Source organism: Gemmobacter aquatilis (assembly GCF_900110025.1).
Lineage (GTDB): Bacteria > Pseudomonadota > Alphaproteobacteria > Rhodobacterales > Rhodobacteraceae > Gemmobacter > Gemmobacter aquatilis.
Map to the genome: position 1 here is coordinate 1 of NZ_FOCE01000008.1, position 56058 is coordinate 56058.

Here is a 56058-nt window from a genome sequence, read left to right on the forward strand (position 1 = left end):
TGTAAAAACGCGCTGGAACTCAAAACCCCAGCGCGGGTCTTTCCTCGGTTTGGTGGTCATAGCGCAAGCAAAACACCCGATCCCTTCCCGAACTCGGCCGTTAAGTGCTGCCGCGCCAATGGTACTGCGTCTCAAGACGTGGGAGAGTAGGTCACCGCCAAACCTAGAAAAGACCCAAACACTCTCTCTTTACGATACACCCAAACCCGATCAGCTTATCCCATCGGGACAGACGCGGGGTGGAGCAGCCCGGTAGCTCGTCAGGCTCATAACCTGAAGGTCACAGGTTCAAATCCTGTCCCCGCAACCAAAATTTATAACAATATATCAATGACTTAAAGTGATCCAGGGCGCCCCACGGGGCGTTTTTTGCATTTACCACACAGCACAACACGTTTCTTCGCGATTCCAAAGGTTTACAGCCAGTCCGATTTCTTCCGTGCATCACCCATGTGACACGGGAATGGACGGATGTCATGGGACGTTCCGTGTCCAATTGAGCTTGACCAGCGGGTAAACCAGAGCCGTCATGTCCTCGAAACCAACTCGGGGACAGACATGCCCAAAACCAATGACGCCGCGCTAGACGCCTTCATCACCGCCAAGAACGAGATCGACGCAATGCTTGCGCGGCTGGTGGCGCACAGCGCCGACCACTTCGGATACAGCCCCGTGGATGTGAATTGGGGGCCATGTTGAACCGTTAGACCACTACTACGCCCGCCTACGCGACATCACTGACATGGCATTCCGCGAGTGCAAGCACCGGGAATGAGCAAATTGCTGCTGCCCTGTTTTCCAACAAACAATTGCTCCATGTCAGAGCAACGACAATCCTTCACGCCGTTTCTTGACTGCGTCACTGAAAGGGCCATCCACGACTATGGCCAGATGAGTTTAAAGGTGCCTTGGGATGGATAGGCCAACCCGACGGGGATGCGCACGCTCGCCGCGATCTGCTTCTGGAACAGCGCCAAGAAACCGTAGGCGCCGGTGATGGTCCGCACCCCGCGCGCCTCAAGCTCGCGTGCGGCCTCGATGAAGGGCTCGGCCAGGCTCGGATCGCGCTGGTTCAAAAGCCGGTCGATCGAGGCGCCGCGCACCTCCTGATAGCGGACAGGGAAAGGGAAACTGGTGGCATTGCCGACATTGCCGGGCACGCAGGGGTAAGCGGCATCCAGGATCAGGATGCCGATATCCTCGCCAAACCAGGATTGCCGCTTGTCGCGGATCATGCCCGACCTGACGCTCTGTCTGCCCGCCGCGATGCGCTGAAACGGGACTGCAGACGACAGAGGCCCGCCCGGAAATCCAGGCCGGTTCTGTTATTGAAGGGGAACCCAGTCAGCCTGAACCGCCACTTCTCGTGAGGTCGCCGAATTTTGTAGGTCTCGCCAGCTTTTCGGTCGCCACCGACGCCGATCCCGAGGTGGTCTATCGTGAAGGGTTGGGGTGAAGGTGCTGCATCGCATGCAGCGGCGGCTCAAGCGCCATTAAGTCAAATGGCTATGCTGCCAAGCGGCGCCAGCAAACTTGGCGCATCTATCTTCTCTTTCTGAAACCATTTAGTTTCAGATGCTTGCTATAATTCCCGCATATCCGCCGGGCATCAGTGTTCAAAAGTGACGCCTCGTCGGACTGGAGAGTAGGTTCGGTGCGGTGCAGATATACAGCGCGCGCAGCCGATACGGACCTGCACTTCCGGGGGTGCAGGCTTGGCTGATGATACGCCAAGTTCGCCTGTTGGCTTTCGTGGCACCACCAGACCGGGGGGCATCGGAATGCCCCCCGGATTTGCGCCTGCGCGGTTACTGACGTGCCATCATCATGGCAATGGCATCTTCTGGCCTGATCAGGTGGTCGAGGTCTTCCGCATCCTCGGCAATCGCCAGTTGCACACCTCTGATCTCGCCGTTGAACGCATTGTTCCTCGGGCCGTAGTCTTCCGAAACGGGCGCACCCGTATCCTTGCCCACGTCACAGCCGTCGTCGGCCGAGTAGATAATGGCCAGAGTGGCATCGACCCGGCCCTCGCCTACCTTCTCGCCGTTCTGGTACAGGGTTGCCATGCCACCTTTGCCAAGGCCGCCGCCGTCATAAGCGAACTCCATACGGACCTGATGCCGACCCGCCGGGATCGGTTTCGAGGCCTCGATATAGAACCGCTTGAGGCCGCCCCAGTTGTAGCAATACTTCAGTTTCCCGTCCTTGGCATACAAGCTCCAGCCGCCGATGTCGGCCCCCTGCGAGATGATCACACCTTCCGCACCATTCTCCGGCACATCAATCTCGGCAGTGACCGAGTGGGACTTGTTCTTGATGTTCAGGACGGTGTTTTCCGACAGACGACCCATCCCTTTGAAGAGAACCTGCGACTTGCCCTTGATCAGAACCGGGCGCCCCGCCGTATCCGGGTTCATCTTTTCGGCCATGCGGTCGTCAATCGGCAGCACCTTGTAGCGTGTGGCCTCGATCATCCAGAGCCGCTGCAGTTCATGCAGTTTTTCCGGCATTTCCTTGGCAAGGTTGCGCGACTGGCTCCAGTCCTTGGTTGTGTCGTAAAGTTCCCAAACGTCATCATCCAGCGGGACCGGCTTGGCCTGCATCGCGGTCCATGGCGTCAGGTGCTTGGTCACCGCCGTCCAGCCCTTGTGGTAGATGCCGCGGTTGCCGAACATCTCGAAATACTGGGTCTCATGGCGTTCCGGCGCTGCGCTGTCGTCAAAGGCATACATCATGCTGGTGCCTTCGATCGGGTCTTGCGGCACACCATAGACTTCGACCGGCTCGGGCAGACCCGCGGCTTCCAGAATGGTCGGGGCCACGTCGATCACATGGCTGAACTGCGACCGGATTTCGCCCTTCGCCTTGATGCCCTTGGGCCAATGTACGATCGTGCCGTTGCGCGTGCCGCCAAAGTGCGATGCCACCTGCTTGGTCCACTGGAATGGCGTGTTCATCGCATGAGCCCAGCCAACCGCATAGTGGTTGTAGGATTCCGGCCCACCCAGATGTTCCAGCCGTTCGTTCAGGTATTCCGGCGTTTCATACGCCTGAAGACCGTTGAAATAGCTCATCTCGTTGAAGCAGCCGTTGATGCCGCCTTCGGCCGAGGCCCCGTTGTCACCGATGATGTAATAGATCAGCGTGTCTTCAAGGATGCCCAGCCGCTCCAGGTTTTCGACCAGTCGGCCAACATGGTAATCCGTGTATTCCATGAAGCCGGCATAGACTTCCATCTCGCGGCGCAGGGTCGGCTTGAATTCTTCCGGCGTCTCGTCCCAGCCCGGGATCTCCGCGTGCCGGGCGGTCAGTTCGGTATCGGCCGGAATGACCCCCAGTTTCTTCTGCCGCGCAATGGTTTCTTCGCGCAGCTTGTCCCAGCCGCCGTCGAACTTGCCCTTGTACTTGTCGGCCCATTCCTTGGGGACATGGTGAGGAGCGTGGGTGGCACCGGGCGCGAAATAGATGAAGAACGGCTTGTCGTTCGCCAGCGATTTCTGCTGGTTGACCCAGTTGATCGCCTTGTCGGTCATGTCCTCCATCAGGTGATAGCCCTCTTCGGGCGTCTTTTCAGGATCGACCGGGTTGGTGCCCTCGAACAGCGCCGGATACCACTGGTTCGCCTCCCCGCCGATGAAACCGTAGAAATATTCAAAGCCGCCGCCGCCGGTCGGCCAGGCGTCGAACGGGCCAACGGCACTCGTTTCCCAGACCGGCACTTCGTGGCACTTGCCAAACTGCGCGGTCGAATAGCCGTTCAGCTTCAGCGTGCGCGCCAACGGCGACATCGAGTTGGGCAGGATCGAGCAATAGCCGGGTGCACCCGTTGCAATTTCGGTGATGCCACCCATGCCTGCGGAATGGTGGTTGCGCCCGGTCAGCAGCGCCTGCCGCGTGGGCGAACACAGCGCCGTGGTGTGAAAGCGGTTCATCTTGAGGCCACTGGCCGCCAGTTTCTCGGCAGTCGGCGTCTGGCAGGGCCCGCCAAACGCGCTGGACGATCCGAACCCTGCGTCATCAATCAGAATTACCAGAACGTTCGGCGCCCCCTTCGGCGGACGCAGCAATTCTATCGGGGGAAAGCTGGTGTCAGGATCCCGCGCATCATAGGTGATGTGGCGTTGACGCGCGACATTGCGCATCGGCAAGTGCGTGCGAATCTTCTTGTCCTGATCATTCATCGAAATGCTCCATGGGCTTTGATAGCCCTTAGCAGTTACGTTCTTTTGGGGGCGGTCTGGCAAGCAGACTTGCGCAAGCTACGCCAAAATGATGGGCGCCTGATTTGATTTGGATCAAGGCTGCCGCTGTTTATCGTGTAGTTTCTGTGGTTTACGGTCACGTTCCCTTTGTCTGGGCCCTGTTGCCCGATAGATCCGTGCGGATTCATGCCGAGAGTCCACTGCGATAGCCGGGGGCCTGAGTCGCCTGACATCCGGCCTGCAAGACCAGAAACGGGCCGCCCCAGAAGGAAGGGCCAGCGCAGAGTCACAGCACAGAAGGGGCTGGTGCGTGGGGTGACGGCTGTCAGCGTTTCATCATGGCGAGGCGGATCAGCGCGCGTTCCATCAGGGCCATGGCGGGGGCTTTGGAGGTGGAGCGCAGCGTGAGGTCGGTTTCAACCAGCAGGCTCAGCGCCTCTTCCAGCCGTTTGAGGCCCCAGCCTTCGGCCTGCCGCAGGATGCGGTCGCGGCGGGGGCCGAAGACCGGGGGGCGCATCCGTTGCACCCCGGCTGAAGGGCCGCCGGGATCGGAGGAGGCGGCGTGCAGGGTGCGGAAATGGCGCATGGCGCCAATGCAGAGCGTGACGGGCAGCACGCCCTGACCTTCGAGTCGCCGCATCAGCGGGCCGATGGCGGCGCCGCGCCCTTCGGCCACGGCGTTGAGCACGTCATCCACCTCGGCTTCAACCGTTGCGGGGGCGCAGGCGGCGACATCTTCGGGCGTCAGCGGCGCCGGATCGCGGTATTTGTAGAGCGCGATCTTCTCGACCGTCTGGCGGAAATCGCCGGGGTCAAGCTCGCGCGCCAGCGCCAGCAGGTCGGTCATCGCGGGGGGCGCGATCTGGGTCAGACCGGCGCGGGTGAGGGTCGCCTCGATTTCGTCGCGCGAGGGCGGATCGTCGTAAAGACCGGCAGAGCGGGCAGAGGGATGCGCGTCGAACAGTTTGACCAGCGCGGATTTGGAGGTGAGGCCTGCGGCGGTGACCACAAGCTGCGCATCGCCGGGGCGCCAGTCTTTCAGCGCGGCGGTGACGGCGGGGGCGAGGCCGTCGGTCGCCTCTTCCAGAAACACCACGCGGGGGCCGGGGAAGAAGCCCTGCGCCTTCAGCGCATCGAGCAGCAGCGCCGGGTCTTTGCGCAGATCGGCGCCCGACATGCGGGTCAGGCGCATTTCCGCCTCGCCCTCCGGGCCGATCAGGGCGGCGATCACCTCTTGCCGCCGCAGCGCCACGCGCATCGCATCCTGCCCGTAGATCAGCAGGCCGGTGGCCTTGGGATCGGGCTTGGCGAAATAGGCCGGGGCGGCGCTGCCGGTGAGCTTCACAGGAAGGTACCGGACGCCGCCAGAAGCCGGGTGACGATCTGGTCCGCAAGGATGCGCATCAGGCGGTAAGAGGCGTCTTCCTCGGCTGCCAGACCCGCCACGGTAGAGCCGGTGGCCGACCAGGAGGTGAAACTTTGCGCGGTGCCGGTGAGGATGGCGGCGCCGGTCTGGTCTTTCAGCGCCCACTCCACCTGACCGGTGATGTTGTAGCGGGTGATGGCGTTTTCCGGCGTGACGCCCACGCCGATGCTTTTGGTGGTGATGGTATAGCTGAGGTCAAAGCGGGCGTCTTGCGGGCGGCCAAGGCGCTCTTCCAGCCGTTCGACCAGATCGAAGCCGTTCTTGGTATCCGGGCTGTCCACCCGGATGGCGCCTTGCAGCGTGGCGGCGGGGCCGCCCGGCGCATAGGCGGGGGTGAAGGTACAGGCCGCCAGGGGGCTGGCGGCCAGCAGGGCCAGAAAGGTGCGGCGGTCAGGCAACGACATTGATGATACGCCCCGGGACGACGATGATCTTCTTCACCGGCTGACCGGCAAGGAACCTGATGACATCCTCGTTCGCCAGCGCGATCTTTTCAACCTCGGGGGCGGGCATATCCTTGGGCACGCAGATTTCCGCCCGCCGCTTGCCGTTGATCTGGATCGGCAGGGTGACGGTATCGTCGATCAGCAGTGCCGGATCGGCCTTTGGCCAGGGAGCTTGCGCGCAAAGGCCCGCGCCGCCCTGATACGTCCAGATCGATTCCGCGATATGCGGGGTCATCGGCGACATGAGCTGCGCCAGCGTGCGGATCGCCTGTTGCAGCGCGGGTTTGGAGGCATCGGCCTTGGCCAGCGTGTTGGCAAAGCTGTAGAGCGCGGCGATGGCCTTGTTGAAGGCGAAGCCGTCGATGCTTTGCGTCACCTCGTGAATGGCCTTTGCGGTGGCGCGGGCCAGATCCGCATCGCCGGGGCCGGTGTGGTCGGCGGGCAGTTCACCGATGCGGGAGCACAGGCCCCAGACGCGGCTGAGGTGCTTGAACGCGGCCTCGGCGCCCGAGGCGGTCCATTCCACGTCCCGCTCGGGCGGGCTGTCGGACATGACGAACCAGCGGGCGGTATCGGCGCCGAAAGCCGCGATGATGTTCATCGGATCGACGACATTCTTCTTGGATTTCGACATCTTGGCGGAGGGGATGATCTCTACCGCCGTACCGTCGGCCAGTTTTCCCTCGGTCACATCTTCGGGCAGGTGATAGACGGGGCGGCCATTGGCGTCGCGCGTCATGTAGATTTCATGCGTCACCATGCCTTGGGTGAACAGGGCATTGAACGGCTCGATCGCTTTCGCGGGCAGGTGGCCGGTTTTGGCCATGGCGCGGGCGAAGAAGCGGGAATAGAGCAGGTGCAGGATCGCGTGTTCGATGCCGCCGATATATTGATCGACGTTCATCCAGTAATCGGCATCTTCGGCCACGGTCGGCGTGGTGGCGTGCGGTGCGGTGAAGCGGGCGTAATACCAGCTTGAATCCACGAAGGTATCCATCGTGTCCGTCTCGCGCCGGGCCGCAGCGCCACATTTCGGGCAGGTGCAGGTGCGCCAGGTCGGGTGACGGTCCAGCGGGTTGCCGGGGATGTCGAAGGTGACATCATCGGGAAGCTGGACGGGCAGGTTTTCCTTGGCCTCGGGCACCACGCCGCAGGTGGGGCAGTGGATCACCGGGATCGGGCAGCCCCAGTAGCGCTGACGCGAGATGCCCCAGTCGCGCAGGCGGTAATTGGTGACGCCGCGCCCGATGCCGCGCGCCTCGCACAGGGCGATGGCTTCGGCCACGGCGGCCTCGCCGGTGGTGGCGGTGCTGCCGGGCAGGGCGCGGACATAGGTCACGCGCTCTGATTTCATCGGCACGAAGGCTTCGGTCAGTTGCACATCGGCTGCATCGGGGGCGGTGAAGACAGCGTTGATGGAAAGGCCGTATTTGGTGGCAAATTCGAAGTCGCGGGCATCATGCGCCGGGCAGCCGAAGATCGCGCCGGTGCCGTAATCCATCAGGATGAAGTTGGCGATGTAGACCGGCAGTTCCCAGGCCGGATCGAAGGGATGTTTCACCCGGATGCCGGTATCGAAGCCGCGCTTTTCGGCCTTTTCCAGCGCCTCTTCCGAGGTGCCGATGCGGCGGCATTCGGCGACGAAGGCGGCCAGTTCGGGGTTGCTGGCTTCCAGCGCCTTGGCCAGCGGATGGTCGGGGCTGATCCCGGCGAAGCTGGCGCCCATCAGCGTGTCGGGGCGGGTGGTGTAAACCTCCAGCGCGTCGAAGCCGGCGGGGGCGCCGACGGTCTCGAAGCTGAATTGCAGCCCGCGCGACTGGCCGATCCAGTTGGCCTGCATCAGGCGCACCTTTTCGGGCCAGTCTTTCAGCCCGTCCAGCGCCGACAGCAATTCGCCCGCATAGTCGGAAATCTTGAAGAACCACTGGGTCAGTTCGCGCCGTTCGACCACGGCGCCAGAGCGCCAGCCCTTGCCGTCGATCACCTGTTCATTGGCCAGCACGGTCATATCGACCGGATCCCAGTTCACCACGGCATTCTTGCGGTAGACGAGCCCGGCCTCCATCATGTCGATGAACATGGCCTGCTGCTGGCCGTAATATTCCGGGTCGCAGGTGGCGAATTCGCGGCTCCAGTCGATGCTGAGGCCCAGGGGCTTCATCTGGCCGCGCATGTCGGCGATGTTGCCATAGGTCCAGGTTTTCGGGTGGCCGCCGCGTTCCATCGCGGCGTTTTCGGCGGGCATCCCGAAGGCATCCCAGCCCATCGGATGCAGCACGGAAAAGCCGCAGGACGCCTTGTAGCGCGCCACCACATCGCCCATCGTGTAGTTGCGCACATGGCCCATATGGATGCGCCCCGACGGGTAGGGAAACATCTCCAGCACATAGTATTTCGGCTTGGCCGCGTCGCGCTTGGCGGTGAAGACCCCGGCCTTGTCCCAGGCCTCTTGCCATTTCGCCTCGATGACGGCGGGTTCATAGCGCGACATGCTTGCCTCATTCACAACGGATCATCCGCGCGGATTACACTGCGGCGGGGTGAAAGGCCAGTGGGTCGGCGGGGGGCGTAGGGAAAGCCATGGGCTTTCACCCTGGCCCAAATACTCATCTGCGCTGCGGGTCAGCCGGGGCGCCGCCAGGGTGGGGCGCCCGGTGCCGGGTCAGAGCTTGCTGTCGCGGATGCGGATTTCGCGGGCGCGGGTCAGGATGGCGTCTTCGACGGCGCGCTGGGTTTCCGGCGAGACGGCGCCGCCGCCCTTGCCTTGCAGCGACACCTTGAGCGAGCGGGCGTCGAGCGCCGGGTCGCTGACATAGATCGTCGCGCGATAGGCGCGGCCGCCGCCGGGCGGGGTGCCATAGCCGGTGACGATGACGCCGGTGAAGGGATCGACCGATTCGATGGGCAGGAAGTTCAGGATCTCCAGCGAGGCCTGCCAGAGATACTTGTTTACCGCGACGGTGGAATTGGGATCGGCGCTATTCTCGAACAGATCCCAGATGGTGGAGCGTGGCTTCTCGGTGCCATAGGCATTGGCCTGAGCGGCGCGTTGGGCATCGGCGGCCTGGCGGCTTGCCATTTCCTGTTCGGTTGTCACACCATCGGAGCCCAGCCCCGAGAAATTGCCACAGGCCGCAAGCAACAGAGCGAGGCTGCCTGTGGAAAGGACGCGTGCGAGGCTTTTCAGGATCATTCGTCTTCCCCGTCAGGTATAGCGGTTGTCTATCCGAGCGACCGGAAGCGAACAAGGCTTTTCCCGTGCGGCACTCTGTGAGGCGCGGGCAAAGCGGGCCATCGGCATGCCCGGGAAGGGTGGTCTGGCGGCACTGTGGCTTTGCTGCACCAGCTACGCCATGATTGCCCCGGCGCCCCTCGTCCTCGTTGCAATCCGGCGTCCTTCCGTCGAAATAAGGTCCATACCCAATTCGGATTCCCCTGAGTTGGGCCGCACCTTTGAGACAACGAGGGAAGACGATGAAAAAAATTCTGCTTGCGACCACGATCCTGGTCGGCACCGCTGGCTTCGCTGCCGCTGAAGTGACCCTGTCGGGTTCGTCCGTGTTCGGTCTGGGCTACTGGGAAGCGATCGAAGAAGGCAATGACACCTTCTCCGTGATGGAAACCTACCTCACCGCCACCGCGACCGTTCAGTCGGACGCTGGCCTCGAGTTCGGCTTCGAGCAAACCTTCGGCACCTACTCGACCGAAGACGCTCGCGCCGGCGACGGCATCTCGAACGACGGCACCTCGGTCTACGTTTCGGGCGCCTTCGGCAAACTGAGCTTCGGTTCGGTTGAAGAAGCCAACGACTTCGCCGACCTGCCGGACATCGGTGGCCTGAACGGCCTCGGCGTTGACGATGTTGCTGAACTCTACAGCGACACCGGCGACAATGGCGACCTGTTCCCGGGCCTCGGCTACAACCGTTCGTCGGACATCAACTACACCGGCACCTTCGGCGCCTTCACGATCGGTCTGTCGACCAACCTGAATGGCCCGGGCGATGACACCGATGACAGCTCGTCGATCGGCCTGAACTACAACTTCGGCGACGGCTATGTCGGCCTCGGCTATGTCAACACCGAAAACTTCGGTGAAGCCATGTCCCTGTACGCTGGCGGCACCTTCTCGGGCGTCACCGTGAACGCGATGTACACCGAGTTCGATCCGGAGCTCGACATCGACAAGCAAAGCGCCTACGGCATCTACGCTGCCTACACCACCGGCGCTCTGACCCTGTCGGCCGAAGTGGCTGATGCTGACGCCTTCGAGGACACCTCGTACGGCTTCGGCGCTTCCTACGACCTCGGCGGCGGTGCTGCTGTTGTCGGCGGCATCGGTTCGGTTGCCGGCACGACCCGCGCCGAAGCTGGCGTGTCGTTCGAATTCTGATCCTACCCGGATCGGTTTCAGGGAAGAGCGGGCGCAAGCCCGCTCTTTTCCTTTTGGGCCCTGGCGCAAGCCGGGGGTCTTTTCATTTGCGGCGCGCTGTGGCCATCTCGCGCGAAAGACGGAGGCGAAGATGGGACTGGCAGGGATCCGGGCGCGGGTGGCGGCGGCAGAGCGGGCGGCGGGGCGCGACGCGGGGTCGGTGGTGCTGATCGCGGTGTCGAAGGTGCAGCCGCTGGACCGGGTGGTGGCGGCGCTGGATGACGGGCAGCGGGTGTTCGGCGAGAATTATGTGCAGGAAGCGGCGGGGAAATGGCCGGATCTGCGGGCGCGGTTTGCCGGGGTTTCGGTGCATATGATCGGGCCGTTGCAGACCAACAAGGCGAAGCTGGCGCTGGACCTGTTCGATGCGATCCACACGGTGGACCGGGCGTCGCTGGCCGAGAAGCTGGCGAAGCTGGCGCAGGCGCGGGGGGCGTGCCCCGATCTGTTCGTGCAGGTGAATACCGGGGCGGAGCCGCAGAAGGCGGGGGTGTTGCCGGGCGAGGCGGACGGGTTCATTGCCGCCTGCCGGGCGATGGATCTGCCGCTGCGCGGGCTGATGTGCATCCCGCCCGAGGGCGGGGACAGCACGCCGCATTTCGCCGCGTTGGCGGGGATCGCCGCGCGCAACGGGCTGGCTGGGCTGTCGATGGGGATGAGCGGAGATTTCGAAGCGGCGATTGCGGCGGGGGCGACCCATGTGCGGGTGGGCAGCGCGATCTTCGGCGCGCGCGATTACGGCTGACCGGGTGATTTTTCTGCGAAAAATCGGGTGCCCGACGGGGGAGGCAATTCTTCGCAGAAGAATTGTGCGGATCAGCGGATGAGCAGCTTCGTGCCGGGTGGAGCGTGGCCTGCGATCCAGCCGAGGTCTGCCGGGGCGAAGGCGATGCAGCCTGCGGTGGGATAGCCGGGGCGGCGCCAGCGGTGCAGGAAGATGGCCGATCCGGCGCCGGGCGTGGCGCTGGGGCTGTTCCAGTCGGTCAGCAGCACCAGATCATAGAGCGGATCGGCGCGGCGCAATTTTTCGTGCGAAAAATTGTGTGGGGCGCGGACGGGGTGGTTGTAGGCGGGGTCGGCGGGATCGTCGGACCACAGATCGCGCGGGCCGATGGGCTGCGCCCAGGCGGGGGCATGGGCGATGCGGTCGGGGCGGTAGAGCAGGCCGGTGATGCGGTGCAGCCCGGCGGGGGTGGCGCCGTCACCTTCGCGCTTGGCAGCGGCAGGCACGATGCCGCCGCGCCCGAGGGTGCAGGGAAAGCGGCGGCCAAGGAACAAGACGCCGGTCGGGGTGACGACAAGGGTATCGCGGCTCATAGCAGGTGGCCGGATTTGGCGGCCTTGGTGGCGAGGTAGCCCGCGTTCTGCGCGGTCTGGCCCACCTGCAGCGGCACGCGTTCGGCCACATGGATGCCGTGGCTTTCCATCATGGCGATCTTGCGCGGGTTGTTGGTCAGCAGCCGCACGGCGGAAAAGCCGAGCGCGCGCAGCACCCCGGCGCCGAGCCGGAAATCGCGTTCGTCATCCTCGAACCCCAGCCGGTGGTTGGCCTCGACGGTATCGAAGCCCTGATCTTGCAGCGAATAGGCGCGCATCTTGTTGGCAAGGCCGATGCCGCGGCCTTCCTGATTGAGGTAGAGCAGCACGCCTGCGCCTTCGGCCCCCATCTGGGCGAGGGCGGCGCGCAGTTGCGGGCCGCAATCGCATTTCAGGCTGCCCAGCACATCGCCGGTGAAACAGGCGGAATGCAGGCGCGCCAGCACCGGTTGGCTGCGATCAGGCTGGCCGATCTCGATGGCATAGTGTTCTTCGCCGCCGTCCTCGGGGCGGAAGATATGGACGCGCCCGGCCTCGGAGGCGGCCATGGGCAGGCGGGCCGACACCACCTCGGCCAGCGGCGAGGCGCGGGTGAGTTCGGGGGCGGCTTCGGCGATGTCGATCAGGGTCAGCGACAGGCGGGCGGCGGTGGCGGGGCCGTCGGCCACCGGCACCAGCAGGGCGGCGGGCAGCAGATGGGCGGATTTGGCCAGCGTCAGCGCGGCGCGGTGCAGATCGGCAGTGCCGCCACGCAGGCAGAGGAACGGGCCTTTCATCGGCACGCGCAGATCATCCGCCGGGTCGGCCATGGCGGACAGCCAGTCCACCCCCAGATCGGCGGGCAGGGCGAGGCGGGCCAGATCGCCGTCATAGGCGCGGGCCTTCAGCGTTTCGGCGCGCCGCGCGGTCAGCGCCAGTTCCGGCGCCCCGAGCGCGCGCAGATCGGCGAGGCGGGCGGGGGTCAATGCCTCTACCGCGACGGCGAGGGCGGCATGGGCGCCTGCGGTCAGCACCACGGGCACACCCATGCGCAGGTCGCCGCGGGCGCGGGCAAGGCGTTCGATGATGCTGGGGGCGAGGGTCATGGCGCGTCCTTTCCGCCCCTTCTGTAACGCCCCGCGCAGGAAAGTGAAACATTTGCCGTGCTGGCGACACGACCGCGTGAGTCTTTCGTCACAAATCTTGCCGGGTTCGTGTGGCGGGCGCATCTGTGAGGGGAACCAACCACGGAGCAGACCCATGGCAACGCTGCGGAAGATCCTTCTCGTCGATGATGACGACGACCTGCGCGAGGCGCTGAGCGAACAACTGGTGATGACCGAGGATTTCGATGTCTTCGAGGGATCGACCGGGGCCGAGGGGATGGAGAAGGCGAAGGCCGGGTCTTATGACCTTGTGATCCTTGATGTGGGGTTGCCGGATACTGACGGGCGCGAGCTGTGTCGCCGGATGCGCAAGGCGGGGGTGAAATGTCCGATCCTGATGCTGACCGGGCATGATTCGGATGCCGATACCATTCTGGGGCTGGATGCGGGCGCGAATGACTATGTGACCAAGCCGTTCAAGTTTCCGGTGCTGTTGGCGCGCATCCGGGCGCAGTTGCGTCAGCATGAACAATCGGAGGACGCGATCTTTCAGCTTGGCCCTTACACCTTCAAGCCCGCGCAGAAGATGCTGGTGGACGAGAAAGAGCGGAAGATCCGGCTGACCGAGAAAGAGACCAACATCCTGAAGTATCTGTACCGCGCCCAACAAGGGGTGGTGGCGCGGGATGTGCTGCTGCATGAGGTCTGGGGCTACAATGCCGGGGTGACGACCCACACGCTGGAGACGCACATCTACAGGTTGCGCCAGAAGATCGAGCCCGATCCCTCGAATGCGCGGCTGCTGGTGACCGAGAGCGGCGGCTATCGCTTGGTGGCGTGACAACGGAAAATTAACGGTGCCGGTCTTATTGTTGTCGGGATTGGTGCCTATATCTGAGGTTGAGCGGGATTGACACCGCAAACAGTTCCCCTTGCCGCGTCGGGGTCATGGCGCGGTTCCCTCCCTGTTGGACTGGCCGGGCCTCGTGCCCGGCCTTTTTTTGTTCCGGGGGGCGGGGGTGCTGTTTTTTCGGGGAAAAGCGTGATACAACCAAGGGGTGAGCGTTGTAACGGCGCTTGCGTCTCCCTGTTGGACTGGCCGGGCCTTGTGCCCGGTTTTCTTTTGGGGGGTTACGGGTCAAGCTGCAGGCGGCTGCGCAGGGCTGCGACCAGCAGGGCCAGATGGCCGAGGGTGGCGAGCGCGAAGGGCGCGTGCAGGGCGGTGCCGCGCGGCAGCGCCGGGTCCAGCGCCGCGACCAGCGCACCACCGGCCAGCGCGCCCAGTGCCATGGTGCCGGTGCCGAGGAAGCGGTAAATCGCATTCACCCGGCCCAGCAGCAGCGGCGGAATGGCGCGCTGGCGATAGCTGACCGTGACGATGTTCCACAGCAGGCCGGCAAAAGCCTGGGTCCCCAGCGCGAGGCCGATCAGCGGCGCAGAGGCGGGGAGGAGGAAGACCAGGTATCCCAAAGCCATCAGGGCGAGGCTGAGGGTGAGGCTGCGCTGCGGGCCGAGCTTGGCGGCAAGGCCGGGGCCGCCCAGCCCGCCCAGCACGCCGCCCGCAGCGCCGCACATCAGCAGCAGGCCATAGCCGGTGGCGGCCAGGCCCAGCACCTCTTGCGCGTAAAGCACGAGGACGGTGGCGGTGGCGGCGTAAAGCCCGTTCATCACGCCCAGCATCAGCGCCAGGCGCAGGATCGTGCGGTGGCCCAGCAGCCAGTTCAGCCCGGCGCGGAACATTGGCCAGAAGCGGCCTGTGCTGCCGGGGGGCGTGGCGGGCAGGGCCAGGCTGGCGATCAGCGCGGCAGAGAGGGCGAAGCTGGCGGCGTCCAGCCCGAAGGGGAGCGCCACGCCAAGGCCGATCAGCGCCCCGGCCAGCGGCGGGCCTGCGAACTGACCCATCACCTGTTCAATGCTCCAGATCTGGCCATTGGCGCGTTCAAGCTGGCCGGGGGCGACGAGGGCGGGCAGCAGGGTTTGCGCGGCGGTGTCGCGCAGCACCTCGGCGCAGCCCAGGGCGAAGGCGAGCAGGGCCAGCGGCCAGATCAGCGCGGCATCGGGCGGGCTGAGCGCCAGAAGGACGAGGCCGAGCGACAGCGCGGCGCGCAGCAGATCGGCGCGCAGGATCAGGCGGCGGCGGTCGGCGCGGTCTGTCCAGACGCCGACGGGCAGCGACAGCAGCAGCCAGGGCAGGCGGCCTGCCATGGCGACGGCACCGATCAGCAGCGGATCGCGGGTGAGCAGGGTGGCGAGCCAGGGCAGGGCAAGGCTGGACACCCCGTCGCCCAGATTGGTGAACGCGGAGGCGGTGAAGAGTTTGCGGTAATTGGCGTTGTGCCAGAGGGGGCGATCAGTCATCAAGGCAGGCTGTGCGGGGGGCGGGGCTTTGTCAACGGCGGCGGCGGGGGGCTAAAATGACGTGGCGCCCCGATTTCTCCCCGTTGGAATCGCGCCGGGGCGTGATTAGATGAAGGTCAGGGCGCAGGTGTCGCCGATGGAGAGAATGATGGCTCTGCACAAGGTTCTGGGGATTCTGGCGGTTTCGGCCCTGATGGCCGCTCCGGCTTTGGCCGAGAGCCTGACGCTGGATGTGGTGAACAATTCGGCGGCGGATCTGACCGAGCTTTATGCCTCGCCCGTGGGCGTGGACGATTGGCAGGCCAATATCCTGACGGCGACGGTCGGTGCCGGGACCAGCGGCACGGTGACGATTTCCGAGGCGCAGGGCTGTGACTATGATCTGCGCATGGTGTTCGCCGATGGCGATGCGCTGGAGCAGACCGGCAACGATCTGTGCGCCATGGCGTCTTTCACCATCCAGTGACGGCGTTTGACGCAGCCCGCCCGGCCCCCTAGACAGGGGGAAAGAGGAGCGCGCCATGCCATTCACCCTTGCGACCTGGAACATCAACTCTGTCCGTCTGCGCGAGGCGCTGGTGGCGCGGCTGTTGACCGAGGAAAGCCCCGACATCCTGTGTTTGCAGGAGATCAAGACGCCGGTGGAAAAGTTCCCGATGGAGCAGTTTCAGGCGCTGGGCTACCGCTACATGGTGGCGCGGGGGCAGAAGGGCTATAACGGCGTGGCGATCCTGTCGAAATTGCCGATCATGGATGATGGCGACAAGGATTTCGCGGCTTTGGGCCATGCGCGCCATGTGGCGGCGCGGCTGGAAAACGGCGTGTCGATCCACAATTTCTATGTGCCCGCCGGGGGTGACATTCCGGACCGCGAGCAGAATGTGAAGTTCGGCCAGAAGCTGGATTTCCTGACCGAGATGCGCGACTGGTTCCGCTGGGAAAAGCCGGACCGGGCGATCCTTGTCGGCGATCTGAACATCGCCCCACGCGAGGATGACGTGTGGAACCACAAGGCGCTGCTGAAGATCGTGAGCCATACGCCGGTCGAGGTGGAGCATCTGGGCGCGGTGCAGGACTCGGGCAACTGGGTGGACATCACGCGGCAGGATATCCCGTCGGGGCCGCTGTACAGCTGGTGGAGCTATCGCGCTGCCGATTGGGATGGCGCCGACAAGGGGCGGCGGCTGGATCACATCTGGGCCACGCAGGACATCGCGGCGGCGGGCCATTCGAGCCGCATCCTGCGGCCCTGCCGGGGCTGGGAACAGCCGTCGGACCATGTGCCGGTGCTGGCGACATTCGATCTGTAAGAAAGGGGGCGCTGCCCCTGCCGCGTTGCGGCTGCCCGGCCCGATCCTTGCGGATCGGGCGTTCGGGCGCCGCTTGCCCCTGAGTATTTTTTGCCAGGATGAAGGGGCTAGAGCCGGGTGATCGCTTCGGCCACGGCACGGGCGAGGGTGGCGTGGGCTTCCGCCTCGAAATGCACGCCGTCCACCGGGCTGGTTTCGATGACGGTGCCCGCATCCAGAAAGCCGGTGCCGCGTGAGGCGGCGAGGGCGGCGCAGAGCGAGGGCAGGGCCAGCGCCTTGGGGCGGGCGCCCCAGAAATCAGCGGCAAGCACGCCGGTTTCCTGCACCGGCGGCGGGCAGATCAGCAGGATCTTGAACCCGCCATGGCGGGCCTGCATCTCGGCGCCGGTGGCGAGATCGAGCAGGCCGGCAAGGCCGCCCATCACGGTTTCGGGCGGGGCGCCGAAGCGGGTTTTCACGTCATTGGTGCCGAGCATGATGGTCAGCACATCAATCGGCCCATGGCTTTGCAGCGCCTGTCGCAGCGCGGGGTGGCCGTTCATCAGCCCGTCCATCCCCGGATCGTCGAATTGGGCGGTGCGGCCGGGCAGACCCTCTTCCACCAGATCCCAATCGGGGCCGAGCGCGGCGCGGGTCAGCGGCGGCCAGCGGGTTTGCGCATCGAAGCGGGCATAGGTGAGGCGGTCGGTCATCGGCGGGGTGCCGTGGGTATTGCTGTCGCCAAAGGTCAGCAGGATGGGCATCGCGGTTTCCTCTCTGCCGGAATTGCGGCAGGCTATGCCTTGTGGCGGCGGATGCAAAGACCCTTGGCCTTTGGCTTGGCTGCGACCATATAGGGAAGCAAATGGACCCCCCTTTGCGGATGAGGATGACGATGTTCGGACTGGATGGAGCAACGGCGGCGCCGAAAGCGGATCTGATCAAGGATTCGACGGAAGCCACCTTCATGGCCGATGTGATCGAGGCGAGCCGGGAAGTGCCGGTGATCGTCGATTTCTGGGCGCCGTGGTGCGGGCCGTGCAAGACGCTCGGCCCGGCGCTGGAGGCGGCGGTGAAGGCGGCCAAGGGCAAGGTGAAGATGGTGAAGGTCGATGTCGATCAGAACCAGATGATTGCCGGGCAGTTGCGCATCCAGTCGATTCCGACGGTCTATGCCTTCTGGCAGGGGCAGCCGGTCGATGGGTTCCAGGGCGCGCTGCCGGGATCGGAGATCACCAAATTCGTGGAGCGCGTGGCGGCGCTGGCCGGCGATGGCGGGCTGGCCGAGGCGATCGAGGCGGCAGAGCAGATGCTGGCCGAGGGCGCGGCGGTGGATGCGGTCGAGACCTTCGCGGCGATTCTGGGCGAAGAGCCGGAGAATGCGGCGGCCTTTGGCGGGCTGGTGCGGTCTTATCTGGCGCTGGGGCAGGTGGAGCAGGCCGAGGGCTTTCTGGCCGGGGTGCCCGCGAAGATCGCCGGGGCCAAGGAAGTGGACGCCGCGCGGGCGCAGATCGAACTGGCCAAGCAGGCCGCCAAGGCCGGGCCGCTGGACGCGCTGGAGGCGGCGGTGGCCGCCAATGCCGACGACCATCAGGCGCGCTTCGATCTGGCGGTGGCGCTGAATGCCGCCGGGCAAGTGGATGCGGCGGTGGACCAGTTGCTGGAGCTGTTCCGGCGTGACCGGGAGTGGAACGAGGGCGCGGCGCGGGCGCAGTTGCTGACGATTTTCGATGCGCTGAAGCCCACCGACCCCATCGTGCTGAAGGGGCGGCGGCGGCTGTCGTCGATGATATTTGCCTGATGGCGCGCGCGGTCTAGGTTAGTGCCATGATCAAAGCAGCCGACCTTCCCGAAGTCATCGCGGTGTTCCCGCTTCCCGGTGCGTTGTTGCTGCCGCGGGGGCGGTTGCCGCTGCATATTTTCGAGCCGCGCTATCTTGCGATGCTGAGCGACTGCATGAAGACCGGCACGCGGCTGATCGGCATGGTGCAGCCGCGCGAGGTGCCGGGTGGGGCTGAGAAGCGGTTGCAGGCGATTGGCTGTGCCGGGCGGCTGACCGGGTTTTCCGAGACGGAAGACGGGCGCTACATGATCACCCTGTCGGGGATTTCGCGGTTCCGGGTGCGCGAGGAGGTGCAGGGCTTTCAGCCCTATCGGCGCTGCGCCGTGGATTGGGCGCCGTTCGCCCGCGATCTGGGCGGGGTGGAGAAGGATGCGGGTTTCCGGCGGGCCGAGTTTCTGGAGCTGCTGGGGCGGTATTTTCAGGCGATGAACCTGTCCACCGACTGGGGCAGCCTGAAGGAGGCGGAGGAGGAGATGCTGGTCAACACCCTGTCCATGCTGTGCCCCTTTGAGCCCGAGGACAAGCAGGCGCTGCTGGAGGCGCCCTCGCTGACCACGCGGCGCGAAACGCTGGTGACATTGATGGAGATTGCCCTGCGGGGCGGCACGGAAGGGGAGCGGTTGCAATGAGCGATCAGGTGGTGGTGGATCGTCGGATGCTGGAGGCGCTGGTCTGCCCGGTGACGCAGGCGGTGTTGAGCTATGACGCGGAGCGGAAAGAGCTGGTGTCGAAGGCGGCCAATCTGGCCTTTCCGGTGCGGGACGGGATTCCGATCATGCTGGTGAGTGAAGCGCGGGCGTTGGAATAGGCGGAGAGCGCCGGGGGCTTTGCCCCCGGACCCCCAGGATATTTAGAAACAGAAAATGAAGGAGGCGGGTGTTTTGGACCCGCCTCAGATCTTTTGGCCGGCGAGCAGGCGGGGCAGATCGCCGCTGAGGCCTGCGGCCTGACGCATGAAGTGGCGGCGCAGGCCGGGCAGGGCGCCTACGAGGCCAAGGCCGAGGTCGCGCCCGGCGCGCAGCAGCGGATTGTTGTTGGAAAACAGCCGGTTCACCGTATCCATGCCAAGCGCGAGGGTGGTGCTGTCAAAGCGGCGCCAGCGTTGATAGGCGTCCAGCGTGACCGGGCTGCCGATGTCATCGCCGCGGCGCCGCGCCTCGATCAGCGTCTGGGCCAGCGCCGCCACATCGCGCAGGCCGAGGTTGAGGCCCTGCCCCGCAATGGGGTGGACTCCATGCGCGGCATCGCCCACCAGCGCCACGCGCGGCGCGATGAAGGCATTGGCCAGCGTCAGGTTCAGCGGATAGGTGAACCGCGCCCCGGCCAGCGTGATGGCGCCGAGGTAATCGCCGAAGCGGGGGCGCAGGGCATCGAGGTATTCGGCATCGGGCAGCGACTGGATCGCCTGCGCGGTGGCGTCGGATTCGGACCAGACGATGCTGGAATGGTGGCCGCCGGGCAGCGGCAGGATGGCCAGCGGGCCGGAGGGCATGAAGAACTGCTGCGCCGTGCCTTCGTGATCTTTCTCGTGGTGAATGGCGGTGACCAGCGCGGTCTGGCCATAGCCCCAGCCGGTGCGCTTGATCCCGGCGCGGGCGGCAGTGCCCGAGGTGCGGCCATCGCAGCCGACCAGCAGGCGGGCGGTGATCTGGCGGCCCGAGGCGAGGGTGACGGTGATCGCCTGCGGCTGCGGCTCTTGCGCCACCACGGTTTCGCCGGACAGCAGGGTGATGCGCGGGTCTGCCTGCATCGCGGCGAGGAAGGCGGCATAGAGGTGGCGGTCTTCGACCATGTAGCCCATCGGGCCTTCCTCCAGCTCCGCGCTGTCGAAGCCGAGGAAGAAGGGCGAGGGGCCCTGGCCTGCGATGCCGTCGGAGGCCTTGATCTTGAGGATCGGCTGGCTGGCGGCGATGCGTGGCCAGACGCCGGTGACGGCGAGCAGGCGTTGCGAGGCCAGCGCCAGCGCATAGGCGCGGCCGTCGAACCCGGCCTCGGCCCGGGCGGGGGCGGGGCGGCTGTCTACCACCGTGACGGAAAGCCCGCCTTGCGCGAGGGCGAGGGCGAGGGCGGGGCCGTTCAGGCCGCCACCGGCGATGAGAATGTCTGTATCCGGCATCATGGGGTTAAATATGGTGGTGCGGGCGGGATTGTCCATGCGCGGAAGCGTCGCTAGCGTGGGGGCAAATCGGAGGGTCGGCATGGACAAGTGGCTTGGGCGGACGGCGGCGGATCTGGGGCGGGCGATCGGGGCGGGCAAGCTGCATCCGGTGGACTTGACGGAAGCCTATCTGGAGGCGATTGCCAGCCACCCCGATGCGCCCCGCATCTATGCCCGCACCACGCCGCGCCGGGCGCAATCCATGGCGATGGCGGCGGCACAGCGGGCGCGCAGTGGCACGCGGATCGGGCTGCTGGACGGGGTGCCGCTGAGCTGGAAAGACAATTTCGACGCGGCGGGGGCGGTGTGCGAGGCGGGCTCGGCGCTGCTGAAGGGGCGGGTGCCCGCCGTGGATGCCGAGGTGCTGCATTCGGCGACGGCGCAGGGGCTGATCTGTCTGGGCAAGACGCATATGACGGAACTGGCCTTTTCGGGGCTGGGGTTGAACCCGGTGACGGCGACGCCGCCTTGCGTGAATTTTCCGGGCGCGGTGCCGGGGGGATCAAGCTCTGGGGCGGCGGCCTCGGTGGCCTTCGGGCTGGCGCCTGCGGCGATTGGCACGGATACCGGGGGATCGGTGCGGATACCGGCGGCGTGGAACGACCTTGTGGGGTTGAAGACCACGCCGGGGCGGCTGTCGCTGAAGGGCGTGGTGCCGCTGTGCGAGCGGTTTGATACGGTGGGGCCGCTGGCGCATACGGTGGAGGATTGCGCGCTGCTGCTGGCGGTGCTGGAAGGCGGCGCGCCTGCCGATCTGGCGGGGGTCAGCCTTGCGGGCACGCGGATCGCGGTGCTGGACAGCGTGGCGATGGATGACTTGCGCGAAGCCCCGGCGAAGGGGTTCGAGGATGCGCTGGCGGGCATGGCCAAGGCCGGGGCGGGGATCGCGCATATCCGCCTGCCCGAGGTGGAGGAGGCGATGCGCATCGCCGGGGTGGTGTTCACCCCCGAGGCCTATGCGATCTGGGGCGAGACCATCGAGGCCGCGCCGCACAAGATGTATGCGCCGGTGCTGGAGCGGTTCCGGTCGGGCGCCACGGTGAAGGCCACCGACTATGTGGCGGGCTGGCGACGGCTGGAGGTGTTGCGCGGCATCTGGGGCAAGCTGACGGCGGGCTATGATGCGGTGGCGATTCCCACCTCGGCGATTCTGCCGCCCGAGGCGCAGCGGCTGCTGGACGACCCGGCCTATTTCGCCGCGGAGAACCTGCTGGCGCTGCGCAACACGCGGATCGGCAATCTGTTCGGGCTGTGCGTGCTGACGCTGCCGACGGGGCAGCCGTCTTGCGGGATCAGCCTGATGGCCGAACCGGGCAAGGAGGAACGGCTTTTGCGGCTGGGCGCTGCGGTGGAACGCGCGCTGGGCTGAGGGCGGAAAAGCCACAATTTTCACCGCCTTGGCCGGGGGCCCCGTTCGTTTTTCTGGACCGCGCGGGCGAGGCCCGCTATCCTGACCTCGAACGGGGCGACATGACCCCGACGAGAGGCAGAATAATGGCGTTTCCTGAGCGGTTTTCGAACCTGCCGGATTATGCGTTTCCGCGCCTGCGGAAATTGCTGGATCATCACCCCGCGGGCGGTGCGCCCATCGCCATGACCATTGGCGAGCCGAAGCATGCCATGCCGGATTTCGTGGGGCCGATTCTGGCGGCGAATCTGGCGGGGTTCGGGGTCTATCCGCCCAATGACGGCACGCCGGAGCTGCTGGCCAGCATCGCCGGATGGGTGCAGCGCCGCTATGGCGTGGCGCTGGGCGAGGATCGGTTCATGGTGCTGAACGGCACGCGCGAGGGGCTGTTCAACGCCTGTATCGCGCTGTGCCCGGAGGCCAAGCGGGGCGGGCAGCCGGTCGTGCTGATGCCGAATCCGTTTTATCAGGTCTATGCCGTGGCCGCGCTGACCGTGGGGGCAGAGCCGGTTTATGTGCCCGCCACCGCGGCGACCGGGCATCTGCCCGATTATGCCGGGCTGGCGCCCGATGTGCTGGACCGGGTGACGGTGGCCTATATCTGTTCGCCCGCCAATCCGCAGGGCGCGGTGGCGAGCCGCGACTATTGGAAAACCCTGCTGGCGCTGGCGGAAAAGCACGATTTCCAGATCTTTGCCGACGAGTGTTATTCGGAAATCTGGCGCAGCGCGCCGCCGCCCGGGATTCTGGAAGTGGCGGCAGAGGTGGGCGCCGATCCCGAGCGGGTGGTGGCGTTCCATTCGCTGTCGAAGCGGTCCAACCTGCCGGGGTTGCGGTCGGGCTTTGTGGCGGCGGGTGTGCAGAGCATGGAACGGCTGCGCAAGCTGCGCGCCTTTGCCGGGGCGCCGCTGCCGCTGCCGTTGCAGCGCGTGGCCGAGGCGGCCTGGGCGGACGAGGCGCATGTGACGCAATCGCGCGCGCTGTATCAGCGCAAATTCGCGCTGGCCGACCGGATTTTCGCCGGGATGCAGGGCTACCAGACGCCGGAGGGAGGGTTCTTCCTGTGGCTGCCGGTGGAGGATGGCGAGGCGGCGGCGCTGAAGCTGTGGACGGAAACCGGCGTGCGGGTGTTGCCCGGCGCCTATCTGTCGCGCGAGGCGGGCGGGCAGAACCCCGGCAAGGGCTATATCCGGGTGGCGCTGGTCGCCCCGGAAGATGAAACAGAACGCGGCCTGACAACGCTGCGCGATTGTATTTACGGGTGAGGACAGCAGATGGCCCTATATCAGATGCGTCAACGCGATCCGCTGGTTGATCCGAACACCCAGGCGCTGCTGGAGCGGCGGGCGCGCGAATTGATCGGGCTGGGCCTGATCTTCGTGGCACTGGTCTTTGTGGTGATGCTGGGCAGCTATTCGCCCGCCGATCCGGGCTGGATGGTGGCGACGGATCAGCCGGTGCAGAACTGGCTGGGCCGGATTGGTGCGGCCATCGCCTCGACGTTGATGATCATTGCCGGGCAGGGCGCCTGGGCGCTGCCGCTGATCCTGTGCGCCTGGGGCGTGCGCTTCGTGCTGCATCGCGGGGCGGATCGCGCCATGGGGCGGGTGGTGTTCGCGCTGATCGCGGTGGCGGTCGCCTCGGTCTTTGCGGCGACGCATGTGCCGGGGGCGGATTGGCCGCATTCCTTCGGGCTGGGCGGGCTGTTCGGCGATACGGTGCTGGGCGCGCTGCTGGGCATGGCGCCGGTGAAGGCGACCTTCGGGTTGAAGGTGATGTCGCTGATCGCCGGGCTGGCGGCGCTGGGCATGATGCTGTTCGTGACCGGGTTCGATGCCGAGGAATTGCGGGTGATCCGGCATTTCCTGATGGTCGGATCGGTGCTGACCTATTCGCAGGTGATGCTGTGGGCGGGCAAGGGCACGGCGGGCGCGTCGCGCGCGGCGGTGATGATGCAGGAACGGCAGCGCCAGCGGCGGGCCGATGCGGCGGCGTTGCGGGCGGGGCAGGCCTATGCCGCCGAACCTGCGGCGGCCCCGGAACCGATGGAGCGGCGCAGCTCGCGCGTGGTGCGGGCCGAGGCCGAGGCGATGGCGGCGCGCCGTCGTCCGGTGGCCGAGCCGGTGATGATCGAGGACGATCTGCAGGACGAGTTGCCGCTGGCGCCGCGCTATGCGGCACCGATCAGCTTGCGTGGCGGGGCGGCCGCGGTGGTGGCCCCGGCTCTGGCGTCCTCTCGTCTGGCCGCTGCGCCGCGTGATCTGGCCCCGTCGCCGATGCGGGCACCGCAACCGGTGGTGGCCAAGCCGAAGGGCGGGCTGCTGAACCGCCTGCGCCGCGTGGTGGAGCCCGATCCGGTGATGATGCCCGAGGAAGAGGATTTCGACCATCTGCCGCCGGAAGACCGCATCAAGGCGCGGATTTCCGATGTGATCCGCACGCGGGTGCGGCTGGGCATGGGGGCTGCGGCGCCGCAGCCGCATATGACGCCGCTGCAGGCCGCGATTGCCCGGCGCGAGCCGGTGGCCGGGCGGGCGGCCAAGGTGGGCCGTGGCCTGATGGAACCGCCGGTGATGGCCGTGCCGCAACAGGCCCCGGCGCCCGCCGCCCCGGCCAGCCCGCTGGCCGCTGCCGTGGCAGGGGCTGCCGCGCGGGCCGCCGCTGCACAGGCGCAACTGGCGCAGCAGATGGCGCGCCCGGTGGCCAAGGCGGCCGCCGCGCCGCTGACGCTGGGCGCAGACCATGCCGCCGCCGCCTCGAATCTGGACCGGCCTGCGCCGCTGATGCGCCCGGCCTCGTCGCGGGTGGCGCCGCTGCAATTGCAGCCGGAACCGGAATGGGAGCCGGAGGTTGAGGCCGCACCGCTGGCCTATGCGGAAGACGGCTATGCCGATGCCTATGACGAGAGCGCCGACTGGGAGCCGGATGACAATTTCGAGCCGGATTTCGACCCGACGCCGGTGGTGCCGCGTGTGGCGCTGGGCGCTGCCCCCAGCCGCAGCGCCGCACCGATGGCCGCCCCGCGACTGAACGCCGTACCGACCACCGCCGAGGTGAAGCGCGTGGTGCAGCACCCGGTGAAGAAGCCTGTGGCGCCCTCGACCCGCGCGGTGGCCGAGGCACAGCCGCGTCTGCGCTTTGAAGACATTGCCCAGCCGGATTACGAACTGCCGCCGCTGTCGCTGCTGACCCCCGCCTCGACGGTGGAACGGCACGCGCTGTCGGATGACGCGCTGGAAGAAAACGCGCGGATGCTGGAATCGGTGCTGGATGATTACGGGGTCAAGGGCGAGATCGTGTCTGTCCGGCCCGGCCCGGTGGTCACGATGTACGAGCTGGAACCGGCGCCGGGGTTGAAGGCCAGCCGGGTGATCGGGCTGGCGGATGACATTGCGCGGTCAATGTCCGCGCTGTCTGCCCGCGTGTCCACCGTGCCGGGGCGGTCGGTGATCGGGATCGAATTGCCCAATGCCACCCGCGAAAAGGTGGTGCTGCGCGAGATCCTGTCGGCGCGCGAGTTTGGTGACAGCGCGATGCGGCTGCCGCTGGCCCTGGGCAAGGACATTGGCGGCGATCCCATCGTGGCGAACCTGGCCAAGATGCCCCACCTGCTGATTGCCGGGACCACCGGGTCGGGTAAATCGGTGGCGATCAACACGATGATCCTGAGCCTGCTGTACAAGCTGTCGCCCGAGGAATGCCGGTTGATCATGATCGACCCGAAGATGCTGGAACTTTCGGTCTATGACGGGATTCCGCATCTGCTGTCGCCGGTTGTCACCGACCCGAAGAAGGCGGTCGTCGCCCTGAAATGGGTCGTTGGCGAGATGGAAGAACGCTATCGCAAGATGTCCAAGATGGGCGTGCGCAATATCGACGGCTATAATGGCCGGGTGCGCGAGGCGATTGCCAATAACGAGATGTTCAAGCGCACCATCCAGACCGGGTTCGACGAGGATACCGGCGAGCCGGTGTTCGAGACGGAGGAATTCCAGCCGGTGGCGATCCCCTATATTGTGGTGATCGTGGACGAGATGGCCGACCTGATGATGGTTGCGGGCAAAGAGATTGAGGCCTGCATCCAGCGTCTGGCGCAGATGGCGCGGGCCAGCGGCATCCACCTGATCATGGCGACGCAGCGGCCTTCGGTCGATGTGATCACCGGCACGATCAAGGCCAACTTCCCGACCCGGATTTCGTTCCAGGTGACCAGCAAGATCGACAGCCGCACCATTCTGGGCGAACAGGGCGCGGAACAACTGCTGGGCATGGGCGACATGCTCTATATGGGCAATGGCGCGCGGATCACCCGGATTCACGGCCCCTTCGTTTCCGATGAGGAAGTGGAGGAAATCGTCAACCATCTCAAGAGCTATGGCCCGCCGGTCTATATGTCGGGCGTGGTGGAAGGGCCGGAGGACGACAAGGCCGACGATATCGACGCGGTGCTGGGGCTTTCGACCGGCGGCAATACCGACGGCGAGGATGCGCTGTACGATCAGGCCGTGGCGATCGTGGCGAAGGACCGGAAATGCTCCACCTCTTACATCCAGCGCAAACTGGGCATCGGCTATAACAAGGCCGCGCGTCTGGTGGAGCAGATGGAAGAAGAGGGCGTGGTCACCTCGGCCAACCATGTGGGCAAGCGCGAGATCCTGATCCCCGAGGCGTAAGGGTTTGGGGCCGCCCTGAGGGCGGCCCTTTTTCATGTCACGAGTGATGGGGATGGCGCCGTGATTGCCCCGGTTTTTCTTCTGGTCCTGTCGGCGCTGGGGGCGATTTACGCCCTGACCCAGCCCGGTGCTGCCGATTGGCTGCCGCTTGCCGGGCTGTCGGCGCTGGCGAGCCTGTTGCTGCTGCTGAAAGCGTGGTGGGGCGGGCGCGGCAGGGCGGTGCGCAGGCGCGCGGCCGCAAACCATATCATCGTCGATGGCTCGAACGTGATGCACTGGAAAGGCGGCCCGCCGCAGATCGGGCCCCTACGCGAGGTGATTGCGCGGCTGTTGGACGAGGGCTTTGCCCCCGCCGCCGTGTTCGATGCCAATGCGGGCCACAAGATCGGCGGGCGCTATATGCACGATCAGGCTTTGGGCCGCGCGATTGGCCTGCCGGCGGACCGGGTGCTGGTGGTGGACAAGGGCACGCCCGCCGATCCGGTGATTCTGGCCGTCGCGCGTGGCTATGGCGCGCGGATCGTGACCAACGACCGTTACCGCGACTGGCTGCACGATTACCCCGAGGCGGCCCAGCCCGGCACGCTGATCCGTGGCGGCTATCGTGACGGCCGGCTGTGGCTGGATCTGTAGGCGGCGGGGTTAGCCCGGCGTCGGCAGCGCCGGGGCGATCCGCGTCACGTCGCGCAACTGGCCGCCTTCGGCGAGGATTTCGCGCGGGGTGGGGTGGCTGATGAAATGCAGCGGGCTGGCGGTGGGGCCATAGGCGCCGCTGGTATGAAGGGCGATCAGGTCGCCTTCAGCCAGCGGGGGCAGCAGCACGCCGCCGCCGATCTTGTCGATCGAGGTGCAGAGCGGGCCGGAAAGATCGACCTTTTCCTCGCCGATCCCACCACCGACCTTGTGCATGACGTAGTTGCGGCGCAGCACCATGCCGAAATTGCCCGAGGCGGCGAGATGGGCGTTCATGCCGCCGTCGCAGATCGCAAGGCGGCTGCCGCGCGAGGCTTTGGTGGAGATGACGCGGGTGACGAAATAGCCCGCCTCGCCCACCAGAAAGCGGCCCAGTTCCAGCACGAGTTTCGTCTGGGCAAAGCGGGGTTCGCTGCGGAAGGCGCTCAGGTCCGGGCCGATGTCGGCGGCGATGTCAGGCAGGGACAGCGGCGTGTCGCCGGGGTGATAGGGGATGCCGAGGCCGGAGCCGAACACGAGTTTTTGCGGCGTCAGGCCCTGCGCCGCGCAGGTGTCGCGGAAGATCTGCAGGAAGATGCGCCAGTTTTCGGCTATGGCGGCGGGTTTCAGGCATTGGGTGCCGGAATAGATGTGCAGCCCGATCACCCGCAGATGCGGCAGGGCGAGGATCTGCGGCAGGATTTCGGGGGCGTCCTCGATGTCGATGCCGAAGGGGCTGGGGCGGCCCGCCATATGGTCGCCAAAGCCCTTGGGCACGCGGTCGGGGGCGAGGCGGATCAGCACGGGCTGCACGCGGCCCAGGGCGGCGGCGATGCGGTTGGCGGCTTGCGCCTCGCGCAGGCTTTCCAGCACCAGCTCGCCCAGCCCTGCCGCGATTGTCGCCTGCACTTCGGCGTCGCGCTTGGCCGGGCCGGTGAAGGAGGCGCGGTCGGGCGCCCATCCGGCGGCGCAGGCCAGCGCAAATTCACCGCCCGAGGACACGTCGATCAGATCGACGCGCGGTTCCAGCCAGGACAGCAGCGCCGGGTTGGGGTTGCATTTCATCGCATAGCTGAGCGCAAACCACTGGCCCAGCGTGGCGCGCAGATCGGCCAGACGGGTGTCGATGGCATCGGTGACATAGACATAGGCGGGGGTGCCGAACCGGCCCGCCGCCGATGCCAGCAGGGGGTCGAGATCAGGCTTCGGCATGGGCGTAGGCCACGATGGCCTGCACGGTGTCGAAATTTTCCAGCGTCACATCTGCGGGGCGCACCTCGATCCCGGCCTGTTCTTCGACAAAGGCGATGATGGTCATCATGGCGACGGAATCGAGCAGGCCGGAGGAGAACAGCTCGGTCTCCGGCGCGATGTCGTCTTCAAGGTTCAGGTCGTTGCGCAGATAGGCGATCAGGGTGTCGGCAGTCAGGGTCATGGCGTCCTCGGGGTGATCGGATCAGGGGCGCGCCTTGCAGGCGGCGATGACGGCGGGGCGATCAAGCTTGCCGCTTGCGGTGCGGGGCATGGCGCCGGGCCAGGGGTGCAGGCGGCGGGGCACCATGTAATGGGCCATGGTCTTGCGGCAATGGGCCAGAAGGGCGGCTTCGGTCGTGTCGGGCAGCAGGGTTGCGGCGACATGGACGGCCTGCCCCAGATCGGGGTCATCGGTGCCGTAAGCCACGACATCGGTGACAAGGCCGGATTTCGACACGAGGTCTTCAACCTCGGTCGGCGACAGGCGGAAGCCGAGGGTCTTAATCATGTCGTCCATCCGGCCCACGAACCACAGATCGCCGTCTTCGTCCACGCGGATCAGATCGCCCGACCAGACCACCGGCGCGTCGCCGATCAGCGGGGCGAGTTCGGGGCAGGGGCGGATTTTCTCGGCGGTCAGGTCGGGGCGTTCCCAGTAACCCATGCTGACGAGCGGGCCGGCATGGACCAGCTCTCCCTGTTCGCCCGGGCCTGCGGGGCCGATGCCGGGTTTGACGACAAACACCTGCGCATAGGGGATGCCCTGGCCGATGGAACCCATCTTGGCGGCAAAGCGGGCGGGGGGCAGGTAGGTAGACCGGAACGCCTCGGTCAGGCCATACATCAGGAAGATTTCGGCGCCGGGAAACACCTGCGGCAGCAAGGGCAGGATGTCGGGCGGGATCTTGCCGCCGGTATTGGTGATGCGGCGCAGGGCGGGCAGCGGGGTGGGGGCGTCGCGCAGGTAGCGGGCGATCTGGTTCCACAGCGGCGGCACGCCTGCGATGCCGGTGGCGCCATGGGTGGCGGCGCTGCGGATCACCTCGGACGGCATGGCGACGGGCTGGTGGATGACGGTGCCGCCCAGCAGCAGCATGGTGGTCAACTGGTTCAGCCCGGCGTCGAAACTGTAGGGCAGGACCGACAGCAGCCGGTCGTCTGCGGTCAGCCGCAGATATTCGGCCACGGCCTGCGCGCCGATGCGGATGTTGCTGTGGCTGAGCATCACGCCCTTGGGCATCCCGGTGGAGCCGGAGGTGTAGATGATCATCGCAAGGCTGGCCGGGTCGGGCGTGGCCTCGGGCGCGGTGGCGGGGGGCAGATCGTCCCAGCGCGTGGCGCCGTCGGGCAGGGTGCCTGCGCCGCGCGCCAGCATTGGCAGGGGCGTGGGCAGGGCGGCGACGACCGGGGCGGCGGCGGCGCGGCCCAGGATCACCGCGCGGGCGCGGCAATCGCCCGCGACATAGGCCAGTTGCGCGGGCGTCCATTGCACGTTCACATTGACCACCACGGCGCCGATCTTCAGCGCGCCGAACATGGCGGCAACCTCGTCAATCCCCTTGCGGACATGGACGATCACCCGGTCGCCTGCGGTGATGCCGCTGGCCAGAAGCCATGCGGCGACGCGATCCGCCTCGGCGGCGAGGTCGGCATAGGTGGCTTGTCGCTTGTCGTCGATCAGGGCGATCTTGGCGGCGCGGGCGGGCAGGTTGTCGGCCAGCAGGCGATACAGGGGCGCGCCGGTCATTTCGGGGCCTTCTTGGCAAAGATCGGCAGGCGCGGGTAGATTTTGGCGGGCGAGCCGATGGCGATGGAATCGGCGGGGACATTGGTGGTGACGCAGGTATTGGCACCGATGCGCACCCGGTCGCCGATCTTGATGCGGCCCAGCACGGTGGAGTTGACGCCGATGAACACATCGTCGCCGATCACCGGGGCGCCCGCGCCCATATTGGTGCCGATGGTGACATTGTGCATCACGCCGCAGCGGTCGCCGATCACCGCATCGGGGTGGATCGACAGCGAGCCTTCGGCATGGACGATGTGAAAATCCTTGCCGATCTGCGTCTGCGGCGGAATCCACACCTTGGTGACATTGAGGATGAACAGCTTCAGCACTCCGTAGCCCTTGTTCGCCAGCCAGCGCAGCGCCGGGTTGCGGAGGCCGATGGCAAAGCGGCCATAGCGATAGATGGCCAGCGACACGAAGGCGGGCTCGGTCAGGGACCGGCCGTGGCGGATGTAATCCTCTTTGATCTCTTTGAACACGGTGAAAGGCTTCCGTTAGGTCAATGGGGAATGGCTGCGGATTGCAAGGTGAAGGCCGAAAAGGGCAACGATATGGCCCGGATCGGGCAATCTGTGGTTAGGGGATCAGGTCAAGCGTGCGGGCGATTTCGCCCCAGTCGGCCTCGTATTCGCCATTGCCGCCGGTGGAGACGATGAAGGCGAAGCGCAGGCCCTGCCGGTCGGTGAAGATCTTCAGCGGCACGGTCATCCGGTCGGGGGGCTGGATGGTCAGCAGCGCGCTGCCGGGGGGCATGACGGCCACGCCGTTGCACATATGGCTGCCTTCGACCCCGGCGATGATGCGGGCACCGCCGCAGGCTTGCAGCAGGTCATCCAGCGGTGTGGTCATCGGGTCCAGCACGCGAAAGCCGCGGTCGCGTTCCAGCCGGGCGGCGATCTCCATCTCATTGCGCAGCACGCGGCGAGAGCCGGAAGTGCCGCGCAGCAGGAAGACGCCGGGATTGGGGGCAGGGGTCTGGCCAGCCAGCAGCCGCTGGCGCATCGCTTCGCCGCGGGCGGCCTTGTGCGGGTTGGGGGCGAGATCGTCGAACAGGATCAGTTCGTCGAAATGCGCGTCAGCGATGCGGCGGGGGGTCATGCCCAGCAGCGATTCAAAGCGCGGGATATTGCCGGGGCGGGGCCCAAGGGTCGCCACGGGCATGCCGGTTTCGGCGGCGAGGGTGTGGGTCAGGCAATCATCCAGCAGCCACATGCCGAACCAGCGGTTGCCGTTCCAGCTTTCATAGAATGCGCCGGACAGGGCCTCGCGCGGGCGGGGGCGCAGCGGGTTGCGGTGCTTTCGGGCGCGCAGGTGGTATTCGGCGTGCTGATGATACAGCACGCCATCCACCAGATCGACATCGCGCAGCCGGAAGCCGCGCGTGGCGGTCAGCGCCACGTCGCAATCGCCATGGCAGGCGGCGAGGGTGGCGGGCAGATCGGCAAATTCGGTGGCGCGGATACGGTCAATCTGATCGGGCAGGAAGATCGCGGGCGGCAGATATGCGGTTTGCGCCGGGGCGATTTCCCAGCTTTCGATGGCGAGATCGGTCAGGGCGGGGGGCTGATGCCCCGCCAGCCTGCGCAGCCGGTTGGTGATGGGTTTCACGAATGCCATGCGGGACTCCTGTCGCGCGATGATGGTCAGGCTAGGGCAGAAAGGCGGCGCGGGGAAGGAAAGCCGGGGTTGTGGGGCAGGTTTGGTCAGGGCGCGGGCAGGGCGGTGATCGCGTCGATCAGCGTTTGGGCGATCAGGGCATGGTCGTCCAGCGTCGGGTGCCAGTCGCAGGCGTGGCGGCCCAGCTTTGGCAGCGGGACCAGCGTTGTGGCAAGGCCCGTGCTGGCCAGTTCGGCCTGTGCGGCCTGATGGGCGGCGAGGATGTCGGCGCCGTATTCGGTGAACACCAGCAGCAGGATCTGCGCGTGCGGGGCCTCGGCGTGGCGTTGACGGGTGAAGGCGACCAGCGCGCGGGTGAAATCGGCGCGCAGGGCGGCGGCATCGGGCCAAGGCTCGCCGTCGCGCAGCGGGGTGGAGAAATCGTTGGAGCCCAGCGCGATGACGATGATCTGAGGCGGGGTTTCGGGCGGGGGCGGGTAGAGCATGGTCATCGTGCGCCCCGGATCGGCGCCGTCGTAATTGCGCACGAGGCCAAGGCCGGAGCGGGCGATGAGCCGGTAATCGGCGCCGAACTGCGCAGCGGTGCGCGGGCCGAAGGCGGCGCTGCTGTCGGTGGCGAGGAAGACGGTGTCGGGTGTGCAGGCGCGGTTGGTGGCGGTGTTGGCGTAACCCACGCTGTCGGAATCGCCGATGAAGTCGAACAGCCGGGCCGCCGGGGCCGGGGGTGGCAGAGCCGTGCTGCCGGGGGGCAGGAAGACGCCGCCGAACAGCGCCGGTCCGGGGCTTTCGCTCAGCTTTTCCAGTGCGATGTCATGCGGGCCGGGGGGCAGGCCGGTCAGATCGACCACCTGATTGCCGGTGCGGGTGAGGATCGCCACGGGGCGGCCATCCAGCGACAGGCGAAAGCGGTTGGCGGCATCATCGAACAGCAGGCGCAGGGCGGTGCCGGTGAAGCGGGCCCGCAGGTGCAGGCCGGGCCAGTCGTGCTGCAGCCCTTCGGGGGTGGCGGTGGCGAGGCCGGTGACCTGTGGCGCAAGGCGGGGCAGGGCGGTGACGGCAGAGGGGGGCAGCAGGGCGATCTGCGGCGCCCCCGCCAGCGGCTGGATCACCGGGGGCAGGGGGCGGGCTTCGGGTGCGGGCGGCTGCCGCAGGGCGAAGCCCGTCAAGGCCGCCGCCATGACCGGGGCGAGTGCCAGCGCCGCAATGCGTTTCGTCATGCTGCCCACTTTTCCAAGGCCCCGCCTGTACTCGTCTGTGATAGCGTGGAACCTTGGTGTGGGGCAGGGCAAATCTGCCCGGGACAGGAAGCCGCCCGCGTGCAGCATGACTCGCCCGACAAGACCAGCCGCAGATCGGCCCGCAGGCGGATGTGCGCTCCGCGCCCGTGCCTTGTGTGCCGGAGGCCACAGGTCAACGCGATGCCGTCAAGGGTGTTGTCGGGTGTGTCGCCGAAGACGGATGTGAAAAATCCGATGGAAACCATCAACAACACGGTCCGCCTGCCGGGCATGGGGCGCAGCAGGGCTGGACATCGGCGCCAGACCGGCCAAGGATGCAGGCAGATGAAATTCCCGGATCGACAGACGTGACCCCAGTTTTTCGCAACATTCTTGCGTTGATCATCGGCGCGGCGGGCGGGTCTGCGTTTTACATGCTGGATTTGCCGTTGCCCTGGATGCTGGGGGCGCTGTTTGCGGGCATGGCGGCCTCGCTCGGCGGGCTGCCGGTATTGCCGCCGGTGCGCATCCGGCCTGCGGTGGTGGCGGTGATCGGCGTCATGCTGGGCGCGCGCTTCACCCCGGCGGTGATGGATCATGCGGCGGCGTGGTCAGGCTCGCTGGCCTTGCTGCTGGTCTATATCTGCGTCGTTGCGGCGGTGATCGTGCCATTTTACCGGCTGTGCGGCAAGTTCGACTGGGTGACCGCCTATTTCGCCGGGATGCCCGGCGGGCTGAACGAGATGATCGAGATCGGCGAGGCGAAGGGGGCGGATGTGCGCAGCATCATTCTGGCCCACAGCCTGCGCATCGTGGTCACCATTGCGCTGATCGCGGTGTGGTTCCGGGTGATTCAGGGCCATGCGGTGAACAGCAGCCGCAACTGGGTGGCGCTGGATGCGGTAAGCCTGCCGGATGCCGCGCTGATGATCGGCTGTGCGGTGCTGGGGGCCTTTGGCGGCGGCTGGCTGCGGCTGCCTGCGGCCAGTTTTCTGGGGCCGATGATCCTGTCAGGCGCGCTGCATCTGAGCGGGTTGAGCGACGGGGCGCCGCCGACGCTGGTGGTGAATGCCGCGCAGGTCTTGCTGGGCACGGTGCTGGGCTGCCGGTTTCTGGGGGTGCGGCTGGTGGAACTGGCGCGGGCGGCGGTGCTCAGCCTCGGGTCAACCGTGCTGACGCTGGCGATCGCGCTGGTGTTCTGTCTGATCCTGCAGCGCTTTCTGGGCATCGGGTTCGAGCAGGCGATGCTGGCGCTGGCGCCGGGGGGCCTGACCGAAATGGGGCTGGTGGCGCTGGCGATCCATGCCGATGTGGCCTTTGTGGCGCTGCATCATGTGGTACGGATTCTGGTGGTGATCCTGCTGGCCCCGGCGCTGTTTTCGCTGGTGGCGCGGTTGGGGCGCCGGTAGCGCAATCAAACTCATATTGACATAAGTGTCATTATGGAGGAAATCGGAACCTTGCCGTGCGCAGGCGCGGTGGCACCCTGCGGAGGTCCGATGCCCCACGCCCGATATTCCCTGACGTTTGGCCTGCTGCTGCTGGCCGCCCCGCTGGGGGCCGAGCCGCTGCCGGTGCGCCTTGTGACGGCCCTTCCGGATGCGGCGCAGCGCGACGCGCTGTTCACCGGCACGATCGAGCCGCTGGATGATTTTGCCAGTGCCTTCCGCGACAGCGGGCGGCTGATCGCGGTGCCGGTGCGCGAGGGCGACCGGGTGGTCGCCGGGCAGGAACTGGCGCGGATCGACCCGACGCAGGCCGATGCGGCCTTGCGCGCGGCGCAGGCGGCGCTGACCGGGGCCGAGGCGGCGCTGCGTCAGGCGCAACAGGCGCGCGACCGGGCCGAGGGGCTGCTGTCGCGCGGTGCGGGCACGCGGGCCGATCTGGATGCGGCGACCGAGGCGCTGCTGGCGGCGGTGTCGGGGCGCGATCAGGCGGCGGCGGCGCTGACCAAGGCGCGGTCGAACCAGCGCGACACGGTGCTGCGCGCGCCGCAGGCCGGCACGGTGACGGCGCGCAGCGGCGAGCCGGGGCAGGTGGTGGAGGCCGGGCAGGCCGTGGTGCAGATCGCCGCCGATACCGGGCTGGAGGCGGTGTTCAACGCGCCCGACGCTGTGGATCTGGAGGCGTTTCTGGGGCATCCGGTGACGCTGTCCTTCATCGACCGGCCCGAGGTGACGCTGCCCGCCGCGATTTCCGAAGTGGCGCCGCTGGTCGATGCCGCGACCGGATCTGTCAAGGTGAAGGCGCGTGTCGATGGTATGCTGCCCGAGGGCATGGCCTTTGGCAGTGCGGTGGTGGGCAAGATCGGCTTGCCGCTGCCCGGAGGGATGTCGCTACCTTGGACGGCGCTGACCACGCAGGGCGGCAAGCCTGCGGTCTGGGTGGTGGACCCGGCTTCGATGACCGTGACGCTGACCCCGGTGGTGGTGGCGGATTATGGTGCGGCGGTGGTGCGCCTGTCGGGTGGGCTGGAACCGGGGGCGCTGGTGGTGACCGAAGGGTCACAACTGCTGTATCCCGGGCGGGCGGTGATCAAGGTGGAGGACGCGCAATGACGCGGTGGACCGCAGCCCGCGCGCTGCCGCTTCTGGCGCTGCTGGCGCTGCCCGTATCGGCGCAAGAGGCGCCGCCGCCCCGGCCCGTGGTGTCGGAATTGGTGACGGAAGGCCCGCTGCGCCAGCGCAGTTTCGCCGGGCAGATCGAGGCCGAGGTGTCGGCGGTGCTGGCCTTTCAGACATTGGGCCGGGTGGCGACGCTGCCGGTGGCGGCGGGGGATCGCGTGGCCGAAGGGCAGGTGCTGGCGACGCTGGATCAGGTGACGCTGGCCGAGGATGTGGAGGCGGCGCAGGCCGCGCTGGCCGGGGCGCGCGCCAGTGCGCAACTGGCGGCGCAGACGCTGACCCGCACGCAAGAGCTTTCGCGCCGGGGTGTCAGCGCCGAGGCGCAGCTGGAGGCGGCGCAAAGCGCGCGCGACACGGCGGCGGCGCAGGTGCTTTCCGCCGAGGCGGCGCTGGCGCAGGCCGAGGATGCCGCGCGCTTTGGCGTGCTGACCGCGCCGATGGCGGGGATCGTGCTGTCCACCTCTGTCACGCCGGGCACGGTGGTGTCGCCCGGCACGCCGGTTCTGCAACTGGCGGGGCTGACGGGGCGCGAGGCAGTGATCGACGTGCCTGCCGAATATCTGGCGCTGCTGGCGCCCGATGCCGAATTCACCCTGCGCGGCCATGGCGACGATCAGGGGCCGATCACCGGCAAGCTGAAACTGGTGGAGCCGACCGCCGATCCCGGCACGCGCAGCCGCCGCTTGCGGCTGACGCTGGGCGAGATTCCGGCGGCGTACCGGCTGGGCAGCCTGATCACCGCGACGCTGGCCGGGGTGCCCGAAGGTGTGGTGACGCTGCCCGCAACGGCGGTGTTCGGCCCGGCAGAGGCGCCGCAGGTCTGGCGCGTGGGCGAGGGCCGGGCGGTGGCGGCGGTGCCGGTGGTGCTGGGCGAGCCATTGGGCGACCGGGTGGTGGTGACGGGCGGAATCGCGCCCGGTGAGGAAATCGTGGTGAAGGGGGTGCATTCCCTGACGCCGGGCCAGATCGTGGGCGGAAGGATCGAATGATGCGTGGGTTCAACCTTTCCGACTGGGCGCTGAAGCACCGGTCCATGGTGTGGTATCTGATCCTTGTCTCGCTGCTGGCGGGGGCGATCGGCTATAGCTCGATGGGGCGCGAGGAAGACCCGTCTTTCACCATCAAGACCATGATCATCGCGGCGGCGCTGCCCGGCGCCACGACCGAAGAAACGGTGACGCAGGTCACCGAACGGATCGAGAAAAAGCTGCAGGAGCTGGAAAACCTGAAACTCACCCGGTCGGAAACCCGGCCCGGGTCTGCCACGGTCTATCTGGAACTGCGCGACGATACCCCGGCCAAGGATGTGGCGCCGACATGGGCGCGGGTGCGCAACATGATGACCGATATCCGCGCCAGCTTTCCGGCGGAATTCGCGGGGTTTTCGTTCAATGACAGTTTCGGCGATGTCTATGGCAACATCTATGCCTTCACCGCTGACGGCTTTTCGCCGCGCGAGGTGAAGGATTGGGCCGAAACCGCGCAAAGCGCCATTCTGGGGCTGGAGGATGCGGGCAAGGTCGATCTGATCGGCGTGCAGGACGAGGTGATCTATATCGAGTTTTCCGCCCGCAAGCTGGCGGCGCTGGGGCTGGATCAAGGGGTGGTGCTGGATACGCTGGCGCAGCAGAACGCCATCGTGCCCTCGGGCATCATCCGCACCGCGCAGGAACAGGTGCTGGTGCGCGTGTCCGGCCGGTTCTCGGCGGCCGAGGAACTGGCGGCGACGACGCTGCGGGTGGGCGACACCTTCTTTGCGCTGGCCGATGTCGCGACGGTACGGGCCGGTTATGAAGACCCGCCGGGCGAGTTGTTCCGCTATGACGGCAAGCCCGCGATTGCGCTGATCGTGGGGATGCGGGCGGGCGCCAATGTGCAGCAGTTCGGTGCGGCGCTGGATGTGCTGACCGAGCGGTTGTCGGCGCAGTTGCCGGTGGGGATCGAGTTGCACAAGGTGGCCGATCAGCCGCATGTGGTGGAGGAATCGGTCAACCACTTTCTGCGCGCGCTGATCGAGGCGGTGGTGATCGTGCTGGCGGTCAGCTTCGTGTCGCTGGGGATGCGCGCGGGGCTGGTGGTGACGATGACCATTCCGCTGGTGCTGGCGCTGACCTTCGTGATCCTGCACATCATGGGGATCACGCTGCAACGCATCTCGCTAGGGGCGCTGATCATCGCGCTGGGTTTGCTGGTGGATGATGCGATGATCGCCATCGAGACGATGATTTCGCGGATGGAGCTGGGCGAAAGCCGCGAAAAGGCGGCCAGCTATGCCTGGACCTCGATTGCCTTTCCGATGCTGTCGGGCACGCTGATCACCATGGCGGGGTTCATCCCCATCGGGCTGAACTCGTCGGCGGCGGGGGAATACACGATCTCGCTGTTCTATGTGATCGTGATTTCGCTGTTGCTGTCCTGGGTGGTGGCGGTGCTGTTCGCGCCGATCCTGGGCACGACCTTCCTGCCCAAGACGATGAAGCACCACAACCCCGAACCGGGCCGGATGCGCCGCGCCTTTCACTGGCTGTTGCGGCTGGCGATGCGGGCGAAATGGGCGACGGTGGCGATCACCTTTGCGATTTTCGTGGGGGCGATCTTCGGGATGCGGTTCGTGGAACAGCAGTTCTTCCCGACCTCGGACCGGCCCGAACTGGTGATCGACGTGACGCTGCGGCAGAATTCGTCGTTCAAGGCGACGGATGCGGTGATGGCCGATCTGGATGGCTGGTTGGGCCAGCAGGAGGAGGCGAGCTATTGGTCCACCTATGTGGGCCGGTCGGCGCCGCGCTTCATTCTGGCCTTCGATGCGATGACGCCGACGCAGAACTTTGGCCAGATCGTGGTGATGACCGAAAGCCTTGAGGCGCGCGATGCGCTGAAGGCCAAGGCCGAGGCGCTGGCGGCAACCCTGCCGGGGGTGGATCTGTTCCCGAAATATCTGGAGCTTGGCCCGCCGGTGGGCAAGCCGGTGCAATACCGCCTGTCCGGCCCCGACCCGGACCGGGTGAGCGATCTGGCGCGCGAACTGGCGGCGGTGGTGGCGCAGGATGCGCGGCTGGCCAAGGTGACCCTGAACTGGAGCGAGCCTGCCCGCGTGGCGCGGGTGGTGCTGGATCAGGACAAGCTGCGCCAGTTGGGCCTGACGCAGACCGATGTGGCGCAGGCGCTGTATGGGTTGTTCGACGGGGCCACGGTGACGGAACTGCGCGACGGCAAGACGCTGATCGACGTGGTGGCGCGCGGCACGGCGGTGGACCGGTCGTCCATCGCGTCGTTGCAGAACCTGCAACTGGGCAATGCGGCGGGGCAGCCGATTCCGCTGGTGTCTTTCGCCACGCTGGAATGGGCGACCGAACAGCCGGTGATCCACCAGCGCAACCGCGTGCCGACGGTGACGGTGAAGGCGGCGGTGGCGACCAAGGATCAGCCCGCCACCATCGTGACCGCCTTGCAGCCCGCCATCGACGCCTTCGCGGCCAAGCTGCCTGCGGGCTATCTGCTGGAACTGGGTGGCGCGGTGGAAAACAGCGCCGACAGTCAGGCACCGATTGCGGCGGTGGTGCCGGTGATGCTGCTGATCATGGTGACGCTGGTCATGGTGCAGATGCAGGGGTTCCGGCTGATGGGGATCGTGCTGGCGGTGGCGCCGCTGGGCATGATCGGCGTGGTGATCGCGCTGGTCTCTTCGGGCGCGCCGCTGGGATTCGTGGCGATTCTGGGGGTGCTGGCGCTGATGGGCATCCTGATCCGCAACTCGATCATCCTTGTGCATGAGGTGGAAGAACTGCTGCACAAGGGGCGCGACCGCTGGCAGGCGGTGTTCGAGGCGTCGGACAGCCGGGCGCGCCCGATCCTGCTGACGGCGGCGGCGGCGAGCCTCGCGCTGATCCCGATCTCGCGGCAGGTGTTCTGGGGGCCGATGGCCTATGCGATGATGGGGGGCATCGTGGTCGGCACGCTGATCACGCTGATCTTCGTGCCGGCGCTGTATTGCGTGGTGTTCCGGCTGCGCCCGCCGGTGCCGCAATGATCTGCGCGCGGGCGGTTGATCACCGCCCCGCCGTCGCGGCACAGCGGCGCGAGAAGATGCGCGCCCGGCTGGTCGAGGCGGCGGTGCTGGTGATCGCGGCCAAGGGGATGGATCATGTGGTGATCGAGGATGTGATCGCGGCGGCAGGCGTGTCGCGCGGCACCTTCTACAACCATTTCCCGGCGGTGCCCGATCTGATGCAGGCCGCCAAGGATGCCTTGGGCAATGAGTTGCTGCTGATGGTGCTGGAGGAGACGGCGGCGATTGCCGACCCGGCAGACTCCTGCGCGCGGGCGCTGTTGCTGGCGCTGGCCACCTCGGCGGCCTATCCGCTGCTGGCGCGGTTCTCGGCGCAGATCGGGATGCATTTCCTTAGCCCCGGCAATCTGGTGGCGGACCTAGTGCCCCCCCTGCTGATCCGCGGGATGGAGGAGGGGCGGTTCTGCCGCATGTCGGTGCCGCTGGCGCTGGAAGCGCTGACCATGGTGTTCATGTCGGCGCTGCGGCGGCAGGCGCAAGACGCGGTCCTGCCCGCGTCCGAGGTGGTGGCGGCGCTGCTGCGGCTGCTGGGCGTGGCACCGGACGAGGCGGCGGCGCTGGCCGCGCAGCCGGTGGAGGCGCTGCGCCCCGCGCCCGACGGGTTGATCGCGCGGTCGGATGCGGTGCTGCGGGGCGCTGCGTAAGGGGTCAGCGCAACTGCACCGGCAGGTGGATTTTGTGCCATTGGCGTCAGGTGTGGCGGCGGCAGCGTGCTTTGGCCTGAATCGCTCAAGATGGTTGGGCATTGCGCCAAGACATTCGAGCGCCGCCGCGCAAGCGCTGGTGACCCCGGATGGATTCGAACCATCGACCTGCCGCTTAGGAGGCGGCCGCTCTATCCCCTGAGCTACGAGGCCAAACCAGCGCGCCCTTCATGCTGGCAAACGCGGTCTGTTGCAAGGTTTTCTACGGAAAATGAAAAAGGGGGAGTGAAATTTGGCCCACCACTCCCCCTTCAGTCCATCGCGCCGGTTGAGAGCTTGCAAGGCGCGCGGGATTGCGTCAGTCTTGTGACTGTTAGCGCTAACTATACCCTGTGACGTGCCCTTGGACAAGCCATTCTTTTGGCGCTAACACTATAGGCATTCCGAACCGGAGATTGCAGCCAGTGACCAAAGCCCCCGTTGTTGACCCCCGCCGCACCCTGACCCTGCGTGATGTATCCGAAGCCTCGGGTGTCAGCGAAATGACGGTGAGCCGGGTGTTGCGCAACCGGGGCGATGTATCGGATTCGACCCGGGAAAAGGTGCTGCACGCGGCGCGCAGTCTGGGCTATGTGCCCAACAAGATCGCGGGGGCGCTGGCCTCCCAGCGGGTGAACCTTGTCGCGGTCATCATCCCCTCGATGTCGAACATGGTGTTCCCCGAGGTGATGATGGGGATTTCCGACACACTGGAGGATACCGGGCTGCAGCCCGTGGTCGGCATCACCAACTATTCGCCCGAGCGCGAGGAGAGCGTGCTGTATGAAATGCTCAGCTGGCGTCCCTCGGGGGTGATCATCGCGGGGCTGGAACACAGCCCGGCGGCCCATGCCATGCTGGAAAGCGCGGGCATCCCGATCGTCGAGATCATGGATATCGACGGCACTCCGGTGGACAGCGCGGTGGGGATTTCGCATCGCCGGGCCGGGCGGCAGATGGCCGAGGCGATCATCGCGGCGGGCTATCGGCGCATCGGCTTTCTGGGCACCAAGATGCCCGACGATCATCGCGCCCGCAAACGGCTGGACGGGTTCCGCGAGGGGTTGGCGCGCGCGGGGCTGACGCTGGCGGACGAGGAATATTATCGCGGCGGCTCGGCTCTGCTGAAAGGGCGCGAGATGACCGAGGCGATCTTGAAGCGGACGCCCGATCTGGATTTCCTCTATTACTCCAATGACATGATCGGTGCGGGTGGGCTGCTTTACTGTCTGGCGCAGGGAATTGACGTGCCGGGCACGCTGGGTCTTGCCGGGTTCAACGGGGTGGAGCTGCTGGATGGCCTGCCGCGCAAACTCGCCACGATGGATGCCTGCCGCCGCGAGATCGGCATCCATGCCGCCGAGATCATCGCAGGCAAGCGCCCGACCGGCGTGATCGGCGGCGAGGTGATCGAACTGTTTCCAAAGCTGCAGCCGGGCGACACCATCCGCAAGGTGTGATGCCGCCCGCGATGCTGGCCTAGCGGAGCAGCGAATCGAACAGGCCATACGCCCCGGCCTGAGCCGAGAGCGCGCGGCCCTGCCCGGTGTCGTTGGCATAGGCGACAACCGCGCTGTAGGTGCCTGGCCCGAACGACCCGTCGAGGCTGCTGCGATAATAGCCATAGGCGGCCAGTTGCTGCTGGATGCGGCGGCGGTCGGTATAGCCGTAAGAGTTGAAAGCCTGTGCCACCGGGCTGGAATAGATCGACGGCTGATAGACCGGCGCGGGACGGTAAACCGGCGGCGGGGCATAGACGGGTGCCGGGCGATACACTGGTGCGGGTTGATAGATGGGCGCGGGCTGGTAGACGGGCGGCTGCACATAGACCGGGGCGGGCTGGGCCATATAGTAACGCGGTTGTTGCTGTTGGCGGCGCAGATCGTCGAAGATGCGGTCCATCACCATGGCGGCGGCGACGCCTTGCAGGAATTTTCGTTCATTGTTGCCAAAGGCCTGTGCGGGCGCCACGCTGGCGCCCATCAGGGCAAGGGCGGTGGCTCCGGCTATTGCGGCCCGGGCAACCGTGGTCCGGGCGTGCGGCGAGGTAGAGACAGCGGGCAGCATGTCGTGTCCTTTCGGGAAGCTGTTGCATTGCTGACCCAGATGCGCCGCAGTGCTGCGCTAGGCAAAAGCCGCCGCTTTGATATCGGATAGCAGAGCTCTTTTTGGCGCAGGTAACCCGTCGCCTCTTGATCTTTCACCGGGCGGGGCGGACAACCCGTTCACTCAAAGGTTGCAGAAGGTTACGTGCCATGGCCATATTATACGCGCCCCAGTCCACCCCGCTTCCAGATTTCCATGCGGGTATTTCAGACCCCTACCGCTGGGCCAAGGCGACTGCATTCAGCTATACAGCGGGCACCTTCGACATCGGGTTTCTGGGCGCGCAGGTGACCATCGCCGATATTGCCACCACGGGCGGCTATGCCGCGCAACTTGACGATCTTTCCTATTTCGGGGTGCTTGGGAATGACGTCGAGGTAGGCAGCAATGGTGTGCTGAAAGGTGGCCATGCCAAGCTGATTGTCGCGGGAACAACCGGCAGCACTGACGGCTTCATCATCCTCGACATCAATGTGGAGGTCAGCCGGATTCAGGCCGTCGGCGAAACGCCGGATGCGCGGGACGATGCGGCGCTGATCCGTGCGCTGCTGACGGGGGATGACATCCTGCTGGGTGTCGAAGGCAGTTGGAGCGATGAAACCCTGTCGGGGGGCACCGGCAAGGATGCGTTGCTTGGCTATGAAGGAGACGACCTGCTGAATGGCGGCCGCGGCGGTGATCTGGTTCTGGGCGGTGCCGGGGCAGACCGGCTGATCGGCGGTGATGGGCGCGATTTGCTGGCCGGGGGCGCCGGGGCCGATGTGCTGCGCGGCGATGCGGGTGCGGATGTGCTTTATGCCGAAAGCGGCGCCGACAGCCTGGCTGGCGGGCAAGGCGCCGATCTGTTCATCCTGACCAGCCAGTCTGATGGTGCCTGTATCCTTGATTTCGAGGCGGGCCGCGACCTGATCGGGCTGGAGTTCGCGCATACCGGCTTTCGGGATATTCGAATCACCGCTGATGGCGCAGGTGGTACACGGATCGAGGTTCAGGGGATCAGCTTTACCCTGCGCGGCGTGCGCCCTGCCCAGCTTGAGGCCGCCGATTTCCGCTTTGCCCATGTGACAGAATCGCGGTTGGAGGCAGCTTTGGACCATTTCTATGACGGTTGGGCATACGCCTGATCCGATGGGGCCTATACAGGATTGCGCCTTTGCTCTATGCGCATCTCCCAAGGCTCCGATGATTCCGGGGCGATCCTGCATTGGGAGGCAGGGTCGCGAGGGGAACGCACGGGCCGTCACAGGGCCAAGATTGCCCCCTCAAGGTAGAAATATGAACGAACTGAATATCGCGGCGCCGCTGGCAGCGGCCCTCGCAGCCAAGGGCTATGAAGCCCTTACCCCCGTGCAAATGGCCGTTCTGGCAGATGAGGTCGAAGGGCGCGATGCGCTGGTTTCGGCCCAGACCGGATCGGGCAAGACGGTGGCCTTCGGCCTTGCCATGGCACCCGAAGTGCTGGCCGGTGCCGACCGCCTGTTGTTCGCCGATACGCCGCTGTCGCTGATCATCGCGCCGACCCGCGAGTTGGCGCAACAGGTCGCCCGCGAGCTGGACTGGCTTTATGCCGAGGCGGGCGCGATCATCGCCACCTGCGTCGGCGGCATGGATTACCGTGCCGAACGCCGCACGCTGGAACGTGGCGCCCATATCGTTGTCGGCACCCCGGGCCGTCTGCGCGACCATATCGAACGCGGCAGCCTTGATCTGTCGAAGCTGAAAGTCGCCGTGCTGGACGAGGCCGACGAGATGCTGGATCTGGGCTTTGCCGAGGATCTGGAATTCATCCTGTCCTCCGCCCCGGAAGAGCGCCGCACGCTGATGTTTTCGGCGACCGTGCCGAAGGAAATCGCCGAACTGGCGAAAAGCTTCCAGCGCGACGCGTTGCGCCTGCAGACGCAGGGCGAGGCGAAACAGCACGTCGATATCGAATATCGCGCGCTGAACGTCACCGCCCGTGACAAGGAACACGCGATTTTCAACGCGCTGCGCTATTATGAAGCGCGCACCGCGATCGTGTTCTGCAAGACGCGGATGAACGTGAACCATCTGCTGGCCCGCATGGGCAACCGTGGCTTTCAGGTTGTTGCCCTGTCGGGCGAGCTGAGCCAGACCGAGCGGATGCACGCGCTGCAAGCGCTGCGCGATGGCCGGGCCCGGGTCTGCATCGCGACCGACGTGGCCGCGCGCGGCATCGACCTGCCGGGGCTGGAACTGGTGATCCATGCCGATCTGCCCTCCAACTCGGAAACCCTGCTGCACCGTTCGGGCCGCACCGGGCGCGCCGGGCAAAAGGGTGTTTCGGCACTGATCGTGCCGCCCGCCGAATTCCGCAAGGCGCAGCGCCTGCTGGCGGGCGCCAAGGTCGTGGCCGAATGGGCCAAGGCGCCTTCGGCGGAAGAAGTGCAGGAACGCGACGATGCTCGCCTGCTCGACCACCCGGCACTGGCGCAGGCCCCGGGCGACGAGGCCGCGCTGGCCCAGACCCTGCTGGCCCGCCATGACGCCGACCATATCGCCGCCGCTTTCGTGCGCCTGTGGCGCGAGGGCCGCTCGGCCCCCGAAGTGCTGCAGGACAGCCTGCCGCCCGCCGGGGCGCAGGCCCCGCGCGAACGTGGCGAATTTGGCGACAGCGTGTGGTTCAGTCTGTCGGTCGGCCATACTGGCCGCGCCGAAGCGCGCTGGCTGCTGCCCAAGATCTGTGATGCGACCGGCATCACCAAGAACGAGATCGGCGCGATCCGGGTGCAGCAAGACAACACTTTCGTGCAGATCGCCAAAGCGGTGGCCGGTAAGTTCGGCGCCCGGATGGAGATCGAGCCGGGCGTTGACATGACCCGCCTTGACGGCGAACCCAACCTGGCCCGCCCCGAACGCCCGGCGCCGCGCCCGCGCGGTGACAAGCCCGCCTATACGCCCAAACCCTCGCGCTTTGTCGAGGATGGCGAAGAAGCCGCACCGCGCAAGCCCTATGTCAAGCGCGAAGCGGCCTCGGACGCCAAGCCTTATGCGAAACGCGACGATGCAGAGCGCAAGCCCTACACCCCGCGTGAGGGTGCCGAACGCAAGCCCTACGCGCCGCGCGCCGATGCCGAACGCAAGCCCTATACGCCGCGCGAAGGCGCCGAGCGTAAACCGTGGTCGCCCGAAGAGTCCGACCGCAAACCCTATGCCCCGCGCGAAGCGGCCGAGCGCAAGCCCTATGGCGACCGCAAAACCGCGCGTGGCGAGGCGGAAACCGAACGCCGCACCTATGCGCCGCGCTCGCTTGATCCGGCCAAACGCGCCCCGCGTCCGGCAGGTGAAGACGGCCCGCGCAAGCCCTATGCCAAGCGTGATGATGCGGCAGGCCCCAAAAAGCCCTACGCCCCGCGCGCCGAAGCTCCGGCTGAAGGCGGCGAGCGCAAGGCCCGCTGGAAAACCGGCGACCGCCCGGCGGAAAAACCTGCGGCGCGCTCGGCTGGCTACAAATCCTTCGGCGGTGGCGCTGACAAGCCGGCTCGCGCCGGGGGCTTCAAATCGCATGCTTCGGAAGGCAAGACCTTCGGCAAGCCCGGCGCCAAGGCGAAACCTGCCCCGGCCCGTTTCGATGCCAAGGACACGTCCAAACGTTTCGTGCCGCCGAAAAAGAAATAAGTCTTTCATCTTGGCTTAAATATCCTCGGGGGGTGAGCCCGGGACGGGCGAGGGGGGCTGAAAGCCCCCCTTTCCTATTTCACCAGCGCCTTGATTCCTGCGACATGCGCCGGGCTTGCGCCCTGCGCGTCTGCGGCCAGTGCCGCCACCTCCGCCGCCAGTGCCTCGCGCGGCACCAGCCGGTCCACCAGACCCCAGCTCAGCGCCTCGTCTGCCGTGGCTTTCACCCCGGCCATCAGGATCATCTTTGCCCGCGACGGCCCGACCAGCGCCACCAGACGCGGCGGATCAGACGGCTGTGGCAGGAAACCCAACTTCATCACCGGGTAAAAGAACTTCGCCTCGGGCACCGCGATGCGCAGATCGCAGGCCAGCACCATGCCCATCGCACCGCCCGCCAGCGTGCCGTTCAGCGCGGCGATGGTCAGGCAGGGCAGCGCGGCAATCGTGCCCGACAGCCGTTCCCATACGTCATCCGTGGCCAGCCCGGCGCGCGCCTCGTCCAGATCGGCCCCGGCGGAAAACACCTTGCCCTCGCCGGTCAGCACCAGCACCCGCGCGCCCTCTGCCGCCGCCCGCCCGGCAATCGCCGCGATCTCTTCCAGCATCGCCTTGGTCAGCGAGTTCGCCTTGTCGGGCCGGTTCAGCCGCACCGTCCAGACCCCGCCGTCAATCTTCAGTTCAATCATGCGATCAGTCCCACTTCCTTGCGTATACCTTCGTCGCGCAGCGACACTTCCTGCCCTGCCCATTTTGCCCCTGCCGGGCCCGCCAGCCACAGCAGCGCCCGCGCCGGCCAATCCGCCGGGATATGCGCCGCAGGGTCCAGCTGGCTGACGGCGTTCAGCCCCGAGGCCTTGATCTTCACCTGCATCTCGGTCGCCACAGTGCCGGGCGACAGGCCGATGGCGTGCAGCCAGTGCCCCTCTTCCTCGTGCAGCGCGCGGGTCAGCATGGCAGCCCCGGCCTTGCCGGCGCAATAGGCGCTCCACCCTTCCAGCGGGCGATGCGCCGCGCCGGAAGAAACGGTCAGGATCGTGCCCGCCCCTTGCGCCCGCATCAGCGGCACCGCTGCGCGCATCCCGTGAAACACGCCGGTCAGGTTGATGTCGATGGCGCGGCGCCACGCCGCAGGGTCCGCCTCGGCCAGCCGGGCGATCGGGTCGATCACCCCCGCATTGTTCACCAGCACATCCAGCCGCCCCCAGCGCGCCTGCACCGCTGCAAAAGCCGCCTGAACCGCCGCCCAATCCGCCACATCGCAGCCCAGCCCCAGCGCGTCGCCGGGCAGGCCCGCCGCCAGCGCCTGCACCGCTGCCCCGTCGCGTGCCAGCAGCGCCACATGCGCCCCCGCCGCCGCAAAGATCTGCGCTGCCGCCGCACCGATCCCCCGGCTTGCCCCGGTGATCACGACCACCTTACCTTGCATCCACCCCTCCTGCCTCTGCACCATCTTCCCTCGTCGCCGAAAGATTGTTACCTCAGTCACAAAGGCCCCGGAACCCCCTACTCCCCCTTGACCGGGACGGGGCCACAAGCAGATGCTCGGGCATCATTTAAGACAGGAAGGTTTCGTTATGGCCCAATGGAAATTCATGTGCACGACCGCGTTTGTGGCGCTCGTGGCCGGCAATGCCGCCCTTGCCGATGTGACGCCGGAAGAGGTCTGGGCGAACTGGAAGGATATGGCAACCTCAGCCGGGGAAACGCTGACCGTCGCAAGCGAAGGCCGCGACGGCGATACGCTGGTGGTTTCGGGGTTCAAGCTGGTGTCCGGTGATACCACGGCCGATGCCACAATCACCATCGACCAGATCGACCTGACCGATAACGGCGATGGCAGCGTGGATGTCACGCTCAGCAACAGCTACCCGCTGGTCATCCGCGCCGCGGGCGAGGTGGGCAAGCCTGACGTGACCACCAAGGTCAGCATCAGCCACCCGGATCTGACGATCACCGTCTCGGGCAGCGCCGCCGAGATGCGTTATGACTTTGAAGGGCCGAGCCTGCTGGTCAAGTTCGAAGGCGTCGAAGGCGCCGATGCCACCGAGGTTCCCAATGATCTGGTGGCCGAACTGGTGATGACCGCCCTGTCGGGCAATTACATCGTGGCAGGGGCGGCGGATGCCAAGGCTATCAGCAGCAGCATGTCCGCCGACAGCCTGTCGATGGTCATCAAGGGCACCAACCCCGAGGATCAGTCGAAGATCGACGCCAAGATTGATCTGTCGGCCCTGACGGGCACCTCCACCGCCAAGACCGTCGCCGATATGGCTGATCTCGCCGCCGCGCTGAAGGCCGGCCTGACCGCCGAGGGCAATTTCGCCTATGCCGCCGCCACGATGAACATGCTGGTGACGGATGCGAAGGGCGATACCAAGCTCAGCAGCTCTGCCTCGGGCGGCGAGATCAATTTCGCCATGGATGCCAGCCGCCTGTCCTATGGCGGCGCTGCCCGCGATGTCAGTGCCACGATGTCGGGGCCGGAAATCCCGTTCCCGCAGCTGAACCTCGCCTACAAGGAAGGGGCGTTCAACTTCCTGATGCCGGTGTCGAAGTCCGACAAGCCGGCGGATTTCGGCCTGATGCTGAAATTGGCCGGACTGACGGTTTCGGAAGAGATCTGGTCGATGTTCGATCCGGGCAAGCAACTGGCGCGCGATCCGATGACGCTGGTGATCGACACCAAGGGCACCGCGACGCTGAATGTCGATCTGATGGACGAAGCCTCGATGACCGCGCTGGGGGATGACGCGCCGGGGGAACTGAATTCGCTCAACGTCTCGGCACTGCAACTGACGGCAGCGGGGGCTGATATCACCGGCTCGGGTGCGCTGACCTTCGACAATACCGACATGACCACCTATGAAGGCTTCCCGGCGCCGACCGGCACGGTCTCGCTGAAAGGTGTGGGGGTGAACGGGTTGCTGGACAAGCTGATGGCCATGGGTCTGGTGCCGGAAGATCAGATGATGGGCGCGCGGATGATGCTGGGCATGTTCGCCAAGGTGGTGGAGGGCGAGCCCGACACCATGACCTCGACGCTGGAGTTCAAGGACAAGCACTTCTTTGCCAACGGCATGCAGCTTCAATAAGCTGCGCGGCGAAGCACCCTTCCGGCCGCCCGCGCCTTCGTGCCGGGCGGCCTTTTCATTGGAGCCGACATGACCCCGACCGAAGTTTTTGCCGATCTGCACCGCGCCGCCGAGGCGCTGGGGGGCGCCCGGCTGTTCACCGTTTCCGTGCAGGACACTGCGGCGGGGCTGGCGCGGCGGGCCTATACCTCGGATGCGGCGGCCTATCCGCTGTCGGTGCCCAAGCCGATTCAACAGGATGACTGGTCGCGCCGCGTGCTGATCGAAGGCCAGCCCTTCATCGCCAATACCACCGCCGAATTCGCCCCGTATTTCTTCGATCATGCGCAGATCAACGCGCTGGGCTGCTTTTCCGCCGCCAATCTGCCGGTGATCGTGGCGGGCGAGGTGTTGGGCACCATCAACATTCTGGATGTGGAGGGGCACTTCACCCCCGCCCGTGTTGCCGCCCTGCAAGCCCTGATCGCCGACCGGCTGGACCGGATCGCCGCCGCCATGCAGGCGGTGCCGATGGGCGGATCGGGGGTCGAGGCGCGGCTGGCGCGGCTGCGGGTGCGCATGGTCGAGGCGGGGGTGGATCTGGTGGCGCTGGCGCCGGGCGCGCATATGCGCTGGCTGTGCGGGTTTGCCCCCCATGCGGATGAACGCGCCTGTCTGGCGCTGATCGGGCACCGGGGCGCGGGTTTCCTGATGCCGGTGCTGAATGGGGACGACGCGCGGCAGCACTGCGACTGGCCGTTCTGGGCTTGGGCGGATGACACCGGCCCCGATGCCGCGCTGGCGCAGGCGCTGGCCGAGCTTGGCCCGGTGGCGGCGCTGAGTCTGGATGAAACCATGCGCGCCGATCACGCGCTGTTGCTGCTGGATGCGCTGCCCGGCGTGGCGCGCAGCTTTGCCGCCGATACCGTGGGCGCGCTGCGGCTGTGCAAGGATGCCAGCGAAATCAGCGCCCTGCGCGAAAACGCCCGCATCGCCGATCTGGCGCAAACCGCCCTGCGCGCCGCCATCCGCCCCGGCGTGACCGAACGCGAACTGGCCGAGGCTGCCCGCGCCGCCTTTCGCGCCGAAGGGGCGGTGCCCGAATTCACCATCGTCGGCACAGGGGGCAACGGTGCCTTTCCGCATCACCACACCGGCGAGACGGTGGTGCAGCCGGGCGATGCCATCGTCTGCGACATCGGCGCGCGCAAGGACGGCTATTATTCCGACATCACCCGCATGGCCTGCTGCGGCACGATGCCCGAAGGCTATGCTGCGGTTCATGCCGTGGTGAATGCCGCGGTGGAAGCCGCGCTGGCCACCATCCGCCCCGGCATCCGCGCGCGCGAAGTGGATGCCGCCGCGCGCAAGGTGATCACCGACGCAGGGTATGGCCCGTATTTCACCCATCGCACCGGCCATGGCGTGGGGCAGGAAATCCACGAACCGCCTTATATCACTGGCGTTTCCGACGTGATTCTGGCCCCCGGCATGGTGTTCACGGTGGAACCCGGCATCTACCTGCCCGGCCGCTTCGGCATCCGGCTGGAGGAGGTCGCGGTGGTGACCGAGACGGGCTGCGAGATCCTGTCCACCCTGCCGCGCACGCCCTTCGTGGCATAGGGCTTGCCTAAAGGCCCGGCGCGACTTAGCTCGGAATGGCACGAGAAGGAAATCCCATGACCGACCGCCTGCAACGCCTGACCGAAGCCCTGCTGGAGGCCGCCAAACGCGCGGGCGCCGAAGCCGCCGATGCGCTGGCGGTGGAGGGCACGTCGCTGTCCATCGACATCCGGCGCGGCGCGCTGGAGCAGGCCGAACGGTCCGAAGCGATCGAGATGGGGTTGCGGGTGCTGATCGGCGGGCGGCAGGCCTGCGTTTCGGTCTCCGACACCTCGGCCCGCACCATCGAGGATGTGGCCGAACGCGCCGTCGCCATGGCGCGCGAGGCGCCCGATGATCCCTATGCCGGGCTGGCCGACCCGTCGCAGATCGCGCGCGACTGGGATCTGGCGGCGTTCGAGCTGTGCGACCCAGCCGCCGAACCCTCGGCCCGTGCGCTGGAGGAAGACGCCCGCGCCGCCGAGGCGGGGGCCATGGCGCTGGCCGGTATCCGGCAGGTGGAAGCCTCGGCCGGGTATGGCCTGCGCCGGGTGTTCCTTGCGGCCTCGAACGGGTTTGCGGGCGGATATGCGCGCAGTTCGCGGTCCACCTCGGCGGTGGCCTTCACCGGCGAAGGTACGGGGATGGAGCGTGACTGGGCCGGGGAATCCCGGATTTATCAAGCGGATATGCCCGACGCCGCCGGGATCGGCGCCCTTGCCGCCGAACGCGCGCTGGCCCGTGCGGGCGCGCGCAAGCCCGTGACGGGCACCTATCCGGTGTTGTTCGATGAACGGATCGCGCAAAGCCTGATCGGGCATCTGCTGTCGGCGATCAACGGTGCATCCATCGCGCGCGGGTCAAGCTGGTTGCGCGATGCGCTGGGGCAGCAGGTGCTGCCCAAGGGCCTGTCGCTGATCGAAGACCCGCATCGCCCGCGCATTTCCGGCTCGCGCCCGTTTGACGCTGAGGGGCTGCCCACCGCGCGGCGGGTGATCGTGGAAAACGGCATCCTGCAAGGCTGGACGCTGGACCTTGCGACCGGGCGCAAGCTGGGGATGGCGTCCACCGCCAATGCCGCGCGCGGGACGACCTCGACCCCGTCGCCCGCCACCTCGAATATCGACCTGACGCCGGGCACGGCCACCCGCAAACAGTTGATTTCGCAGATGGGCACCGGGCTTCTGGTCACCTCACTGATCGGATCGACGATCAACCCCACCACGGGCGATTATTCGCGCGGCGCCAGTGGCTTCTGGGTGGAGGATGGCGAGATCACCCATCCGGTGAACGAATGCACCATCGCGGGCAATCTGCGGCAGATGCTGACCGGGATGATCGCCGCCAATGACGCGCGCGACCACCTGTCCACCCGCGTGCCGAGCCTGCTGCTGGAAGGGATGACGCTTGCCGGCGCATGATCTGGCCCTGCTGACCGAAGCGGCGCGCGGCGCGGGCGAGATCGCCCTGCGCTTCTGGCGCCAGTCGCCGCAAGTCTGGGAAAAGCCGGGGCTTGGCCCGGTGACCGAGGCGGATTTTGCGGTGAACGATTACCTGCGCGGGGTGCTGCGCGGGGCGCGGCGTGACTATGGCTGGCTGTCGGAGGAAGATGCCGATAGCGCGGAACGCCTTGAGACTGAACGGGTTTTCGTGCTGGACCCGATTGATGGCACCCGTGCCTTCATTGCCGGGGAGGACACGTTTTCAGTGTCGCTGGCGGTGGTGGAGGCGGGCGTGCCGGTGGCGGGGGTGGTGTATCTGCCTGCGCTGGACCGGCTGTATACCGCCAGCCTGCAGGCCCCGGCGCTGAAGGACGGGCTGCCGATTGCCGCCAGCACCCGCGCGGGGATCGAGGGGGCGACGCTGCTGACCACGGCGCCGAATCTGGCGCCGGAACATTGGCCGGGCGGCGTGCCGGATCTGAAGCGCAGTTTCCGCGCCTCGCTTGCCTATCGGCTGTGTCTGGTGGCCGAGGGGCGGCATGACGGGATGCTGATGCTGCGCGACGCCTGGGAATGGGACATCGCGGCGGGCAGCCTGATTGCGGCGCGGGCGGGGGCCACGGTGTCGGATCGGCTTGGCGCGGGGCTGCGCTTCAACGCGCCGCATCCGCAAGCCAAAGGCGTGATCGCCGCCGCGCCAGGGCTGCATCGGGCCTTGGTGGAACGGCTGAGCCATGGCGGCTGAGCGGGTGCTCAACCTCTATCTGCCTGCGCATCTGCGGGCGGATCACGACGCCGGAAAATTGAACATTCTCAGCCGGTTGATCGAGGCCCTGCCGGGTTGGACGCTGGTGGACAGGCCCGAGGCAGAGGGTGCCAGCCAGCCGCATCCGGGCCATGCGCTGACCCATATGCAGGAGCCGCTGTCGGCCCGGGCGCTGTGCCTGCGGCGGGCCTATTACTATCCGTTCTGGCGGATCGAGCCGACCAACGAACGCTGGAATTTCGCGGTGGCGCGGGCACAACCGGGGCAGGCGGGCATCCCGCCGCAACGCGCGCGCGGCTTTCACCAGCGGCTGCGCGAGCGGGTGCTGGCGGGGCGGAAAATCACGCAGGAAGGCTTTGTTTTCATGCCCTTGCAGGGGCGGCTTCTGGACCACCGCTCGTTTCAATCCATGTCGCCGCTGGCGATGATCCGCGCCACGCTGGCGCAGGGGGCAGAGGTGCGGGCGACGCTGCATCCGGGGGAGAGTTACAGCGCGGCGGAGCGGGCGGCTTTGGCGGCGGTGCAGGCGGAGGATGACCGGTTCCGGCTGGTGCAGGACCCTGCGGCGGACCTGATAAGCCGTTGTGATTACTGCGTTTCGCAAAACTCCAGCGTGGCCTTGCAGGCGATGATCGCGGGCAAGGGCGCGGTGCTGTTTGCCGGGATCGACTTTCACCACCCCGCCGGATCGGTGCCGCGCGACGGGCTGGCGGCGGCTTTCGCCAAGGGGCGGCAGGCGCCGCAGCGGATGGCGGAATACCTGTGGTGGTTCTTCAAGCAACAGGCAATCGACGCGCAGGCCGAGGATGCGGCGGCGCGGGTACGGGCGCATCTGGGGTGGCTTGGTTGGCCGGTGGAATGAGGAAAGCGGCCCCCGATGGGAGCCGCTTTGTAGTTTCAGATCAAGGCGTTATCAGATCGCCGATTTGATCCAGGTGGCCAGCGCGGCCTTCGGCGCGGCGCCGATCTTGTTGGACACGACCTGACCGTCCTTGAACAGGAACAGCGCCGGGATGCCGCGCACGCCCAGAACGGCGGGGCTGTCGGGGTTCTCGTCCACGTTGACTTTCACGATCTTGACCTTGCCGGCCAGTTCGGTCGCCAACTCTTCCAGAGCCGGGCCGATCTGACGGCAGGGGCCGCACCATTCGGCCCAGAAATCGACGACAACCGGGATGTCCGACTGGCGGACCTCGGCGTCGAAAGTGGCATCGGTGACGGCTACGGTAGCGGCGCCCATGATTTTTCTCCAAGGGAATCTGTCAGGCACTGAACGTAAGGATTGGGGGGGGCAGCGTCAAGCAGTAGCGCCCGGCGCATAGCGGACCTCACGATATCGGGACGCTCAAAAAGGGGGGGTGACATCTGTACACCCCCTGTACACCGGGCGTTCACCCCCCGTCGGGCATTTTTTCCAGATGCCGCGCCGCTGCCCGGCCCGCCCAGAGCCCGGTGGCCCATGCGGCGGTGAGCAGGTAGCCGCCGGTCGGCGCCTCCCAATCCAGCATCTCGCCTGCGGCAAAGACGCCGGGCAGGGCGCGCAGTTCGAGGTCTTCGGTCAGGCTGTCATGGGTGATGCCGCCCGCAGAGGAGATGGCTTCTTCCAGCGGGCGGGGACCGGTATGGGGCAGGGGCAGGTGTTTGAGCAGGCGGGCGAGGTCGGCGGGCAGCGGGCGGGCCACCTCCATCACCAGCGCCACGGCAGCGGGGGGCAGGCCGAGCTTGCGCAGGCGGTTGGCGGCACTGTCGCCGGGTTTGTGGCGCGTGAGACGGGCGTGCAACTGCGCCGCGGTCTGATCGGGGAACAGGTCGAGCGCGAGGGGGGCGCCAAGGCGCAGGGCGCGGCTGACGGTATAGATGCCGCCGCCTTCGAGGCCGCGGGCGGAGAGGACAAATTCGCCGCGTTCGCGCTGCGCACCGGCGATCAGCGTGGCGCCTTTGATCGGCTGACCGAAGTGCTTGGCCATATGCGGCGACCAGTCCATCAGGAAGCCCATATTGGCGGGCTGGAATGGCGCGACCTCCACCCCCTTGGCGCGCAGCCACGGCACCCATGCGGCATCCGACCCGAGCCGGGGCCAGCTTGCGCCGCCAAGGGCGAGGACGGTGGTGGTGGGGGAGAGGGCGCGCGGGCCTTCGGGCGTGTCGAAGGCGAAGGCGGTGCCGGTGAAGCCGGTCCAGCGCCAGCGGGTGTGCAGGGTGACGCCTTTGGCGGCAAGGCGGGCCAGCCAGGCGCGCAGCAGCGGCGAGCCTTTCATCGCGGTGGGGAACACCCGGCCCGACGATCCGGTGAACACCGGCTGCCCCAGCGCGCGGCAGAAATCCTGCACCTGATCGGGGCCGAAAGCCGCCAGCATTGGTGCCAGCCAGGCGGCATCATACTGGGCGGCGAAGGCGGGCAGGGGTTCGGCTTTGGTGACGTTCAGCCCGGATTTCCCGGCCATCAGCAGCTTGCGCGCGGGCGAGGGCTTGGCCTCGGCCACCGTCACCGCATGGCCGGCATCGGCCAACGCCTCGGCGGCCATCAGGCCCGCAGGACCGGCGCCGATGACGAGGGCGCTGTGCGCTTGCCTGTTCATGCCTGCCCCCCTTGGTTTCTCCGAGGCTTGGCAGAGGTGGCGGGGCGGTGCAAGGGCGGGTGATCCTTCTGCGAAGGATCGGTTGCGGATCAGATCACCCGGATCGTGTCCTTGTCCACCGCCAGCACATAGCCGCGGCGGGCGATGGTCTTGACCAGCAGTTCGGAGACGAGCTGGTTGCCGAGCGCGTCGCGCAGGCGTTTGACGCGGGTGGCGCCCGAAGCCTCGTCACAATCCGATTCGGGTTTGCCGGAGATCATCGCCTCGATCTGCACGCCGGTCATCACGT

General features: G+C 66.7%; 49 protein-coding genes, 2 tRNA genes and 1 rRNA gene (1 of these 52 only partly in view). 28 read left to right on the plus strand and 24 right to left on the minus strand.

Annotation, left to right across the window (positions count from 1 at the left end):
* Nucleotides 1-48 precede the first annotated feature (48 nt).
* The 3 genes from rrf (at nt 49) to BMX43_RS20460 (ending at nt 699) form a co-directional block, all read left to right on the plus strand.
* Nucleotides 49-163 (plus strand): 5S ribosomal RNA (rrf, locus tag BMX43_RS13430).
* A 70-nt stretch (nt 164-233) separates the two neighbouring features.
* Nucleotides 234-310, plus strand: a tRNA-Met gene (locus BMX43_RS13435).
* A 248-nt stretch (nt 311-558) separates the two neighbouring features.
* Nucleotides 559-699: a hypothetical protein gene (locus tag BMX43_RS20460; protein ID WP_342711573.1), complete on the plus strand. Its 141-nt coding sequence runs from the start codon at nt 559-561 to the stop codon at nt 697-699.
* 182 nt (nt 700-881) lie between these two features.
* Here BMX43_RS20460 and BMX43_RS13445 read toward each other — a convergent pair whose 3' ends face one another.
* The 6 genes from BMX43_RS13445 to BMX43_RS13470 form a co-directional block, all read right to left on the minus strand.
* The gene (locus BMX43_RS13445; protein ID WP_217643965.1) at nt 882-1235 is read right to left on the minus strand and encodes an aspartate/glutamate racemase family protein; all 354 of its coding nucleotides are present in this window, start codon (nt 1233-1235) and stop codon (nt 882-884) included.
* Between the two features lie 573 nt (nt 1236-1808).
* The gene (locus BMX43_RS13450; protein WP_091302243.1) at nt 1809-4184 is read right to left on the minus strand and encodes an arylsulfatase; all 2376 of its coding nucleotides are present in this window, start codon (nt 4182-4184) and stop codon (nt 1809-1811) included.
* 346 nt (nt 4185-4530) lie between these two features.
* On the minus strand, nt 4531-5550 hold the full coding sequence (holA, locus tag BMX43_RS13455; RefSeq protein ID WP_091302245.1) for a DNA polymerase III subunit delta: 1020 nt from the start codon (nt 5548-5550) through the stop codon (nt 4531-4533).
* A complete protein-coding gene (gene lptE / locus BMX43_RS13460) occupies nt 5547-6035 on the minus strand; it encodes an LPS assembly lipoprotein LptE (protein WP_091302247.1) in 489 nt (162 codons plus the stop codon). Before lptE ends, holA begins: the two co-directional genes overlap by 4 nt.
* Nucleotides 6022-8568 carry a leucine--tRNA ligase gene (gene leuS, locus BMX43_RS13465; RefSeq protein WP_091302248.1) on the minus strand — a complete coding sequence of 849 codons (2547 nt, stop codon included), beginning with the start codon at nt 8566-8568 and terminating at the stop codon, nt 6022-6024. The genes lptE and leuS overlap by 14 nt, the downstream gene beginning before the upstream one ends.
* 171 nt (nt 8569-8739) lie before the next feature.
* Entirely contained in the window at nt 8740-9270 is a 531-nt protein-coding gene (locus BMX43_RS13470) for a DUF3576 domain-containing protein (protein WP_091302250.1), read from the minus strand.
* A 281-nt stretch (nt 9271-9551) separates the two neighbouring features.
* On the opposite strand from BMX43_RS13470, the gene BMX43_RS13475 reads away from it, so the two are divergent.
* Nucleotides 9552-10469, plus strand: a complete 918-nt coding sequence (locus BMX43_RS13475) for a porin (RefSeq protein ID WP_091302252.1) — start codon at nt 9552-9554, stop codon at nt 10467-10469.
* Nucleotides 10470-10599: 130 nt separating this feature from the next.
* Nucleotides 10600-11253 (plus strand): YggS family pyridoxal phosphate-dependent enzyme, encoded by a 654-nt coding sequence (locus tag BMX43_RS13480; protein ID WP_091302254.1) that lies wholly within the window; start codon nt 10600-10602, stop codon nt 11251-11253.
* A 71-nt stretch (nt 11254-11324) separates the two neighbouring features.
* Here BMX43_RS13480 and BMX43_RS13485 read toward each other — a convergent pair whose 3' ends face one another.
* Together BMX43_RS13485 and ribA are read right to left on the minus strand one after the other, a co-directional pair.
* Nucleotides 11325-11825: a L,D-transpeptidase family protein gene (locus BMX43_RS13485; protein WP_091302256.1), complete on the minus strand. Its 501-nt coding sequence runs from the start codon at nt 11823-11825 to the stop codon at nt 11325-11327.
* Nucleotides 11822-12910 (minus strand): GTP cyclohydrolase II, encoded by a 1089-nt coding sequence (gene ribA, locus BMX43_RS13490; protein WP_091302258.1) that lies wholly within the window; start codon nt 12908-12910, stop codon nt 11822-11824. The genes BMX43_RS13485 and ribA overlap by 4 nt, the downstream gene beginning before the upstream one ends.
* A gap of 154 nt (nt 12911-13064) precedes the next feature.
* Here ribA and BMX43_RS13495 point away from each other — a divergent pair, with 154 nt between their 5' ends.
* Nucleotides 13065-13751 carry a response regulator transcription factor gene (locus BMX43_RS13495; RefSeq protein WP_091302260.1) on the plus strand — a complete coding sequence of 229 codons (687 nt, stop codon included), beginning with the start codon at nt 13065-13067 and terminating at the stop codon, nt 13749-13751.
* Nucleotides 13752-14041: 290 nt separating this feature from the next.
* On the opposite strand, the gene BMX43_RS13500 is transcribed toward BMX43_RS13495, so the two are convergent.
* On the minus strand, nt 14042-15268 hold the full coding sequence (locus tag BMX43_RS13500) for an MFS transporter (RefSeq protein ID WP_091302263.1): 1227 nt from the start codon (nt 15266-15268) through the stop codon (nt 14042-14044).
* 148 nt (nt 15269-15416) lie between these two features.
* On the opposite strand from BMX43_RS13500, the gene BMX43_RS13505 reads away from it, so the two are divergent.
* Both BMX43_RS13505 and BMX43_RS13510 read left to right on the plus strand, forming a co-directional pair.
* On the plus strand, nt 15417-15734 hold the full coding sequence (locus BMX43_RS13505) for a hypothetical protein (RefSeq protein WP_245749475.1): 318 nt from the start codon (nt 15417-15419) through the stop codon (nt 15732-15734).
* 55 nt (nt 15735-15789) lie between these two features.
* Nucleotides 15790-16578: an exodeoxyribonuclease III gene (locus BMX43_RS13510; protein ID WP_091302265.1), complete on the plus strand. Its 789-nt coding sequence runs from the start codon at nt 15790-15792 to the stop codon at nt 16576-16578.
* Nucleotides 16579-16685: 107 nt separating this feature from the next.
* On the opposite strand, the gene BMX43_RS13515 is transcribed toward BMX43_RS13510, so the two are convergent.
* On the minus strand, nt 16686-17321 hold the full coding sequence (locus BMX43_RS13515; protein WP_091302267.1) for an SGNH/GDSL hydrolase family protein: 636 nt from the start codon (nt 17319-17321) through the stop codon (nt 16686-16688).
* Between the two features lie 131 nt (nt 17322-17452).
* Here BMX43_RS13515 and trxA (BMX43_RS13520) point away from each other — a divergent pair, with 131 nt between their 5' ends.
* Genes trxA (BMX43_RS13520) through BMX43_RS13530 form a run of 3 tightly spaced genes read left to right on the plus strand, consistent with a single transcriptional unit; the run spans nt 17453 to nt 19208 of the window.
* Nucleotides 17453-18358 (plus strand): thioredoxin, encoded by a 906-nt coding sequence (gene trxA / locus BMX43_RS13520; RefSeq protein ID WP_175482125.1) that lies wholly within the window; start codon nt 17453-17455, stop codon nt 18356-18358.
* Nucleotides 18359-18384: 26 nt separating this feature from the next.
* Entirely contained in the window at nt 18385-19029 is a 645-nt protein-coding gene (locus BMX43_RS13525) for an LON peptidase substrate-binding domain-containing protein (protein WP_091302273.1), read from the plus strand.
* Nucleotides 19026-19208, plus strand: a complete 183-nt coding sequence (locus tag BMX43_RS13530; RefSeq protein ID WP_091302275.1) for a Trm112 family protein — start codon at nt 19026-19028, stop codon at nt 19206-19208. The genes BMX43_RS13525 and BMX43_RS13530 overlap by 4 nt, the downstream gene beginning before the upstream one ends.
* An 84-nt stretch (nt 19209-19292) precedes the next feature.
* On the opposite strand, the gene BMX43_RS13535 is transcribed toward BMX43_RS13530, so the two are convergent.
* Nucleotides 19293-20519 (minus strand): UbiH/UbiF/VisC/COQ6 family ubiquinone biosynthesis hydroxylase, encoded by a 1227-nt coding sequence (locus tag BMX43_RS13535; protein ID WP_091302521.1) that lies wholly within the window; start codon nt 20517-20519, stop codon nt 19293-19295.
* A gap of 79 nt (nt 20520-20598) precedes the next feature.
* Here BMX43_RS13535 and BMX43_RS13540 point away from each other — a divergent pair, with 79 nt between their 5' ends.
* The 4 genes from BMX43_RS13540 to BMX43_RS13555 all read left to right on the plus strand — a co-directional run bounded on the left by BMX43_RS13540 (nt 20599) and on the right by BMX43_RS13555 (nt 27272).
* Nucleotides 20599-21927: an amidase gene (locus tag BMX43_RS13540; RefSeq protein WP_091302277.1), complete on the plus strand. Its 1329-nt coding sequence runs from the start codon at nt 20599-20601 to the stop codon at nt 21925-21927.
* Between the two features lie 125 nt (nt 21928-22052).
* On the plus strand, nt 22053-23231 hold the full coding sequence (locus BMX43_RS13545; protein WP_091302279.1) for an aminotransferase class I/II-fold pyridoxal phosphate-dependent enzyme: 1179 nt from the start codon (nt 22053-22055) through the stop codon (nt 23229-23231).
* Nucleotides 23232-23240: 9 nt separating this feature from the next.
* Nucleotides 23241-26639 carry a DNA translocase FtsK gene (locus BMX43_RS13550; RefSeq protein WP_091302281.1) on the plus strand — a complete coding sequence of 1133 codons (3399 nt, stop codon included), beginning with the start codon at nt 23241-23243 and terminating at the stop codon, nt 26637-26639.
* Between the two features lie 60 nt (nt 26640-26699).
* The gene (locus BMX43_RS13555; protein WP_091302283.1) at nt 26700-27272 is read left to right on the plus strand and encodes an NYN domain-containing protein; all 573 of its coding nucleotides are present in this window, start codon (nt 26700-26702) and stop codon (nt 27270-27272) included.
* 9 nt (nt 27273-27281) lie between these two features.
* Here the strand turns inward: BMX43_RS13555 and BMX43_RS13560 are convergent, their stop codons facing one another.
* From BMX43_RS13560 to BMX43_RS13585, 6 genes are all read right to left on the minus strand, one after another.
* Entirely contained in the window at nt 27282-28523 is a 1242-nt protein-coding gene (locus tag BMX43_RS13560; protein WP_091302285.1) for a type III PLP-dependent enzyme, read from the minus strand.
* Nucleotides 28510-28746, minus strand: coding sequence for an acyl carrier protein (locus BMX43_RS13565; RefSeq protein ID WP_091302287.1), 237 nt, complete (start codon nt 28744-28746; stop codon nt 28510-28512). The genes BMX43_RS13560 and BMX43_RS13565 overlap by 14 nt, the downstream gene beginning before the upstream one ends.
* A gap of 21 nt (nt 28747-28767) precedes the next feature.
* Nucleotides 28768-30312, minus strand: coding sequence for an AMP-binding protein (locus BMX43_RS13570; RefSeq protein ID WP_091302289.1), 1545 nt, complete (start codon nt 30310-30312; stop codon nt 28768-28770).
* Complete coding sequence (locus tag BMX43_RS13575; RefSeq protein ID WP_091302290.1) at nt 30309-30833, minus strand: serine O-acetyltransferase; 525 nt, start codon at nt 30831-30833, stop codon at nt 30309-30311. The genes BMX43_RS13570 and BMX43_RS13575 overlap by 4 nt, the downstream gene beginning before the upstream one ends.
* A 97-nt stretch (nt 30834-30930) precedes the next feature.
* Nucleotides 30931-31971 carry a glycosyltransferase family 61 protein gene (locus BMX43_RS13580; protein WP_091302292.1) on the minus strand — a complete coding sequence of 347 codons (1041 nt, stop codon included), beginning with the start codon at nt 31969-31971 and terminating at the stop codon, nt 30931-30933.
* A gap of 86 nt (nt 31972-32057) precedes the next feature.
* Nucleotides 32058-33188: an SGNH/GDSL hydrolase family protein gene (locus BMX43_RS13585; protein ID WP_091302295.1), complete on the minus strand. Its 1131-nt coding sequence runs from the start codon at nt 33186-33188 to the stop codon at nt 32058-32060.
* 368 nt (nt 33189-33556) lie between these two features.
* On the opposite strand from BMX43_RS13585, the gene BMX43_RS13590 reads away from it, so the two are divergent.
* The 5 genes from BMX43_RS13590 to BMX43_RS19530 all read left to right on the plus strand — a co-directional run bounded on the left by BMX43_RS13590 (nt 33557) and on the right by BMX43_RS19530 (nt 40525).
* Nucleotides 33557-34597 carry an AbrB family transcriptional regulator gene (locus tag BMX43_RS13590; RefSeq protein WP_217643966.1) on the plus strand — a complete coding sequence of 347 codons (1041 nt, stop codon included), beginning with the start codon at nt 33557-33559 and terminating at the stop codon, nt 34595-34597.
* Nucleotides 34598-34687: 90 nt separating this feature from the next.
* The gene (locus BMX43_RS13595) at nt 34688-35746 is read left to right on the plus strand and encodes an efflux RND transporter periplasmic adaptor subunit (RefSeq protein ID WP_175482113.1); all 1059 of its coding nucleotides are present in this window, start codon (nt 34688-34690) and stop codon (nt 35744-35746) included.
* The gene (locus BMX43_RS13600; RefSeq protein ID WP_091302299.1) at nt 35743-36801 is read left to right on the plus strand and encodes an efflux RND transporter periplasmic adaptor subunit; all 1059 of its coding nucleotides are present in this window, start codon (nt 35743-35745) and stop codon (nt 36799-36801) included. The genes BMX43_RS13595 and BMX43_RS13600 overlap by 4 nt, the downstream gene beginning before the upstream one ends.
* A complete protein-coding gene (locus BMX43_RS13605) occupies nt 36801-39842 on the plus strand; it encodes an efflux RND transporter permease subunit (protein WP_091302525.1) in 3042 nt (1013 codons plus the stop codon). The genes BMX43_RS13600 and BMX43_RS13605 overlap by 1 nt, the downstream gene beginning before the upstream one ends.
* Nucleotides 39839-40525: a TetR/AcrR family transcriptional regulator gene (locus BMX43_RS19530; RefSeq protein WP_139201585.1), complete on the plus strand. Its 687-nt coding sequence runs from the start codon at nt 39839-39841 to the stop codon at nt 40523-40525. The genes BMX43_RS13605 and BMX43_RS19530 overlap by 4 nt, the downstream gene beginning before the upstream one ends.
* Nucleotides 40526-40662: 137 nt before the next feature.
* Here the strand turns inward: BMX43_RS19530 and BMX43_RS13615 are convergent.
* Nucleotides 40663-40738: transfer RNA gene (locus BMX43_RS13615), tRNA-Arg, on the minus strand.
* Nucleotides 40739-40989: 251 nt separating this feature from the next.
* On the opposite strand from BMX43_RS13615, the gene BMX43_RS13620 reads away from it, so the two are divergent.
* Entirely contained in the window at nt 40990-42024 is a 1035-nt protein-coding gene (locus BMX43_RS13620; protein ID WP_091302301.1) for a LacI family DNA-binding transcriptional regulator, read from the plus strand.
* Between the two features lie 19 nt (nt 42025-42043).
* Here BMX43_RS13620 and BMX43_RS13625 read toward each other — a convergent pair whose 3' ends face one another.
* On the minus strand, nt 42044-42631 hold the full coding sequence (locus tag BMX43_RS13625; RefSeq protein ID WP_139201586.1) for a peptidoglycan-binding domain-containing protein: 588 nt from the start codon (nt 42629-42631) through the stop codon (nt 42044-42046).
* Between the two features lie 188 nt (nt 42632-42819).
* Between BMX43_RS13625 and BMX43_RS13630 the strand changes: the two genes are divergently transcribed.
* Nucleotides 42820-43794, plus strand: a complete 975-nt coding sequence (locus BMX43_RS13630; protein ID WP_091302305.1) for a calcium-binding protein — start codon at nt 42820-42822, stop codon at nt 43792-43794.
* A gap of 151 nt (nt 43795-43945) precedes the next feature.
* Nucleotides 43946-46306 (plus strand): DEAD/DEAH box helicase, encoded by a 2361-nt coding sequence (locus BMX43_RS13635; protein WP_091302307.1) that lies wholly within the window; start codon nt 43946-43948, stop codon nt 46304-46306.
* 74 nt (nt 46307-46380) lie between these two features.
* Here the strand turns inward: BMX43_RS13635 and BMX43_RS13640 are convergent, their stop codons facing one another.
* Nucleotides 46381-46995, minus strand: coding sequence for an enoyl-CoA hydratase/isomerase family protein (locus tag BMX43_RS13640; protein ID WP_091302309.1), 615 nt, complete (start codon nt 46993-46995; stop codon nt 46381-46383).
* Nucleotides 46992-47735 carry an SDR family oxidoreductase gene (locus BMX43_RS13645; protein WP_091302527.1) on the minus strand — a complete coding sequence of 248 codons (744 nt, stop codon included), beginning with the start codon at nt 47733-47735 and terminating at the stop codon, nt 46992-46994. Before BMX43_RS13645 ends, BMX43_RS13640 begins: the two co-directional genes overlap by 4 nt.
* A 148-nt stretch (nt 47736-47883) precedes the next feature.
* Between BMX43_RS13645 and BMX43_RS13650 the strand changes: the two genes are divergently transcribed.
* From BMX43_RS13650 to BMX43_RS13670, 5 genes are all read left to right on the plus strand, one after another.
* The gene (locus tag BMX43_RS13650) at nt 47884-49401 is read left to right on the plus strand and encodes a DUF2125 domain-containing protein (RefSeq protein WP_091302310.1); all 1518 of its coding nucleotides are present in this window, start codon (nt 47884-47886) and stop codon (nt 49399-49401) included.
* Between the two features lie 69 nt (nt 49402-49470).
* Nucleotides 49471-51003, plus strand: coding sequence for a M24 family metallopeptidase (locus tag BMX43_RS13655; protein WP_091302312.1), 1533 nt, complete (start codon nt 49471-49473; stop codon nt 51001-51003).
* Between the two features lie 56 nt (nt 51004-51059).
* Complete coding sequence (locus BMX43_RS13660; RefSeq protein ID WP_091302315.1) at nt 51060-52403, plus strand: TldD/PmbA family protein; 1344 nt, start codon at nt 51060-51062, stop codon at nt 52401-52403.
* Entirely contained in the window at nt 52390-53169 is a 780-nt protein-coding gene (locus BMX43_RS13665; RefSeq protein WP_091302317.1) for a 3'(2'),5'-bisphosphate nucleotidase CysQ, read from the plus strand. The genes BMX43_RS13660 and BMX43_RS13665 overlap by 14 nt, the downstream gene beginning before the upstream one ends.
* Complete coding sequence (locus BMX43_RS13670) at nt 53159-54052, plus strand: hypothetical protein (RefSeq protein ID WP_091302319.1); 894 nt, start codon at nt 53159-53161, stop codon at nt 54050-54052. The genes BMX43_RS13665 and BMX43_RS13670 overlap by 11 nt, the downstream gene beginning before the upstream one ends.
* Before the next feature lie 51 nt (nt 54053-54103).
* Here the strand turns inward: BMX43_RS13670 and trxA (BMX43_RS13675) are convergent, their stop codons facing one another.
* The 3 genes from trxA (BMX43_RS13675) to BMX43_RS13685 all read right to left on the minus strand — a co-directional run.
* Nucleotides 54104-54430 carry a thioredoxin gene (gene trxA / locus BMX43_RS13675; protein ID WP_091302320.1) on the minus strand — a complete coding sequence of 109 codons (327 nt, stop codon included), beginning with the start codon at nt 54428-54430 and terminating at the stop codon, nt 54104-54106.
* Nucleotides 54431-54581: 151 nt separating this feature from the next.
* On the minus strand, nt 54582-55769 hold the full coding sequence (locus BMX43_RS13680) for a BaiN/RdsA family NAD(P)/FAD-dependent oxidoreductase (RefSeq protein WP_091302323.1): 1188 nt from the start codon (nt 55767-55769) through the stop codon (nt 54582-54584).
* An 89-nt stretch (nt 55770-55858) separates the two neighbouring features.
* Nucleotides 55859-56058 carry the final stretch of a response regulator transcription factor gene (locus tag BMX43_RS13685; protein WP_091302325.1) on the minus strand. The gene runs 505 nt beyond the window's last position, so the window shows 200 of its 705 coding nt (coding positions 506-705); the start codon falls outside the window, past its right edge; it ends in the stop codon at nt 55859-55861.

Excerpts from the sequence above, each read along its gene's own strand:
- BMX43_RS13655 (WP_091302312.1), top strand. The coding sequence starts at position 49,471 with ATGACCCCGACCGAAGTTTTTGCCGATCTGCACCGCGCCGCCGAGGCG.
- BMX43_RS13560 (WP_091302285.1), bottom strand. The coding sequence starts at position 28,523 with ATGCCGAAGCCTGATCTCGACCCCCTGCTGGCATCGGCGGCGGGCCGG.
- BMX43_RS13640 (WP_091302309.1), bottom strand. The coding sequence starts at position 46,995 with ATGATTGAACTGAAGATTGACGGCGGGGTCTGGACGGTGCGGCTGAAC.
- BMX43_RS13550 (WP_091302281.1), top strand. The coding sequence starts at position 23,241 with ATGGCCCTATATCAGATGCGTCAACGCGATCCGCTGGTTGATCCGAAC.
- leuS (WP_091302248.1), bottom strand. The coding sequence starts at position 8,568 with ATGTCGCGCTATGAACCCGCCGTCATCGAGGCGAAATGGCAAGAGGCC.
- BMX43_RS13650 (WP_091302310.1), top strand. The coding sequence starts at position 47,884 with ATGGCCCAATGGAAATTCATGTGCACGACCGCGTTTGTGGCGCTCGTG.
- BMX43_RS13585 (WP_091302295.1), bottom strand. The coding sequence starts at position 33,188 with ATGACGAAACGCATTGCGGCGCTGGCACTCGCCCCGGTCATGGCGGCG.
- BMX43_RS13510 (WP_091302265.1), top strand. The coding sequence starts at position 15,790 with ATGCCATTCACCCTTGCGACCTGGAACATCAACTCTGTCCGTCTGCGC.
- BMX43_RS13480 (WP_091302254.1), top strand. The coding sequence starts at position 10,600 with ATGGGACTGGCAGGGATCCGGGCGCGGGTGGCGGCGGCAGAGCGGGCG.
- BMX43_RS13580 (WP_091302292.1), bottom strand. The coding sequence starts at position 31,971 with ATGGCATTCGTGAAACCCATCACCAACCGGCTGCGCAGGCTGGCGGGG.
- BMX43_RS13595 (WP_175482113.1), top strand. The coding sequence starts at position 34,688 with ATGCCCCACGCCCGATATTCCCTGACGTTTGGCCTGCTGCTGCTGGCC.
- ribA (WP_091302258.1), bottom strand. The coding sequence starts at position 12,910 with ATGACCCTCGCCCCCAGCATCATCGAACGCCTTGCCCGCGCCCGCGGC.
- BMX43_RS13565 (WP_091302287.1), bottom strand. The coding sequence starts at position 28,746 with ATGACCCTGACTGCCGACACCCTGATCGCCTATCTGCGCAACGACCTG.
- BMX43_RS19530 (WP_139201585.1), top strand. The coding sequence starts at position 39,839 with ATGATCTGCGCGCGGGCGGTTGATCACCGCCCCGCCGTCGCGGCACAG.
- BMX43_RS13495 (WP_091302260.1), top strand. The coding sequence starts at position 13,065 with ATGGCAACGCTGCGGAAGATCCTTCTCGTCGATGATGACGACGACCTG.
- trxA (WP_091302320.1), bottom strand. The coding sequence starts at position 54,430 with ATGGGCGCCGCTACCGTAGCCGTCACCGATGCCACTTTCGACGCCGAG.
- BMX43_RS13540 (WP_091302277.1), top strand. The coding sequence starts at position 20,599 with ATGGACAAGTGGCTTGGGCGGACGGCGGCGGATCTGGGGCGGGCGATC.
- BMX43_RS13670 (WP_091302319.1), top strand. The coding sequence starts at position 53,159 with ATGGCGGCTGAGCGGGTGCTCAACCTCTATCTGCCTGCGCATCTGCGG.
- BMX43_RS13530 (WP_091302275.1), top strand. The coding sequence starts at position 19,026 with ATGAGCGATCAGGTGGTGGTGGATCGTCGGATGCTGGAGGCGCTGGTC.
- BMX43_RS13535 (WP_091302521.1), bottom strand. The coding sequence starts at position 20,519 with ATGATGCCGGATACAGACATTCTCATCGCCGGTGGCGGCCTGAACGGC.
- BMX43_RS13445 (WP_217643965.1), bottom strand. The coding sequence starts at position 1,235 with ATGATCCGCGACAAGCGGCAATCCTGGTTTGGCGAGGATATCGGCATC.
- BMX43_RS13605 (WP_091302525.1), top strand. The coding sequence starts at position 36,801 with ATGCGTGGGTTCAACCTTTCCGACTGGGCGCTGAAGCACCGGTCCATG.
- BMX43_RS13680 (WP_091302323.1), bottom strand. The coding sequence starts at position 55,769 with ATGAACAGGCAAGCGCACAGCGCCCTCGTCATCGGCGCCGGTCCTGCG.
- trxA (WP_175482125.1), top strand. The coding sequence starts at position 17,453 with ATGTTCGGACTGGATGGAGCAACGGCGGCGCCGAAAGCGGATCTGATC.
- BMX43_RS20460 (WP_342711573.1), top strand. The coding sequence starts at position 559 with ATGCCCAAAACCAATGACGCCGCGCTAGACGCCTTCATCACCGCCAAG.
- BMX43_RS13645 (WP_091302527.1), bottom strand. The coding sequence starts at position 47,735 with ATGCAAGGTAAGGTGGTCGTGATCACCGGGGCAAGCCGGGGGATCGGT.
- BMX43_RS13505 (WP_245749475.1), top strand. The coding sequence starts at position 15,417 with ATGGCTCTGCACAAGGTTCTGGGGATTCTGGCGGTTTCGGCCCTGATG.
- BMX43_RS13515 (WP_091302267.1), bottom strand. The coding sequence starts at position 17,321 with ATGCCCATCCTGCTGACCTTTGGCGACAGCAATACCCACGGCACCCCG.
- BMX43_RS13625 (WP_139201586.1), bottom strand. The coding sequence starts at position 42,631 with ATGCTGCCCGCTGTCTCTACCTCGCCGCACGCCCGGACCACGGTTGCC.
- BMX43_RS13470 (WP_091302250.1), bottom strand. The coding sequence starts at position 9,270 with ATGATCCTGAAAAGCCTCGCACGCGTCCTTTCCACAGGCAGCCTCGCT.
- BMX43_RS13525 (WP_091302273.1), top strand. The coding sequence starts at position 18,385 with ATGATCAAAGCAGCCGACCTTCCCGAAGTCATCGCGGTGTTCCCGCTT.
- lptE (WP_091302247.1), bottom strand. The coding sequence starts at position 6,035 with ATGTCGTTGCCTGACCGCCGCACCTTTCTGGCCCTGCTGGCCGCCAGC.
- BMX43_RS13475 (WP_091302252.1), top strand. The coding sequence starts at position 9,552 with ATGAAAAAAATTCTGCTTGCGACCACGATCCTGGTCGGCACCGCTGGC.
- BMX43_RS13485 (WP_091302256.1), bottom strand. The coding sequence starts at position 11,825 with ATGAGCCGCGATACCCTTGTCGTCACCCCGACCGGCGTCTTGTTCCTT.
- BMX43_RS13635 (WP_091302307.1), top strand. The coding sequence starts at position 43,946 with ATGAACGAACTGAATATCGCGGCGCCGCTGGCAGCGGCCCTCGCAGCC.
- BMX43_RS13545 (WP_091302279.1), top strand. The coding sequence starts at position 22,053 with ATGGCGTTTCCTGAGCGGTTTTCGAACCTGCCGGATTATGCGTTTCCG.
- BMX43_RS13570 (WP_091302289.1), bottom strand. The coding sequence starts at position 30,312 with ATGACCGGCGCGCCCCTGTATCGCCTGCTGGCCGACAACCTGCCCGCC.
- BMX43_RS13660 (WP_091302315.1), top strand. The coding sequence starts at position 51,060 with ATGACCGACCGCCTGCAACGCCTGACCGAAGCCCTGCTGGAGGCCGCC.
- BMX43_RS13630 (WP_091302305.1), top strand. The coding sequence starts at position 42,820 with ATGGCCATATTATACGCGCCCCAGTCCACCCCGCTTCCAGATTTCCAT.
- BMX43_RS13450 (WP_091302243.1), bottom strand. The coding sequence starts at position 4,184 with ATGAATGATCAGGACAAGAAGATTCGCACGCACTTGCCGATGCGCAAT.
- BMX43_RS13600 (WP_091302299.1), top strand. The coding sequence starts at position 35,743 with ATGACGCGGTGGACCGCAGCCCGCGCGCTGCCGCTTCTGGCGCTGCTG.
- BMX43_RS13500 (WP_091302263.1), bottom strand. The coding sequence starts at position 15,268 with ATGACTGATCGCCCCCTCTGGCACAACGCCAATTACCGCAAACTCTTC.